Origin of the sequence: Bradyrhizobium murdochi (assembly GCF_000472965.1) — a bacterium.
GTDB classification, from domain to species: domain Bacteria; phylum Pseudomonadota; class Alphaproteobacteria; order Rhizobiales; family Xanthobacteraceae; genus Bradyrhizobium; species Bradyrhizobium murdochi.
On sequence record NZ_AXAU01000004.1, the window covers coordinates 225,882 to 282,104 of the forward strand.

Below are 56,223 nucleotides of genomic sequence, written 5' to 3' on the forward strand. Positions count from 1 at the left end.
CGTGATGTTTCCGCTGTTCCTGCCCGACGGCGTCAACATCGACAAACTGCTTCGGGCGCAGATCGCGTTCATACTGTACGCTGGCGCCTATCTTGCCGAAGTCATCCGCGGCGGCCTCCAGGCCATTCCGAGAGGACAGCACGATGCCGCCGACGCGCTCGGGCTCACCTATTGGAAGAAGAACGGCCTGATCATCCTGCCGCAAGCGATTCGCCATGTGATCCCGCCACTGGTGAACACGTTCATCGCCTTCTTCAAGGACACCAGCCTGGTGCTGATCATCGGTATCTTCGACCTGCTGACGACGGCGAAGACCTCCATCATCGATCCCGCCTGGCAACAGTTCAGCGTCGAAGTCTACGTGTTCGTCGGGGTGATCTATTTCGTGTTCTGCTTTGCGATGTCGCGCTACAGCCGGCAGTTGGAGGCGCAGTCCCGGCCGGGCTGACGGCCGATCGCGGCATGCCTGGCGTTGTCAGGCGTTATCGGTCGGTCCATTCAATTGCGGCGCGGTCCTGCAACGAAAACAGCGGTCCATCGTAGAGGAACGAGCATTGGTGAATCACCACCTGCCCGGCGCTGACGGCCACGTGCGAATAGTCAGGCAGCTCGTGCGACCCGGGAATGTGATCCGCCGTATCGAGGTCGAACGCCACCTGATGGGATAGCGCGCGCTGGATGTGGAAGGGGATGCCGCGCCACATGCCCGAGATCGGCCGGTGCAGATGGCCCATGAATAGATAGTCCGGCTTTCGCGTGCGTGCGATCACGTCCCATTCGGCCTCGGGATTGGCGAGCTTGATGTCGTCCATGTAGCGCAGCCCGGTGTCGAACGGCGGATGGTGCTGAAACAGCAGAAGCGGGCGATCGGCTGGTGCCGAGCCGAGCGCGTGTTCGAGGAAAGCGAGCCGCGCCTCGCACAGCAATCCGGCATGGTCAGGCGCGGCCTCGTTCAGCGTGTCGAGCGTGACGACCGTCGCAGCATCGAACGAATGAATGGACTGCACAAAGCCGGATTCATCACGCGGCACGCCGGGGAAGAAATGGCCAAACGGACCGCGCTTATCGTGGTTGCCCATCAAGAGGATGGTCGGCGCCTTCAGCCGCGCCAGGACCGAGGCGAGATTTTCGTAAGCGGCGTCCTCACCCCAATGGGCAAGGTCACCGGTCACGATCACAAAGGAAATATCCGGATGATCGCGATTGATCCGCTCGACCGCCGCGCCAAGCCGCTCGGTGGGATCCAGGCCGTAGAGCCTACGGCCACGGGCGACGAAATGAGTGTCGGTGAGGATGACGAATTTCATCGAACCATGGTCTCCCTGTTAGCGACCGCCGCGGCGTGGCGTGGTAGCCGCAGCGGCTCCTGGTAAGGCGGTTGTCGTCAACGCACCGAACCTACCGTCTTCTTCGGCAGCAGCTTCTGCACGTCGCTCGTCATGTCGGCGAGCACGGCTTCCGGCTCCTTGGTGCGTGCACCCGTCACGATGGAGTTGAGGTGATCCTTGATCACGTCGGTGATCTTGAGACCGTTGTCGCCGGGGAACGCGTACCATTTGGTCAGCAGCGCGAGCTGGCTGACCGCAGTGTAGTTATTCGGATTCTTGACGTAGAAATCCTTCAGGTGGACGTCGTTGGCGACCTTGTTCGGCGGCATGTAGCCGGTGGTCTCCGCCATGATCGCAGCGCCCTTCGGGCCGGTCCAGAACTTCACGACCTCCCAGGCCGCGTCACGTTTGGCCTTGTCCTTGGCCAGAATCATCACGACATTCCCGCCGGCCGGCAACCGGCCGTTCGGCGACACCACGTCCGGGAAGGTGTGGGTCTTCAGTTCGAACTTGCCGCCGATCATCTGCGTGGTCTTGTTGAGGTCGGAGGTCGAGGTAACGTGAATGCCGGTCTTGCCGGCAGCAAAGGTCGCGCGCATCGCCGGCTGGTCGAGATTGGGCATGCCGGCTTCACTGACAAGGCGCGCCAGCGTCCTGATCGCGAACTGACCTTCCGGCCCGTTGAACGCCACTTTGTTTTCCTCGGCGTTCAACATGGTGCCGCCGCGCGAAAACACCGGTGCCTGCCACAACCAGTTGCCGGTGATGTCCCAGGCATAGGTGATACCGTTGATATCAGGGCCCAGCGCCTTGATCTTCTTGGCGAGATCGATCAGCCCGTCCCAGGTCTTCGGCAGATTGGCCGGGTCAGCGCCGGCCTTCTTCGCCAGATCGAGATTGACGTAGACGATCGGCAGCGAAATCGCGAACGGCAGCGCATAGACCTTGCCGCTCGCCGTGCCGATATCGAACATCGCCTGATGGAAGCCCTGCTTGTCGAAATCCTTCTCGGCCGCGATATAGCCATCGAGTTCGGCCGGAATGTTCTTGTCCACCAGCACGCGGATGCGGTTGAGGCCCTGGAAGCTCACGTCGGGCATCTGGTTGGTCACCGCCTCGCGCAGCACTTTCTGGGTACCTTCCTCGTAGGAATCATAGGGCGCACGCAGCGTGACCTTGATGTCCGGCCGCACCTTGGCAAACTCCTCGATGATGCGCTTGTGCGTGCCTTCGAACAATTCGGCATAGGGGTATTGAACGACGACTTCGGTCTGCGCATGCGCGAGGCCGGCGGCGAGCGAAAAGGCGGCTGCGGCAATCCATGTTCTGAACATTGTCGTCTCCTGAGGTTTGAAAAAACTCGGTTACTTGATGCCGGTGAGCGTGATGCCTTCGATGAAGCGTCGCTGGGCGAACAGGAAGGCGATGACGAGCGGGGCGATGATGACCATCGCTGCCGCCATCAGAGGGCCGTAATTGGTTCCGGCCTCATTGTTGCGGAAGTGCGCGACCGCAAGCGGCGGCGTCTGCAAATGCTCGCTGTTCAGCACGATCAGCGGCCAGAAATAGTCGTTCCAGTGCGCGACTACCGAGAAGATGCCGAACGCGGTCACCGCCGGAATCGCGGTCGGAAGCATCACGCGCCAGACGATGCCGAACTCGGAAATCCCGTCCATTCGCGCGGCGTCGATCAGGTCGTCGGGCACAGTCTTGAAAAACTGGCGCATCAGGAAAATGCCGAACACCGAGATGGTGAACGGCAGCACCAGCGCCGCATAAGTATCGAGAACACCCAGTTTATGCAGCAGTAGGAAGACCGGGATCGCGGTCGCCTGCGGCGGAATAAGGATGCAGAACACGACGAGCGCAAACAGCACGTCACGGCCGAGAAAGCGCAATTTGGCGAGGGCGTAGGCGGCAGGCAGGGCAACCAGCACCTGAAGACCGAAGATCGAGGCCGTGACGATCAAACCGTTGAGCAGATAGCGCCATAGATCGGCCTTGACGAAGGCGATCAGGAGATTATCCCACAGCGCGAACTGGTAGGGGATCAGGTGCAGATCGGATGAAAAAATCTCGGTTTGAGGTTTTGACGCGGTCGACACCATCCAGATGAACGGCGTCAACATCACCCCCGCTCCCGCAAGCAGCACGATGTGCCGGATCGCAGACCACAGAAGCATGCGGGCCCGCGGCGTCATGCGTAGTGCACTTCCCGGTTGCCGAGCGCCGATTTGAGCAGGGTGAGCAGCAGCACGAAGGCCAGGAACACGACGGTAACGGCCGCACCGTAACCGGAGCGGAAGAACTCGAATCCTTCGGTATACATCGTGTAGATCAGCACTTCCGACGATTTCGAAGGGCCGCCCTTGGTCAAGACCTGAACGGTGTCGAACACCTGGAACGAGCGGATGGCCGAGATCGCCACCACGAACAGGGTGACCGGCCCGAGCATCGGCCACGTCACCAGGCGGAAACGCGACCACGCGCCTTCGGCGCCGTCGATCTCGGCCGCGTCGTAGAGATGCTTCGGGATCGAGACGAGGCCGGCGAGAAACAGCACCATGTTAAAGCCAGTGGCCTGCCAGATACCGATCACGCACAGCGAATAAAGCGCGGTGCCGCGATCCTGGAGCCAGCTATGGCCCTGCACGCCGGCGGCGCGCAAAAGTCCATTCACCAGGCCGAACTGCGGGTGCAGCATGAATTCCCAGACGATCGCCATCGCAATCAACGTCGCCATGACAGGAAGGAAGTAGACGGTGCGATACCAGCTCTTGAGCCCGGCGCCGCTCTGGATCAGGAGCGCAACGCCGAGCCCGAGCGCCACCGCGCCGGGCACAACGATCGCGACATAGGTCAGCGTGTTCTTCAGTGAAATCCAGAACACCCGATCGGCGAACATCTCCCGGTAATTCGAGAGGCCGATCCAGGAGAACGCCGGCGCGCCAAGCTGATAGTCGGTAAACGAGAGCGCGATCACTCCGGCGAGCGGGCCGATCAGCATCAGCAGCATCAGCACGAAGGCCGGCGCGGCCAGCGCGTAGGCTGCCTGCGATCGCCCTGTCCAGCCGAAACTGGCCAACACCCACGCAGGGTCGCGTGGCGCCATCGCCACTCCCTGCAGCGCGGTGGCAGCGTCAGACAACGGCCATCCCCCGCGGCCGCTCGACGCGCGACGGGACCGAAGTCACGATGCGCTTACCATCAGCGTCGAAGGCGCGAACCGCCTCCGGCGCAAAGCCGTAGCCGACTGTGGCTCCGATCGCGGGCAACTGGCCGGGGTCGTTGACGCGCGCCACCACCGGCGCGTCCGTGCCCGCGCTGCCGATATGGACGAAGGCTTCCGATCCCAGATTTTCCAGATGCACGACGGTGCCGGAAAGCAGTCCGTGCGAAGCCAGCTCGATCCGCTCCGGCCTGACGCAGATGCGGCACTCTCCTTCCGGCGCCAGTGTTGCCGCATGGAGAACATGTCCGAGCATCTCCAGCCGGCCATCGCTGCGGATACGACCGGGAAATGCGTTTATCTTCGGCGTGCCGACGAATTCGGCGACGCGGATATCGCAGGGGTCCTCATAGACGGCGGCGGGCGTGCCGACCTGAATGAGCTCGCCGCCGATCATGACGGCAATCCGGCCCGACATGGTCATGGCTTCGGCCTGGTCATGGGTGACATAGATGAAGGTCGTCTTGAGCTGACGGTGCAACTGGGCAATCTCGGCGCGCATGTGCACGCGAAGCTTGGCGTCGAGATTGGATAGCGGCTCGTCGAACAGAAACGCGCGCGGTTGACGCACGATGGCGCGGCCGACGGCAACGCGCTGGCGCTGGCCGCCGGACAATTGCCCGGGCTTGCGCTTCAGCAGCGGCGAAATTTCGAGCTGCTCGGCCACCCTTTCGACATCGTCGCGAATGACGCGTTCGGCGCGGCGGCGACCAGGCATCAGCCGGCCCACGAACGGCGCCCGCTCCAGCGCAGACAGGCGCTTCATCCGCAGCGGGACGGCGATATTGTCAAACACGCTGAGGTGCGGATAAAGCGCGTAGGACTGGAACACCATTGCCAGATTGCGCGCGCTTGGCCTGATGCCGTCGGCACCGGCACCATCAATCCGAACTTCGCCGGAAGACTGCGGTTCGAGACCGGCGATGACGCGCAGAAGCGTGGATTTGCCGCACCCCGACGGACCGACGAGGGAGATGAACTCCCCGTCGTGAATCGTGAGATCGACGCCTTTCAGAACCTCGGCGCCGTCAAAAGCCTTGCGAAGCGCCCGAATCTCGATCTCGGCCATTTCAATCCGGTATCCGTGGCTGCGGTACCGGATGTCCTAAAGGGCTTGTTTGACAGTTATATCACAATGCAACGAACCGCCGGGCTTGGCCCCCAGCTTTCCACCGGCCGCCCCCGGAACATGGCTGATGCACAGGCGGAGCTCCGCCTACACCTTCACCAGGCTCTCGAATCCACCATAGATCATCCGCTTGCCGTCGAACGGCGGCTTCGACTTCGGATCCATCATTTCGCTAAGCCGCGGGTCCGCCATCACCTTGGCGTTGATCTTGTCGCGCTGGGCGCGCGACTTGTAGGTGATCCAGGCGAACACGACGGTCTCGCCCGGCTTGAGCTTCACGGCGCGCGGAAACGACGTGACCTTGCCGACCTTGACGTCCTCAGCGACCCATTCGCGATAATCCAGTGCGCCGTATTCGCGCCAGATCTTGCCGGCTTTTTTCGACAGGCGGGAGTAGGCCTCGAGGTTTTTCTTCGGCACGGCGACGATGAAGCCATCGACGTAAGGCATGCGGATTGTTCTCCGTTGTTTTTTTAAGAGCAAGGTGCCCCCGTCATTCCGGGGCGATGCGAAGCATCGAACCCGGAATCTCGAGATTCCGGGTCTGGTGCTGACGCACCATCCCGGAATGACGAGAGCAACCGCTCACTCAACTATGACAACAAGATGCCTGAACTGACGCCGGCTGGTATTGGTCACGTAGCCGCACCCAGTCCATTGGATAGGGCAGGCCTTGTTCGTGACGCCCGAGCGGGGTCAGATCGAGATAGTGGTAGGCGGCGTTCATCATGTCGAGGCCGCGCGAGAAGCAGGAATAGGTGTGGAAGACGTTCCCGCCCTCGTCGCGGTAGAACACGCTGATGCCCGGCGCCTCTTCGCCGCCGAAGGGAGTGGTGCCGAAATTGTAGAGCGTGGCGCCTGACTTGAGCTGCTCGGGCGTGAACGAGACACCGTAATCGTAGTTGAACTCATTTGCACCCGACGACAGCCAATCGAAGGTCCAGCCCATCCGCTGCTTGAATGCGGTAAGCTTTTGCAGCGGCGCGCGCGAGATCGCGACCATCGTGGTGTCGCGGGCGGCCAGATGCGGGATCATGCGCTCGAACCCGTCTGCCCAGAACGAGCAGCTCTTGCAGGCCTCGCTCCAGTCGGGCGCGAACATCACATGCTGCACCACGAGCTGGCTCCGCCCCTTGAACAGGTCGCCGAGCGAGACCTTTCCGCCGGGCCCATCGAATACGTAGTTCTTTTCGACCCTGACCCAGGGCAGCGCGCGCCGTTCTTCGTTCAGACGCTCGCGCGCTCGGGTGTATTCCTTCTCACGCGCAAGGTGCGCCTTGCGGGCGGCGATCCATTCTTCGCGGGAGACGACGGGATGCGGCTGCATGATGGGCTCCTCTTGTTCAGGCCAGGTAGACTTCAAGCTTGCCGAGGAATTCGGTCCAGCCGCGCTGGTGATTGTCGCGCGCTTTCTCGTCGACGAACTGCGCGTGGTTGAAGACGAGCAGCGAACCGCTTCCTTCCGGCCTGATCGAAATGGTCACCAGCGATTCGCGCTCCGGCGTCGAATGCCATGCCCAGCTAAACACCAAGCGCTCGTTCGGAACGACCTCGCGATAGACGCCGCCGACCTCGTTGTAATCGCCATTGGCGCGGAAGCTGATGCGGTAGCGCCCGCCGACGCGCAAATCGATGTCGGCCCTGACCGAGCCCTCCTCGACGGAGGTCGGCCCGAACCATTGCACTAGCTTTTGCGGGTCGGCCCACGCGGCGTAGACTTTTTCGGGCGCCGCGCTGAACCGGCGCGTGAGCGTGAGACTGGGACGCGCGGCGAGTTCGGCGTCGCGGGCAGTATCGTGCTTGGCAAGACTTGACTGGGTGGCCATGGGTCTTCCTCCACAAAAGCGGCAAGGCGGTCGAGCGCGTCGGACCAGAAGCGCCGGTAGCGGTTGAGCCAGTCCATCGCCTGCTCCATCGGCTCGGCGGTCAACCGGCACGCGACCGTGCGGCCGGTCTTTTCGCGCGCGATCAGGCCGGCATCGGACAGTACATCGAGATGCTTGATGATCGCGGGCAGCGACATCGAAAATGGCTTCGCCAGCTCGCTGACCGACAGGCTGTCTCGATCGCCAAGCCGCGCCAGCAGCGCGCGCCGGGTTGGGTCGGACAGCGCGGCAAAGGTGCGGTCCAGAACGTCTTCCTGATACTTAACCATGTGGTTTAGTATAGATGCAAACAAAACGCCGTCAAGCCGGCGTGTGCATCACGAAGTCGGGAGTGGCGGAGAGGCACCGATGGCCGGATCGTTCAGCGCGAACAGCGCTCTCGTCCGGCCATCATGCGAAAGGGTTGCGAGATGGGTCAATAGTCCCGGTAGATGCGAACCCGCCGCTGCTGTTGCCCAAAGGCGAAGCGCGGATTGACGTTGCAGTAGAGCCCGCGACCCGACGCCGATGCCATGCACTGACCATAGCTGCTGTAGGAGCAGTCGCCAGGAATGCCGATGGTCCGACCCTGGAGGCAATAGGGATAGTCATACGCCGCCGCGGGTGAACTGCCCGCGACGGTGGCAACTGTCGCCACCGTCAGCGCCAATGTCGCTAGTATTGCACTGCGCATCTTCGATCTCCTTCACATGACGCAAGGCCGCGTCGCCTTTGCCATAAAACACCGCGGCTGCGCCTCTGTTCCGTGACGTAGATCACTGCACTTTTTCAACCTTGGCTTCCTCGATCACCTTCTTCCACTTTTCGGTTTCGGCCACGATCATCTTGCCGAATACCTCCGGCGGTCCGATCAGCGGCTCGCCGCCAAGCTCGGTCAGGCGGGCCTTGATCGCCGGCTCGGCGAGGATCTCGTTGATCTCCTTGTTCAGCTTGGCGATGACTTCCTTCGGCGTGTTCTTCGGTGCACCGACGCCGAACAGCGCGCTCGCCTCATAGCCGGGGATAGTGTCGGCAAGCACCGGCACATCAGGCAACAGCGGCGACTTTGTCGTGCTGGTGACGGCTAGCGCCCGCACCGAGCCGGCGCGGACATGCTGGAGGATGGAAGGCATATTGTCGAAGATCAGTTGGACCTGGCCGCCGAGCAGATCGGTGATCGCGGGCGCGGCACCGCGATAGGGCACGTGCTGCATCTTGGCGCCGGACATTGCCATGAACATTTCGCCCGACAGATGCACGGACGTGCCGTTGCCGGACGAGGCCAGGTTCACTTTGCCGGGATTGGCCTTCACATAGGCGATGAACTCGGCGGCCGTCTTGGCCGGCACGTCCTTGTTGACCGTCATCACGTTCGGCACGCGATTGAACGCCGCGATCGGCGCAAGATCGCGGACCACGTTGAACTTCAAATTGGCGTAGAGCGTGGCATTGATGTAGTTCGCGGGATTGACCAGCAGCAATGTATAGCCGTCCGGCTCGGCGTTGATGACGGATTCGGTCGCGATATTGTTGCCGGCGCCGGGCTTGTTCTCGATCACGAATTGCTGGCCGAGCCGTTCGGAAAGCCGCTGCCCGATCAGCCGCGCGATGATGTCGGTCGCGCCGCCCGGCGGATATCCGACGACCCATTTCACCGGCCGGGTCGGATAATCCGCCGCCGAAACGCTGCCGATCGAAGCGGCAGTGGAAAGGCCGATGACGGCCAGGCAAATCGCGGTACGGCGTGAAATCATAAAACTTCTCCTTGGAGGCCGGGGTTCAGGCCCGGTCCGTTTCTATTGAGGCGCGGTTCCATTGAACCGAACGCGGCGCGCGTTGTAACAAACAAACCCGGGTGCGGCCAGTGGGGCGCAGCGTCTGCGACCGCGACGAAAGGATAAGGCATGTCTGTCAAGGTTAACGCTCTCGACCATCTCGTCATCAATGTGTCGGACGTCGCGCGTTCCGCCGAGTGGTATCGGAAGATCCTCGGCATGGAGGTCAAGGTGTTCGATCCGGGTCCGGGCAAAACGCCACGGACCTCGCTGGTGTTTGGTAACCAGAAGATCAACGTGCGGCCGCGCGACGCCGACAAGGTCGAGTGGTTCACGGCCGATCACGAAACCGCCGGCAGCGACGATCTGTGTTTCCTGACGTCGAGCACGCCGGACGAAGTCGTGGCGCACCTGAAGGCCAACGGCGTCGCGATCGAGGAAGGCCCGGTCGCAAAGCAAGGCGCCCGCGGCACGCTGCGCTCGGTCTATTGCCGGGATCCGGACGGGAGCTTGATCGAGATTTCGTCGTATGAAGGGGATGAGGGTTAGGGCGCTCCGACCGATCCCCGTCATTGCGAAGCGAAGCAATCCATCGCGCGGCATAACGGATGGATGGATTGCTTCCGCCTTCGTGCTACGGCGCTTCGGCGGACCCAAACCCGGCGTAGCTTGCGCAGCAAGCGTAGACGGGTCGTCGCTGCGCTCCTCGCAATGACGGGGGAGAGACCTGCAGAATCCCGATTTGCGCCCTGCGCCGTCCGATGGCAGAACTGCTTCCAAGCAAAAACCAAGGCGGCCGTAGAGCCGCGCGGGAGGAATCATGCCACTTTCGCAGGCCGCACCAGGTATTGTCGGACCGTTCGCAGGGCTCGACGTACCGTGGCTGCTGCGCATGCGCGCCGAAAGCCGCCGCAACCATCCATTCCTGATCTGGGCGCCGTTCGAGGGGCCGGCGCGGAGTTGGTCTTACGGGGAATTCCACGAGCGCGTCGGCGCGCTTTCCGCTGGCCTCGCCAAGCGCGGCGTCAAGCCCGGCGAATATGTCCTGATCCATCTCGACAATTGCATCGAGGCCATGCTGGCCTGGTTCGCCTGCGTCGAGCTCGGCGCGATCGCCGTTACCACCAACACCCGTTCGGCGGCAGCCGAGATGGAATATTTCGCCGGTCATTGCGGCGCGGTCGCCGCCATCACCCAGCCGGCCTATGCCGAGCTGATCTCGGCCAATTGCCGCGGCCTGCGCTGGATCGCCGTGATCTCGCACGATGCTGGCAGTACGCCGGCGCAAGTTGCGCCGCGCGGCGACAGTTTTGAGCAGCTCTTCGCCGACAGCGCCGACCGGCCACGCCGCGCCACCGATCCGTTCGCGCCGTGCAGCGTTCAATATACCTCCGGCACCACGTCGCGGCCAAAGGCGGTGCTGTGGACGCATGCCAACGCATTGTGGGGCGCTAAGATCAACGCCGCGCATGAGGACCTGCATGCTGGCGACGTGCACCAGACCTATCTGCCGCTGTTTCACACCAACGCGCTGGCCTATTCGATGCTGGCATCGCTGTGGGTCGGCGCGACCTGCGTGATCCAGCCGCGGTTTTCGGCGAGCCGCTTCTGGGGCGTGGCGCTCGAGCACAACTGCACCTGGACCTCGACGATTCCTTTCTGCATGAAGGCGTTGCTGGAACACGAGATCCCGAAGAACCACAAGTTCCGGCTCTGGGGTACCGCGGTATCCGAGCCGCCGCCGTTTGCCGCCTTCGGCGTCAAGACGATCGGCTGGTGGGGCATGACGGAGACCATCACCCATGGCATCGTCGGCGAAGTCGACCAGCCCAATACGCCGATGTCGATCGGCCGCGCGGCGCCGGAATACCAGATCCGCACCGTCGAGGACGACGGCACGCCGACACAGGTCGGCGGCACCGGCAATCTCCTGATCAAAGGCATTCCCGGCTTGTCGCTGTTTTCAGAGTATCTCCACAACGAAAAAGCCACGCGCGAGAGTTTCGACGAGCACGGCTATTTCATCACCGGCGACCGCGTCACGCTGCTCGAGAACGGTTTCATCCGGTTCGGCGACCGCACCAAGGACATGCTGAAGGTCGGCGGCGAGAACGTCGCGGCCTCCGAGATCGAACAGGTGATCGCTGTCGTGCCCGGCGTGCGCGAGGCCGCGGTGGTGGCAAAGAAGCACCCGATGCTGGATGAAGTGCCCGTTGTCTTCATCATTCCGCAAGCCGGCGTCGCGGGCGCACCTCGCGATCTGCACGACACCGTGATGGCCGCCTGCAGAACCGCGCTCGCCGACTTCAAGGTCCCGCGCGAAATTCACTTCGTCGACGACATGCCGCGCTCGACGCTGGAGAAGGTGGCAAAGGCGGAATTGCGGAAAATGCTGGGGTGAGGTGATGATGTCATTTTGGGATGGTGCGTGAGCACTAGACCCGGAATGACGTGGAGAATCAATAATACCCGAACGCCACCGGGCGGAAGGCGTGCAGCAGATGCTGGTCGAGCTTGTCGCCCATTTCTTCCATCATGCCGTAGGCCCGGGCGTGGGTGAACTGCAGCCGGTAAGCGCGCTTCTCGACGAGGGCCGCGTAGATGTCCACGATCGTGATCAGCCTCACGATGTCGCTGATCTCCTTGCCGCTCAGTCCGTCGGGATAGCCCGTGCCGTCGAGGAATTCGTGGTGGTGCAGCACCACGTCGAGCATTTCCGGCGGGAAGCCGCCTTGCGCGGACAGCGCGTCGTAGCCGCGGCGCGGATGCTGGCGCATCTCTTCCATCTCTTCCAGCGTCAACGGGCCCGGCTTGTCCAGGATCGCCACCGGAATGAACGCTTTGCCGACATCGTGTAGCAGGGCGGCGCGGGCGAGACGGCGCTGGTCGTCGTCGCGCATGCCGAGATGCTGCGCATAGGCCACCGCAAAGCCGGTAACGAAGAGACAATGGCGATAGCTGCCGGTGTGGTGGCAGCCGACCGCCGTCAACCATTCCCGCAAGGACGAATGCTTGATCGCCTTGAGAATCTTGTTCTCGGCCTCGACGATGTCGCTGAACTTTAGGGGGATGCCGGCTGGAAGCTTTTCGAAGATCTTGACCATCACGGCATGCGCCGCCTCGACGCCCCTGTTGAGGGCCTTGCCGCGATTGGTCTCGTCATATCCGTCGCTGTCGGGAAACGCGGCGCGGATCCGCTGCAGGATGCCTTGTGCATCGAACGGCCGCGCGATCGTGTCGGTGGCGCCGAGCGCCCAGGCCTGCATCGATCCGTGGTGTAGCGAATCCGCCAGCACGAACAGCCGCGGCATCTCGCGATAGGCCTCGGCCCGCAGCTTGGTGCGCACCAGTTGCACGCTCTCGGCGGAGCGCAGGTTGATGTCGACCACGATGCCCGCCAAATCCCGTTCCGGGCTGTCGGGAATGTCGGAAGTCGCGATGGTGTCGACCTGACCGACGGACCGCAAAATGCTGGCGAGTTCGCTGCTCTGATCGCTCCGATCCGAAGCGAGCAACAGCCGGCGCCTAGTCGAAGTCTTGTTGGTTGCGGATGTCATGAAACCCCAGACCCCTAGCGATGATGACTTGCAACCGAGGCTAGCGGATAAGGGGTTCCCCGAGGCTTAAGAGGCGTCGTGAATATAGGCTAATGTGGACGCTAAAATTTTAGCGATCTGGTTCGCGATGCGCCGCACCGCGACGTCATCATCCGCGAAAAGCGGATGTGTTGCGGAGCATTGGCTTGCGATTGCCCACGTCGGCGCGCGTAAGCCGCGCCGTTGGGTCTGGAGATGGCGCGTGAAGCGACTATACCGGCAGCCCCATTTGCTTACGAAGGCTCTTGTCGAACATGCTCTCAGGAACAAAGCGGCGCAGCACGCTCACCCGGCCAGCCATCTTACCGCACGTGTATCGGTGACGAGGCGATGCTGCAGTCGCGGCCTCAACCACTCTCGTGGCGACGACTTCGGGCCTATCCGCCGCCTTCATCACTTCCTGCAGAACCGCGACCGCGCGTGTTCGCGCCGAGCGGTATGCATCCAGTGTCTGATCCGGAAGCACCATGTTCTGTTCGAAGGAAGTGCTGGTATACGCCGGCTCCAGCAAGCAAACGCGGATGCCGAAGCTCCGCACCTCGTGGTCGAGAGATTCCGAGTAACCTTCGAGAGCATGCTTTGTGGAGGCGTAGAGCGCCGAGAACGGCGCCGGTATCAGGCCAAGCACCGAACTTATATTGATGATCCTTCCACCCTGCCGAGCTCGCATGTGCGGCAGCACCGCATTGCTCATGCGCATGACTCCGAACAGGTTTACGTCGAACAGGGCCTGGGCTTGACCGATTGACGATTCCTCGGCTCCGCCCATCAGGCCGGTCCCGGCGTTATTGACCAGAACGTCGATCCTGCCCGTCGTATCGAGCACCTTGTCGACGGCAAGCTTCACTGAACCGTCATTGGTCACGTCGCAGGCGACCATCGTAATGCCGTTGGGGCCGCTTGCGGCCATCCGTCGGCTGGTGCCGAACACGCGAAATCCGGCCTCGCGCAAGGCCTTTGCTGAAGCCAACCCAATGCCCGTGGAAGCCCCGGTCACAATCGCCACTTTACCGTCTTGCCGCATGAGGACCTCCGTCGACGCATTGAACGACAGCTTAGATTAAGGCATAAATATCACATGATGATCGTAATTCAATAGGTGTTCGGACCGCGATGCGCTACGCCAAGCGACAAAAAGAGATCTCGCACGAGCGAATCGTGAAGGCTGCAGCGAAAAGGTTCAGACGGAACGGCATTGCCGCCGCCGGAATGACCGGGATCATGGCGGAGGCAGGACTGACTAACGGCGGGTTCTACTCGCACTTCCGCTCGAAGAGTGACCTGGTCAGAGAAGGCCTTGAGCGAGCGCTCGCCGACCAACTACAAAGCCTGGCCGAACCCGACCCCAAGCCGGGCGCATTGGCTCACCTGATCCGTTCTTATTTGTCTCAGCATCATCGTGACCGTCCCGGCACGGGGTGTGCCTCCGCGGCGCTACTGCCCGAAATTGCCCGCCAGCCCCTCTCCGTCCGGAAGGCTTACACCGCTCGGTTACGCACGCTTATCGAGCAGATGGCGCGACGGTTGCCGCAGGAGAACTCCATCCCCGAAGCCCAGGGTACAGCGATCGCGATCCTTGCCGTCTTCATCGGCACGCTTCAGCTTTCGCGCGCCGTCGATGACCCGGAGTTGTCAGACGCCATGCTTGCTGCGGGCATTCGTGCGGCAACTGCGCTTGCCGGCTTGGCCGACGGCTCGGCCGAACATGAAGGCGTACAAGGATGAAATATTAAAGCGGTAGAGATCGCGAGCCGATGCGCGCCGCTGCTTTGCTCATCGTTCGCTGGAGTAATTCGGGCTGTCGTCAACAAGCGGTCATGGCCTTGTCAATGCGCTGATAGGCTCCTCGCTTTCCGCATTTCCCATTCGCGATCAGATCGCGCTAGGATGCCGCCGACTGTTGCATGGGAACTCCTAGGGAGCCGCAATGCCGACGATCGATCGCGACGGGGTCCGCATCTATTACGAGGTTCACGGCTCCGGCCCACCGTTGCTCTTGACCCACGGCTATTCATCGACCAGTAGGATGTGGCAGGGCCAGATCGCGGCCTTGTCGAAGCATCACAAGCTCGTGTTGTGGGACATGCGCGGCCACGGCCAATCCGATTATCCCAGTGATCCGGCAGCCTATAGCGAAGCGCTGACGGTTGCCGACATGGCGGCGCTGCTTGACGCCGTCGGCACCGAGAACGCGATCGTCGGCGGGCTCTCGCTGGGCGGCTACATGTCGCTGGCGTTCTACCGCGCTCATCCAAACCGCGTCCGCGCGCTGCTGATCATTGATACCGGCCCAGGATTCAAAAAGGACGAGGCGCGCGAGGTCTGGAACAAGCGCGCGTACGATACCGGCGAGCGCTTCGAGCGCGAGGGCCTGAAGGTTTTGAAATCGGCCAGCCGCGAACGCTCCAGCGTCACCCATCGCGATGCCTCGGGACTGGCGCGCGCCGCGCGCGGCATGCTGACCCAGCGCGATGCCCGCGTGATCGAATCGCTACCCGATATCAAAGTGCCGTCGCTGATCGTGGTCGGCGCCGACGACACCCCGTTCCTCGCCGCTTCCGACTACATGGCGGCCAAGATTCCGGGTGCGCAGAAGGTGGTGATCTCAGCTGCCGGCCATGCCGTCAACATCGACCAGCCGCAGGCCTTCATCGATGCCGTGCTGCCGTTCCTCGACAGCCTCGATGCCAATGCACCACGGAAGGCCGCGTCATGAAGGCAGCCGCGGTGGCCCTCGCCCTTATCGCAAGCAGCTTCACGCAAGCTGCCGCGCAGCACTTGCCGCCGATCGGCGGCCCCTACCCGCCACCGTTCACCGAGACGCTGTCGAACAACGTCCCGCTGGCGTTCGGCATGGAGGCCGATGAAGCCGCACGCGCGCTCGGCGTCCCGCTCAACTACATCAGGGGCCGTCCGGGCGATGAAATCTTTCTCGCGTTCCGCAACGTCGGCGGCAGCGGGCTGTTCTACAAGAAGGACCGGCTCTATCTGCAATTTCGCAAGGGCAGGTTGGCCGGCTGGAAGGGCGACTGGGGTCACAATTGGATGTGGCAGTAGCCGACCCCAGAACATCGATCTCGTGCAACTCAAACGCAAATGGATGATCCGTGGGACAAGATATCGAACTGACGGCTTCGGACGGTTTCAAACTGGGCGGCTATCGCGCCGATCCCGCAGGTCGGCCGGAAGCGGCCATCGTGGTGATCCAGGAGATTTTTGGCGTCAACCACCACATCCGCTCGGTGTGCGACCGATTGGCGGGCGAAGGCTATGTCGCGATTGCGCCGTCGATTTTCGATCGCACGCAACCGAACTTCCAATGCGGCTATTCGCCTGACGAGATTGCAAACGCACGAAAGTTCATCGCCAATCCGGATTGGGCCGCGATGCTGCGCGATACCCAGGCCGCGATCGACGCCGTGAAGGATGTCGGCCCGGTCGGCATCATTGGCTTCTGCCTCGGCGGCAGCGTCGCCTATGCGGCAGCGACCAAGCTGTCGGGCTTGTCTGCCGCGGTCGGCTATTACGGCGGCGCCGTCGTCCGCTTTGCCGACGACAAGCCGCAAGTGCCGACGCAATTGCATTTCGGCGAAAAGGATGCGGGCATTCCGCTAACCGACGTCGAAACCATCAAGGCCAAGCGGCCGGAGGTCGAAGTCCATCTCTATCCCGGCGCGCAGCATGGCTTTCACTGCGACGAACGCGCCAGCTACGACAAGGCCAGCGCCGATATCGCCTGGCCGCGCAGTCTGGCGTTCTTTGAGAAGCATTTGAAGTGACGCCCCGAAGGGCGTCATTCCGGGGCGATGCGTAGCATCGAACCCGGAATCTCGAGATTCCGGGTCTGGTCCTTCGGACCATCCCGGAATGACGGAGAGAGCTCCCGCCTCACTCGCCCTTGACGCCGGTAGCCTTCACGACATCGGCCCATTTCGCGTGGTCGCGGCGCAGGACTTTCTCGAACGTTTCCGCCGATCCGCCCACCGGCACGAGGCTGAGCGTCTCGATCCCGGCGACGCCCTCGGGCGAAGCGATGATGCGGGCGAGTTCGTCGGAAAGCTTCTTCACGATCTCCTTGGGCGTTGCGGCGGGCACGAACACGCCAAGCCAGCCTTCGATTTCAAACCCGGGATAACCGAGTTCGCCCATCGTCGGCACGTCGGGCAACGCGGTCCTGCGCTTTTCGCCGCCAACTGCCAACGCCCTGAGCTTGCCCGCCTTGATTTGCGCGCTGGCCGTGGTCAGGTCCTGGAACGCCGAAGTAACCGTGTTGGCGAGCAAGTCGTTCGTGAGAGGCGCCGAGCCGCGATAGGGGACATGGGTCATGTCGATATTGGCGGTCTTCTTGAGCAATTCGCCGTAGAGGTGAGACGTCGTGGCGTTGCCGAAGGTGCCGTAAGGCTTGCCGGGGTTCGCCTTGGCATATTCGATCAGTTCCTTGACGGACTTGATCGGCTGCTGCTCGGGGACCACCAGAACGATGGTCGACAAGGCGATCTGGGTAACGGGCGCGAGATCCTTGAAGACATCGTACGGCAGCTTCGTAACGAGGCTCGGCGCCTGAATGATCTGCGTGATGCCGACCAGCACGGTGTAACCGTCGGGCTGTGCCTTGGCCACGTAGTCGTTGCCGACCACGCCGCCGCCGCCCGACTTGTTCTCCACGAGGACGGTCTGCTTCCACGACTCCTGCAATTTGTTGGCGAGCAAGCGGGCCAAGACGTCGGTGGCGCCGCCCGCAGGATAGGGCACCACGAAGGTGATGCGCCGGCTCGGATAGGGATCCGCCGCCGATGCTTGATGCGAAGAGGCGCACAAAGCTGTCAGGGCGATGGACGCGAGCAACGCTACAGCAGTCGCTGCGCGCACCACGCGGACCGGCAAATGATGGTTCATAGTCAACTCCGGATTGCGGGCACTCTACCGACAAGCCGGGGCGCCTCGATTGAACGGCGGCTTTCTACATCGCTGCAGCGCAAGATGGAACATGGTTTCGAGCGCATTCAGCGCATAGCGCCAATTCATCGCACCGAAGCGGCCCGAAGTGATGCGGAACGCAGCGTTCGCGCTCACGCCCAACGGATGGTGAATTTTCTTGGTCAAATGCGAGGCATTTGCCTGACACAAATGCTCAGGAAACAAGCGCGGTCGAGATGATAGCTCGATGATGGCTTGGCGCTCTAGAACCAGCGCTCGCTGACCAGCACGGTGTCGCCGGGGCCGATCGGGCTGCCGGGCGGGACCACGAAGCGCGACGTGCCGGACGCATCGGTGTGGGTGACCGTGACGCTGTCGCGGCGGGCGCGCGGCGAAAAGCCGCCGGCGATCGCCACCGCGCTCTCGACCGTCATGTTCGGGACGTAGGGATATTGCCCGGGTGCTGCGACCTCGCCGAGGATGAAGAACGGCCGATAGGCTTCGATCTCAACGGCAACCGATGGTTCCCTGATAAAGCCAGCGCGCAGTTTCGCTGAAATCTCCGCCGCCAGTCCCGCCGTGGTGCGGCCGCGCGCCCGCACCGAACCGATCAGCGGCATCGTGATCGCGCCGCCGGCGTCGATCGCGTAGGTGTTGGTCAGGCCCTCCTGGCCATAGACGACGACGCGCAGCTTGTCGCCGGCATCGAGATGATAGGCCGCGTCGTATCGCATGGGCGCGGGTTCGGCATAGGCGGCAGGCGCGGCAACAACGGCGGGTGCCGGTGCCGTTCGTGGCGCCGCAGCAAAGGCGGCGCGGAGCGCGCCAATGGCGCCGCCACCGGAATCGACCGAGGCCGTCCGCGGCGGCGGACTGTTGGGCTGACCATAGGCCATCTGGTCGAGATCGCCCTGCGGCGCGACCGCAACCGGCCCGGTCGTGCGCATGCAGCCCGACAGCGCGAGCGCGGTGATGATCGCAGTGATCGGTATTCGAAACGCGCGTACAACCCGCACCGGAGCCCATCCCTCAAAGCGAGACAGCTCTAGTCTTGCATCGGGTATGGTTAATAAACGGTTTTTTGGAAGGTCGAGTGCGACGACGGCACTCAAAGCTCCCTCTCCCCGTTCACGGGGAGAGGGAGAGAGAAGCAAGCATCAAGCGCTCACGCCGACGCCGATCGGGCAGGACACGCCAGTGCCGCCTAGCCCGCAATAGCCCGCTGGGTTCTTGGCGAGATATTGCTGATGATAGTCCTCGGCGAAATAGAATTCGCCCGCCGCCGCAATCTCGGTGGTGATGGCGCCAAGGCCCTTCGCCGCCAGCGCCTTCTGGTACATAGCCTTCGACGCGTCGGCGGTTTGACGCTGCGCGTCCCCAAACGTGTAGATCGCCGAGCGATACTGGGTACCGACATCGTTGCCCTGGCGCATGCCCTGCGTCGGGTTGTGATTTTCCCAGAACGTCTTCAGGAGCTGCTCGTAGGCGATCTTCTTCGGATCGAACACGACCAGCACCACTTCGGTGTGACCGGTGCGGCCCGAGCAAACCTCTTCATAGGTCGGATTGGGCGTATGCCCGCCGGCATAACCGACGGCGGTCGCATGGATGCCGTCGCCGAGCTCCCAGAACTTGCGCTCTGCGCCCCAGAAGCAGCCTAATCCAAAAACCGCCTGTTCGAGGCCGGCGGGATAGGGCGGCTGAAGCTTGCGGCCGTTGACGAAGTGCGTGGTTGCGGTCGGTATCGGGGTGGCACGGCCCGGCAGCGCTTCGGCTGCGCTCGGCAACACGGTGGTCTTGCGCATGAACAACATGGAGCACCTCCAGGCGGGACATCGGCGGACGTGACGACGGCATCGTCCGGTCGGACTTCTATATATGTCTTTACGCCTGTTACCGCAGCCCTGTTACCTGGCCCGAGGCGGGCGGCCGGCCAGGTTAGTCCCGCGAATAGCCGATCAACGGCTTGCGGGGCCGAAACAGGATCATGAGCAGAATGCCGACCACGCCCAGGACGGCGAAAACCGGCTGGTCCAGCAGGACCTTCATGACACTGTCCCAGAGCCAGGGTGCGTTAGCCTCGATCCAGGTCCGGAACGCAAGCTGGCTGGACTGATGGACATCGTTCCAGAACTGGCCGAACCGGGTAAACCGCAGGGTCTGGTCGGCAACAAAACGGGCCCCGTCATAGACCATGAAGATGAATCCGCCGGCCAGAAGGAGCAGGCCGATAAGCCGGAAAAAACCGCGGATCATGCGTCACCTTATATCTGTCGCCCCCAAAAGGCCGTCAGCCAATACCGGGGGCACCCCGGAAATTCAACCTCGTCAGCACCTTACGCGCCCCGTTCCGCCGCTTTTCCAGCCTTTCGGGAGGCCGGAAAGCGTTGACGGTGCAGGATGCGCCCTCTATAAGACCCCCAATGGCGGCGGGCGCAATCCCGCCGCCGCTGTTCTTTGAGCAGCGCCGCTTGCGGGAGCATTTTGGCTTCCGTCCATGGCATCCTCAAGAACGGCTTAGGTTACGAACACCCTGGAAAATACAACCAGCGATCACGCGATTTGAACGGCCGGCGCGCTCAAGGGCCGACCACCCGAGCGATGACAGCCGAAGGATAGTTGAGAACATGGCCAATACGACTTCCGCCAAAAAGGCGACCCGCAAGATTGCCCGCCGCACCATCGTCAACAAGTCGCGTCGCACCCAGATGCGCGGCGCGGTCCGGACCGTCGAGGAAGCGATCAAGAGCGGCGACCGCAATGCGGCGCTGGAAGCGATGAAGCGCGCGGAGCCGGAACTGATGCAGGCGGCGCAGCGCAACATCATTCACAAGAACAATGCGAGCCGGAAGGTGTCGCGCCTGACGCATGCGATCGCCAAGCTCGCGAAGTGAGCTGACAGAAGTAAGTATTCGTCAAAAGCCCGGCGTCGCCGGGCTTTTTCTTTTTCTGCCATACCGGCGCATGAGCACGAGCCCGAAATTCATTTTCGTCACGGACGTGCACCCTGTTGGATTTCGGACACACACCAAAGGCTGCGCGCCGGATCGACCGTGACAATTCGATTGTCTCGTTGCTGAGCGCCGGCTTGCGTGTCATATTTCGGGCACCCGTAGTTTTACGAGGTGCAACTTATTGCACCAGCGTTGTCGTGCGCATTTGCGAGAAGTGCGATCGCGGCGGCTGACCTGATCAGACAACACCCGCCTCCTCTGCCGGCATCGCTCGCGCGAGTTACCCTGCGAAAACAATTCCGAAAAGCTTCGTCTCGCTAATCACTTATCCACATAGCGAGGACAAGCGTTTTGAAAATTGGTCCCGGTAACCAAGATTGTAACGGTTTCTTAAAAAATTTTGCGCGTGCGGCGAAAATTGTCACGCTCGTTCGCGCCGCGGGATTCTGTGCGCTGATTCAAAAACTTGGTGTGGAGTGTCGCATTTGCAGTGTTGCAACACAGCCGAAGAGTCACGCGACATCGTCGAATCACGGATTGTCAGAAATCACGCTTGGTGTATTTGTTACTCGTTCGCGACGCTCAAGGCTCTCCTGACCAGCGCGGTATGAGACCCAAGAGCGACGTGCAAATCGGCGGCGGTGTGCGCGTTAGCGACGCTTTCCAAGCGAAGCTGAGTTGGTAACTCATAGCAATATGAGGACGGTTGTTCTGTGTCTAAATTTCCCGGCGTGGCGCTCACGTTTGAAGCGCGCTCCGGACAAGGGGAATAAGATGCTTGCCGACCATGCAGCGATTGGGAACGCGGAGCTCGTGAACGTGTTGAAGACGACAGACTGAGGTACGCGGCGGACGCAGCGGTCGAACAAGCGGATGTTCGGTAGCAGCAGACTGGCTTTGAAACACTGGTGATGTGGTTACTCGTCGCGCGCTCTCGCGGCGAGAGGGGGAGGTACTATGCTTTACGGAATCAACGCGACATTCAGCACGCTTATTTCCATCGAGACCGCTTCAGAATTCCTGAACAACGTTTTTGGCCGTCCCCCTACGCGAGCTCCACACCGAGCGTCGAGTACCCGCTGACCTCGCGGCAGCCTTCCACTCCATCCAGCCTTTGATCTGTGCAACGGCGATTCCGCCGAACGTTAGATCTGTGTCTGGTGGTTGAAGCGCCGCGCCGAGGTCACGTCTGGCAGGAGACCTGCAAGGCTACCGCCAGCCGATTTCACAAGACACCATTACTCATTCAGAAAAGTTCTCAGGCAATGACAAATATGGAACAGGATCGCTGGTCGCGCGTGAAGGGGCGGTTGCGGACGAGTGTGGGCGAAGACGTCTACACGAGCTGGTTTGCGCGCATGGACCTCGAAGGCGTGCAGGACGAAAGCGTCCATCTGTCGGTGCCGACCCGCTTTCTCAAGAGCTGGATCCAGGCGCATTACGCCGATCGTGTCCTGACCTGCTGGCAGGCCGAGATGCCGGAAGTGCACCGGATCGACCTCACCGTGCGCACGGCGATGCGATCCGCCGCGCCCGTCAAGGAACCGACCGCGCCAGCCGATCAACGCCGTACCGAGCAGGCTAATGGCCGGCCCGCGCCTGAACTGCGCGCGACCGCCACTGCGCCGGTGTCCGCCAGCCATGATGCGCTCGGCGGCTCGCCGCTCGACCCGCGCCTGACCTTTGCAAGTTTTGTCATCGGCCGCTCGAATACCCTCGCCCATGCGGCGGCGCGCCAGGTTGCAGAAGGCCGCCGCGGCGATCCCGTGATGTTCAACCCGCTCTACATTCACGCCGGCGTCGGCCTCGGCAAAACCCATTTGCTGCAGGCCGTGACATGGGCCGGCAATTCGGGGAACGAGCGCAAGGTGCTCTATCTCACCGCCGAGAAATTCATGTACGGCTTTGTCGCTGCGCTGAAGACGCAGACGGCGCTGGCGTTCAAGGAGGCTCTGCGCGGCATCGACGTGCTCGTGATCGACGACCTGCAGTTCCTGCAGGGCAAGTCGACCCAGGCCGAGTTCTGCCACACGCTGAACGCGCTGATCGATGCCGGACGACAGGTGGTGATCGCCGCCGACCGCCCGCCGTCCGACCTCGAGAGCCTCGACGACCGCGTGCGCTCGCGGCTGGCCGGCGGTCTCGTTGTCGAGATGGGCTCGCTCGGCGAGGAGCTGCGGCTCGGCATCCTGAAATCGCGCGTGGCGGCGGCGCGCGCGCATCATGCGAGCTTCGATGTGCCCGAGGCAGTGCTGGATTATCTGGCGCGCACCATCACCCACAACGGCCGCGACCTCGAAGGCGCCATCAACCGCCTGCTCGCCCATTCCAAGCTCAACGCCCAGCCGGTGACGCTGGAAATGGCCGAGCGCGAAGTGCGCGACCTGATCCGTCCGCAGGAACCGAAGCGGATCAAGATCGAGGACATCCAGCGGGTTGTCGCCCGGCAGTACAATGTCAGCCGTTCGGATCTCTTGTCGTCGCGGCGGACCGCGAACGTGGTTCGCCCACGCCAGGTGGCGATGTATCTGGCAAAGACGCTGACACTGCGCTCGCTGCCCGAGATCGGCCGACGGTTCGGCGGTCGCGACCACACCACGGTGCTGCACGCCGTACGCAAGATAGAGGCACTGGTGGCCCGGGATATCGCGCTGTCCGAAGAGGTCGAGTCTCTGAAGCGGCAATTGCAGGAATAATGCTCTAAGGGAACAGGATCTAGCTCCTCCCCAGCCTCTCCCGCCCTGATCAAATCGAAGTCGGATTTATCCGACTTCGATAATTATGATGCCCAACTCGGGTAAACCCGAGTTGGGGGGCGGGAGAATTTTCTTCTGCCGCCATTTTTCGCCGCAAAAGTGGGGGAACGGCGGCCTGCTCCCTTGCACCGGCGCCCCATCCGCGCCACCTTGCGGTCCCCCCGGGGGTTTGATCAAATCCGGTCGTGATCCGGCTTTTCGGGTTTCCAATGCCGCGGCGCTGCCTTGACGGGCCGCCCGGCTTTTCCATCTCTGGCGGATATTGCAATGAAGGTCACCGTCGAACGCGCGCAACTGCTGAAATCGCTGGGTCACGTCCATCGCGTGGTCGAGCGCCGCAATACCATCCCGATCCTCGGCAATGTGCTGGTCCGCGCCGAAAACGCCAGGCTGTCGCTGAAGGCGACGGACCTCGATCTCGAGGTGACCGAAACGCTGGCGGCGGAGACCGGAACCGCCGGCTCCACCACCGTGCCGGCGCATATGTTCTATGACATCGTCCGCAAACTGCCCGACGGCGCGCAGATCGTGCTGGAGGCCGACGGCGACCGCTCGGTAATGGCCATCCGCGCCGGCCGCTCGCGCTTCACCCTGCAGACCCTGCCCGAAAGCGATTTCCCCGATCTCGCCGCCGGCGACATGACGCATTCGTTCTCGCTCACGGCTGCCGACGTCAAGCGCCTGATCGACCGTACGCAGTTTGCGATCTCGACCGAAGAGACCCGCTATTACCTCAACGGCATCTACCTGCACACGGCCGGCAGCGCCAAGGCCACGACGCTGCGCGGGGTTGCGACTGACGGCCATCGGCTGGCGCAGATCGATCTGGCGCTGCCCTCCGGCGCCACCGGCATGCCCGGCGTGATCGTGCCGCGCAAGACGGTGGGCGAGGTGCTGCGGCTGATCGAGGACAATGAAGCCGAAGTCAAAATCGAACTGTCGCAGGGCAAAATCCGCTTCACCCTCGGCAATGTCGTGCTGACCTCAAAGCTGATCGATGGAACCTTCCCGGATTATGGCCGCGTCATCCCGCAGAACAACGACAAGGAACTGATCGTCGACAAGAAGGATTTCGAGGCGGCGGTAGATCGCGTCTCGACAATTTCGAGCGAGCGCGGCCGTGCCGTGAAGCTGGCGCTGTCCGTCGGCAAACTCGTGCTGTCGGTGACCAATCCGGATTCCGGCAGCGCCACCGAAGAGCTCGAAGTCGAATACGCCTCCGACGCGCTCGATATCGGCTTCAACTCGCGCTACCTGCTCGACATCGCCGCTCAGATCGAAGGCGAAGTCGCCGTCCTCCGCCTCGCCGACCCCGGCTCGCCGACCCTGGTGCAGGATAAGGACAACAAGGGCGCACTCTACGTGCTGATGCCGATGCGGGTGTGACTGCGCCTCGTGAAACGGACACCGACCTTCCCTCTCCCCTTGTGGGAGAGGGTGGCGCCGAACAAAGTTCGGCGACGGGTGAGGGGTTCGCGCCGCATACACCAAGCCATAGGTCTGTTGCCAAGCGCATCCGCAGCTTCGCCAAGAAGATGCGTCATGAGCCCACCGATGCGGAATTAGCTATTTGGCGACTGCTTCGCGACCGGCGCCTCGCACGCTTCAAATTTCGACGGCAAGTTCCGTTCGGAAACTATATTCTCGATTTTGTTTGTTTCGAGAAGCGGCTGGTCATCGAAGTCGATGGAAGTCAGCACGTATCATCGACGCGTGACGAAGCGAGGGAAGCGGTGTTGATCGCTGAAGGATTTCGAATTGCGCGCTACTGGAACAATGACGTGCTGCAACACCCCTCTGCCGTGCTGGAGGACTCACTTCATGAGGCGCCACCCTCTCCCACAAGGGGAGAGGGTAAGAAAGGCCGACGCTAACTCGCCATGACCCCCTCCCGCATCCACCGCCTGTCACTCACGCACTTCCGCAATTATCGCGCGGCGAGCGTGCAGGTGCGCGGCGATATGGTGGTGCTGGTGGGGCCGAACGGCGCCGGCAAGACCAATTGCCTGGAGGCGATCTCGTTTCTGTCGCCGGGACGCGGCCTGCGGCGCGCGACGCTGGAGGATGTCGCCGACAATCAGGGCGACGGCTCCTGGGCGGTGTCGGCCGAGGTCGAGGGCGCGCTGGGCTTGGCTACGCTTGGCACCGGCATCGATGCGCCGGCCGCGGACGGCGGCTCCAGCCGGCGCTGCCGGATCGATCGCGAGCCGGTGGGTTCGGCAGCCGCGTTCGGCGATCATTTGCGCATGGTGTGGCTGACGCCGGCGATGGACGGCCTGTTCCTTGGCGCTGCCTCGGAGCGGCGGCGCTTCTTCGACCGCCTGGTACTGGCGATCGACAGCGAGCATTCCAGCCGCGTTTCCGCGCTGGAGCGTTCGCTGCGCTCGCGCAACCGCCTGCTCGAAGTGCGCAATTATGACGATCATTGGTGTGACGCGATCGAGCGCGAAACTGCCGAGCTGGCGGTCGCGGTTGCCGCCACGCGCGGCCAGACGGTGACGAAACTGGCGGCGATGCTGCGCGAACGCGGCGCAGCTTCGGCCTTTCCGTCGGCGCAGATCATGCTCGACGGCTGGATGGAGAATGCGCTGGTCAATGAATCCGCAACCGCCGTGGAGGACCGCTACCGCGATATCCTGCGCGCCAGCCGCGCCCGTGACGCCGCCGCTGGCCGCACGCTGGACGGTCCCCATCTCACGGACTTGCAGGTGATCTATGCACCAAAAAACATGCCGGCCCGCGACGCCTCCACCGGCGAGCAGAAGGCGCTGCTGATCGGGCTGGTGCTGGCCCATGCCACGCTGGTCGCCGAGATGACCGGGATCGTGCCGCTGCTGCTGCTCGACGAAGTCGTCGCGCATCTTGATCCCGTCAGGCGCAAGGCACTGTTCGATGAACTAGCAAAGCTCGGCGCGCAGGTCTGGATGACCGGCGCCGATCCGGCAGCGTTCGTCGACATCGGAGCGACCGGCGAGATTTTTGACGTCGAGTCTGGCCAGGTGAGCCGCCGCGCCTAGAACTCTTCAACGCCCATTACGACCTGACGCCTCGCTGCCGAGCAAGCGGTCGATGATCGATGCGATCAGGAATACCGACGCCTTTTCGGTCAGGTGGACCTGATCGCTCGCGGTCAAATCGCCGACCGCATCGCCAATGCGCGTCAGGCAACCCTGTGCGTTGCAAAGGACGTCCGACGCCGAGATGAATTCTGCTCCGAGCGGCTCGAGCCTGGCGCGCATGATGGCATCGTAGGCGGTGGGCGGGATGCCGTTGGGCGAACGCTGCGGGATCAGCGTGCGATGGAGCATGAAGTATCGGAGCACTTCGGACGGAAGCCCGCGCCGCCACATCGGCACCCCACCGAGAACAACGACGCGGGCATTTGTCTCCTTCTTCAGCGCGGCCACCGTCTCGGCCACGTTGTCGAGATGTTTTTCCCAGGTTCCGTGCAGCAATATGACGTCGGGCTTGATCTGCCGAACGAGCGACAAGACCTTGTCGTTCATCGCCCGGCAATTGGGCATGCTCGCGATGTCGGCATTCAGCGCCGGAATGCAGGAACTGGAGGTGAGCTGCGCAATGCCGAAGTCTCGCTTCTCCTGCGCTTTGCGCAGGCCCGGTAACAACGCGCCGGCGGTCGAATCGCCCCATATCAGAAGCAGCGGACGCCGATCGCGCTCGACGCAGGTGTCGGCAAACGTCATTTCGCGGCTGAGATCAAGTAGGCATTCGCGAAACCGCCACTTGAAGCTCTCGGTCGTCACATTGGCCATCGCGCGGATTTCCGGCGGCAGGCGGAAGTCGAAGCCGCGCCCCCAGACGAGCGTGCCGCCTGCGACCGCGATCATCGCCATGCCCGCCCCAAGCCCGAACATTTTGCGTCGGCTTGGGACGCCGAACCGGATCGGCATCTCGACAAACCGGTAAGTTGCCCAGGCCAGCAGCGCGCTCGCAAGCAATATCAATTCGCGTTCCGGCAAGGTCAGCGGACCGAATTTGATCATCCCGCCGAACACCAATAGTGGCCAGTGCCAGAGATAAAGCGGGTAGCTGATCAGCCCGATCCATACCATTGGCGGGCTCGCAAGCAAGGCGCGGTTCACCCAGGCCGCAGGCGATGACAGCAGAAGTGCGGTGCCTGCAACCGGCAGCACCGCCCACCAGCCCGGAAAGGCGCGATGGCTGTCGAGGATCACGGCTGCCGTCGCGATCAGCGCCACGCCGATCCAGGCGCGCCAATCACTCGCTTTGACGCTGTGGCTGACCCTGTTCCAGCCGTACGCCAGCGCCGCCCCGGTGAGCAATTCGAAGGCGCGCGTAAGCGGCAGATAGAAGGTCGCAACGGGATACGAGCCGATCAGCGCGACGTTGAGCAGGAAAGACCCGATGCCGAGCACCACGGCCATCGCCATGATGCTCATTCGCAGCCGGGCTGCGAGCATCAGCAGCAACGGCCAGAACAGATAAAACTGCTCCTCGATGCCGAGCGACCACAGGTGCAGCAGCGGCTTCTTGGCGGATTCGACGTCGAAATACCCGGACTGCAGCAACAGCGCGATATTGGCCAAAAACGCCACGCTGGCGAAACTGTCGCTGCCGAGCTGCGCGAAGGCTGAGGGCAGCATCCAGAACCAGCCCAGTACCAATGTCGCAGAGAGCACCACGATCAGCGCCGGGAAGATGCGCCGGATCCGCCGGTTGTAGAATTCGATCAGACTGAAGCGACCGAATTCCAGTTCGCGCGCGATGATTCCCGTGATCAGAAAGCCCGAGATCACGAAGAACACGTCGACGCCGATGAAGCCGCCCGGCATGGCGTCCGGGAATGCATGGAAATTCAGGACCAGCATCACGGCGATGGCCCGGAGGCCGTCGACATCCGGCCGATATTTTGGTGAAGGCGAGGTCAATTGGAGGGCTAACCCGGGATCGCTGTGGACGGCGGACGACGACTACAAGCTGCCGCGCCGCCTTCTCTAGCAGGTCCGCAGCAGACTGCCATTTCCGCGTCGCGCGGCGTCCAAAAATCCGGCGATCGAGAGCGCAGAATCTGTCCCCGAATCGCGCTTTTCGGGGCCTTCAGAATCGGCCCTTGGAGACCTTGAAAAAGGGCAAAAAACCACCATTTATTCAACAACTTGCGTACAGAGAGATTGCGCTAGGCGCGGTGCCTGTTTCATGGCACAAATAGACCAATCAGCGCCTCATATTGCGCAGCTGATTCGGGACACCCTCGAAGGCCTCACATGACAGAACCTGCCCGGCGGACCCCTGCCGACACTGAGCATCCCATTCCCGTTGAGTATGGTGCGGAATCGATCCGGGTGTTGAAGGGCCTCGATGCCGTTCGCAAGCGGCCGGGCATGTATATCGGCGACACCGATGACGGTTCCGGCCTGCACCACATGGTCTACGAGGTCGTCGACAACGCGATCGACGAGGCGCTCGCGGGCCATGCCACGCGCGTCGACGTGATCCTTAACGCGGACAATTCCGTGACCGTGCGCGACGACGGCCGCGGCATTCCCGTCGACATCCACAAGGGTGAAGGCATCTCCGCCGCCGAGGTCATCATGACCCAGCTCCACGCCGGCGGTAAGTTCGACCAGAACTCCTACAAGGTATCGGGCGGCCTGCACGGCGTCGGCGTCTCCGTCGTCAACGCGCTGTCGAGCTCGCTGAAGCTCAGGGTCTGGCGCGACGACAAGGAGCATTTCGTCGAGTTCGCCCACGGCGACGCGCTGGCACCTTTGAAGGTGGTCGGCGAGGCCGAAGGCAAGCGCGGCACCGAGGTCACCTTCCTCGCCTCGGGCGAGACCTTCAAGAACATCGAGTATGATTTCGCGACGCTGGAGCACAGGCTGCGCGAGCTCGCGTTCCTCAATTCCGGCGTTCACATCATCCTCTCCGACATGCGTCACGCGGTCGAGAAGCGCGAGGAGATGCGCTACGACGGCGGCGTCGAGGAGTTCGTCAAATATCTCGACCGCAACAAGAAGGCGATCGTCCCCGCCCCGATCATGGTGCGGTCGGAATCCAATGGCATCGGCGTCGAGGCGGCGCTGTGGTGGAACGACAGCTACCATGAGAACGTGCTGTGCTTCACCAACAACATCCCGCAGCGTGACGGTGGCACCCATCTCGCCGGTTTCCGCGGCGCGCTGACACGCCAGGTCAACGGCTATGCCGACGCCAACGCGAAGAAAGAAAAAATCGCGCTGACCGGCGACGATTGCCGTGAAGGCCTCACCGCCGTGCTGTCGGTGAAGGTGCCGGACCCGAAGTTTTCATCGCAAACCAAGGACAAGCTGGTGTCCTCGGAAGTGCGTCCGGTGGTCGAGAACGTCATCAATGAGGCGCTGGCGGCGTGGTTCGAGGAGCACCCGGCCGAGGCCAAGGTCATCGTCGGCAAGGTGATCCAGGCGGCGGCCGCGCGCGAAGCCGCCCGCAAAGCGCGCGAACTGACGCGCAAGAGTCCGCTCAGCGTCTCCTCGCTGCCCGGCAAGCTCGCCGACTGCCAGGAGAAGGATCCGGCCAAGTCCGAACTGTTCATCGTCGAGGGCGACTCGGCCGGCGGCAGCGCCAAGCAGGGCCGCAACCGCGAATTCCAGGCGGTGCTGCCGCTGCGCGGCAAGATCCTCAATGTCGAGCGCGTCCGCACCGACAAGATGCTGTCGAGCGAGCAGATCGGCACGCTGATCACCGCGCTCGGCACCGGCATCAGCGACGACTTCTCCGCCGACAAGCTGCGCTATCACAAGATCATCGTGATGACGGACGCCGACGTCGACGGCGCCCATATCCGCACGCTGCTCTTGACCTTCTTCTACCGGCAGATGCGCGAATTGATCGACCGCGGCCACCTCTATATCGCGCAGCCGCCGCTCTACAAGGTGACGCGCGGCAAATCCGAGCAATACCTGAAGGACGAGCGCGCGCTGGAAGATTACCTGATCGCGACCGGCCTCGATGACTGCGTCTTCAAGCCGGCGTCGGGTTCGGAACGCGGCGGGCGCGACCTGCTGTCGCTGGTGGAGGACGCGCGCGTCATCCGCGGCATCCTGAACAATCTGCACAGCCGCTATAACCGCAAGGTGGTCGAGCAAGCCGCGATCGCGGGCGTGCTCAACCCGAGGATCACCGGCGACATCGCCACCGCCAATGCCGCCGCCGGTTACATCGCCAAGCGTCTCGATGCGCTGGCCGACGAGGTCGAGCGCGGCTGGACCGGCCGTTTCACCGAAGGTGAAGGCTTCTTCTTCGAGCGCACGATCCGCGGCGTCAAGGATGTCGCCATCATCGACGACGCCCTGCTCGGCTCCGCCGACGCCCGCAAACTCGACGACTACGCCGCCAAACTTCAGGAGGCCTATCCGAAGCCCGGCATATTGCGCCGCAGGGATGCCGAGACCGCCATCCACGGCCCGGTCAGCCTGTTCGAGGCGGTGACCGACGCCGGCCGCAAGGGCGTCGCGTTGCAACGTTATAAAGGCCTCGGCGAGATGAATCCTGAGCAACTCTGGGAAACCACGCTCGATACGAACGAACGTTCGCTGCTGCAGGTGAAGATCAAGGAGGTCGACGAGGCCGACGACATCTTCACCAAGCTGATGGGTGACGTCGTCGAACCGCGCCGCGAATTCATCCAGGATAATTCGCTCAGCGCCAATGTCGACGTGTGAGGCAGGACGCGCCTATGCCGCCCATTCAGTATATCGTTGAAGGCGGCCACCGGCTGGCGGGAACAATCGAGCCATCCGGCAACAAGAATTCTGCGCTGCCGATTATCGCGGCCGCCCTGCTCACCGAGCATCCGGTCACGCTGGAAAACGTGCCGCGGATCCGCGACACCGAGACGCTGGTCGAATTGATCCGCTCGGTCGGCGCTTCCGCCGAGTGGCAGGCGCGCAATACGCTTGCGATCCACGCCAAGGAGGTCCGCGCCGCCGATCTCGATCCTGAGCTATGCGCGCGGATCCGCGCCTCGATCCTGCTGGCCGGGCCGCTATTGGCCCGCTGCGGCGAGGTGGCGCTGCCGCCGCCCGGCGGCGACGTCATCGGACGCCGTCGTCTCGATACGCATTTCCTCGCCTTCGAGCAGTTAGGCGCCACCGTCACCGCCACCCACCGGCTGGAATTCCGCGCCTCCCGCCTCGAGGGTGCCGACGTCTTTCTCGACGAGCCGAGCGTTACGGCCACCGAGAACGCGCTGGTCGCGGCGGTCGCCGCTCGTGGCACCACATTCTTGCGCAACGCGGCCTCCGAGCCGCATGTGCAGGATCTCGCGCATTTCCTGGTCGCGCTCGGCGCCAAGATCGAGGGCATTGGCACTAACACCATCATCGTGCACGGCCCGGCGACGCTTGGCGGCGCAAGCTATTCGATCCAGCCCGACCATATCGAGGTCGGCTCGCTGATCGGACTTGCCGCAGTGACGCGCTCACCGCTGCGCATCGCCAAGGCCGGCGTCGAGCATCTGCGCTCCATCCGGATGGGATTTGAACGGCTCGGCATCGTCTGCGGCGTCGAGGGCGACGATCTCGTGGTGCCCTCGGGCCAGACCATGAAGATCCATGACGATTTCGGCGGCCATGTGCCGAAGCTCGAGGACCAGCCGTGGCCGGCCTTCCCGGCCGACCTGATGTCGATTGCGATCGTGACCGCGACGCAATGCGACGGCGTCATCCTGATGTTCGAGAAAATGTTCGAGTCGCGAATGTTCTTCGTCGACAAGCTGATCTCGATGGGCGCCCGTATCGTGCTGTGCGACCCGCATCGCGCGATCGTGGCCGGCCCGAGCCGGCTGCGCGGCGCGCCGATGACCTCGCCCGACATCCGCGCCGGCATGGCGATGCTGCTGGCGGCGGTCGCCGCCGAAGGCACCTCAACGATCAACAACGCCGACCAGATCGAGCGCGGCTATGAGCGCATCGAGCAGCGGCTCAATGCGTTGGGCGCGCGAATCACCCGAGTTCCGGCACGCGACGGCCACTAGAGCCTTTTCGGTTCTGATTAAATCAGAACCGGGCTCTAGATTCTTGTTTTGACGCGTTTTCTTGACGCGAACCGGTGTCCGCCCCGGATCAAGTCCGAGGCAAGCTTTCGCTGGAGAACGCTCCGGGCCGCGAACGCCGCCGTCACTTTTTCGACCTTCGCCGGTGCTAGTCTGTTGCAATGACCTCGCTCGATAAAGTTGAAAGCGCAGCGATTGCGCCGCCCGCCTCTGCAGCCGTGCCCGGCCGTCATCTCGCGATTGAGCTTGCCGAGACGCTAAAACTCGCGGTGCCGATCGCGCTGACCCAACTCGGGCAGATCGCGATGATGACGACCGACATTGCCCTGATCGGTCGGCTCGGCAGCGAGGCCATGGCTGCGGCCGCGCTGGCGCATACCGTGTTCTTTGTCAGCTTCACCTTCGGCATGGGGCTGGTGTCTGCCGTAGCACCCTTGGCGGCGCAGGCATTTGGCGCACGCAATCCGCATTTGATCCGGCGGTCGCTCCGCGTTGGCATGTGGGCTGCGTTCCTGATGTCGCTGCCGATGATGGCGCTGTCGTTCTACGGCGAGCCGATCCTGTTGATGCTCGGCCAGGCGCCGACGGCTGCGCGCCTTGCGCAGGAATATCTGCTCGGCCTGACCTGGAGCGTCCTGCCCGCGCTGTGGTTCATGGCAATTCGCGGCTTCATGAGCGCGGTCAATCGGCCCGAGCCGATCCTGTGGATCACGCTCGCTGCGATCCCGGCCAATGCGCTACTGGTCTATCTCTTGCTGTATGGCGCCTTCGGCCTGCCGCAGCTTGGCCTGTTCGGCGCGGGATTGGCGACCTCGATCGTCAATCTCGGCACGTTCTTGGCGGGCGTGTGGTTTGCCGCACGCCGCCGCCCATTTCGCAAATTTCACATACTCGGACATTTCTGGCGCGTCGACTGGAAGCTGATGCGGCAGCTCGTTGTGATCGGTGCGCCGATCTCGCTCTCCTTCCTGCTCGAATACGGCCTGTTCGGCGCTGCGGGCTTGCTAATGGGCATCATCAGCACCACCGCGCTGGCGGCGCATCAGATCGCGCTGCAGGTCGCGGCCATCCTGTTCATGGTGCCGTTCGGCATCGGCATGGCCGCCACCGTGCGGGTGGGACACGCCGTCGGCCGCGGCGACGCCGGCGCGGTACGGCGGGCCGGCTACGTCGCAACCTGGCTCGGCATCGTACTGGCGGCGATTCTGACGCTCGCGGTGGTGATCAGCCGCTTTGGCATTGCGGAGATCTTTCTCGGCGAGAACACCGACGCGACAGCCGAACTTTCGGCAACGCTGCTGCTGGTCGGATCGACCTTCTTCATCGCCGACGCCATCCAGACGATTGCCGCCGGCTCGCTGCGCGGCATGAACGACACGCGCGTGCCGCTATTGTTCGCGATCCTCAGCTACTGGCTGATCGGGTTCGCCTTCGCCTGCTGGCTTGGCTTCTGGACCTCGCTGGGCGCCGTCGGCGTGTGGGGCGGGCTCTCGGTCGGGACCGCTGTATACGCTACGCTTCTGCTCTTCCGCTTCCGGCTACTGGCGAGCAAGCCGCGGCGATGGCGGGCCTGACCGCGAGCGCCAATTGCGTCTTCGCCGGCGCGATCCAAGCATGCGTTTTGCGAAGGCCATCATGCGCCACACTCCGGAATCTGCACAGCGCGCCTGTGCTAGAGGACGTCAAGCACGGCTGGTGCCCGCGACGGGGAGGCGGCTTGAAAGGTCAAATCGGCCCGCCTACCCTTATCAGGCAGAACGAGGAAACACGATGGCCCACGAAACCGCAACGCTCGCAGCCTATGTCGCCGACCTGAAATTTACGGATATTCCGCCAGAGGTGCTGGAGCGCGCCAAGGTGCTGACGCTGGATTTCCTCGGCAGCACGATCCGGGCGCGGCGCGATGCGGAATCCACGCCCTCGCTGCTGAAGATGCTGGAAGCGCTGGCGCTCGACGGCAAGGGCGAGGCCACCGTGTTCGGCGATGCGAAGACCTGGACGCCCGCGGTCGCCGCGCTGCTCAATGGCGCGCTCGGCCATTCGCTCGATTTCGACGACACGCATGCCGACTCCTCGCTGCACCCGAGCGCACCCGTGGTGCCGGCGGCGTTTGCGGTGGGCGAAATGGTCGGCGCATCCGGGCGCGACGTGCTGACGGCGATCGTGGCCGGCTATGAAGTGTGCTGCCGGCTCGGCAACGCGCTCGATCCGACCTCGCATTATGCGCGCGGCTTCCATCCGACCGCGACGGCGGGAACCTATGGCGCGGCAGCCACGGCGGGGAAGCTGTTCGGCCTCTCGAAGGACCAAATCATCTCAGCCTTCGGCGTTTCCGGCAGCCAGGCCGCGGGCTCGCTGCAGTTCCTCGTCAACGGCGCCTGGAACAAGCGCTACCAGGTCGGCGCCGCTGCGATGAACGGCGTGATTGCCGCGACGCTGGCACGCAACAATTTTGTCGGCTCGACCGAGTCGGTCGAGGGCAAGCACGGGCTCCTCGCCGGCTACAGCGACGACGCCCATCCCGACAAGGCGACAGCCGGCCTCGGCAAAACCTACGAGACGCTGCGGATCGGCGTGAAGCCGTATCCGAGCTGCCGCTATACCCATGCCGCGCTGGATGCGCTGATCGCAATGCGCCGCGAGCATAATCTGACGCCGGATCAGATCAAGCGGGTCGAGATTGGCCTGCACCGCAACGGCATCACGCTGACCGGCGATGCCGCCACCAAGCGGCATCCGACCTCGATCGTCGGCGGGCAATTCTCGATGTTCTTCACCGGCGCGCTGGCGCTCGACCAGGGCCGTTTCGGCTGGGACGATTACGAGCGGCTCGGTGATGCCGCCGTCAATGCGCTGGCCGACAAATTCGATGTGGTGCAGGACGATCGCCTCGAGATCGGCCGCACCCACCCCTTCGGCGCGCGCGTCTCGATCACCACCGACGATGGCGTGCATGAGCGTCTTTACGCCGATCCCTCCGGCGAGCCGAACACGTTTCCGGACGCGCAAGCGATGCAGCAAAAATTCCTCACGCTCGCCCGCCCCGTGCTGAACGGCCGCGCCGACCAGTTCGCCGACGCGATCCTGTCGCTGGAGCGGTTCGACCGCGTCGAGAAAGCCACGCAATTGGGGCGGCAGTAGATAGAGCTAGCACCGCATCGACGATGCACCCTCTCCCCTTGAGAGGGTGGATCAATCGCGCGGAAAGCGCGATTGAGACGGGTGAGGGGTCCCTCTCCGCGGGTGAACCTCTCGCATTTGTATTCGCGGATCGAACCCCTCATCCGGCGAACTACGTCCGCCACCTTCTCCCACAAGGGGAGAAGGGAAGGTTTGCCGCGTAACGTTCAGTTCGCTCCCGCCAGCTTTCCCTTGCTACCGGTTGCCGCGATCAGATCTCGCACGAGCTCGAACACGCCGTCGCCTTCCGGCGGCCAGTTCGGCGAGCGCCCGAGCCGCACGATAACCAACTGTTCGGAGGGCACGATGATCACATATTGCCCGAGCGTGCCCTTGGCGAAAATGGCATCGCGCGGCCAGCCGCGCTCGCTGCGGTAGGTTGCGCCGAAACTGTCGCCGAGATTGGTCCAGAAGCCGGCGCCCTGGCCGACCCAGGCGTTCGGCGTCGGCGTCGCCGTATATTTCACCCAGCCTTCGGGTAGAATGCGTTTTCCACCCGCCATGCCGTCGTCGAGATAGAGCTGGCCGAAGCGCGCCCAGTCGCGCGCACTCGCCAGCATCTGGCTCGATCCTTCCGCATTGCCCGACGCATCGAATTCAAGCGTCACATCGCGCATGCCGAGCGGCTCGAACAATTCCTGCCGCGCGAAACTCATCATGCCGGCCGCGCTGCCGCCGGTGGCCTGGCGGATCAGATGCGCGAGGATGACGGTGTTGCCGTCGTGGTAGTTCCATGCCGCGCCCGGTGCCGATTCCAGCGGCATGCTCGCCGCATAGGCGGCCATATCGGGCTCCATGAACTTCATCCGATTGACCGGCTCGAGCGCGGACGCCAGCGAGGCCTGCAGCGAACTGCCGAGCTTTAGCCCCGCGGTGTGCCGCAGCAGATGATCGAGCGTGATGGCGCGCCTTGGATCACCAGGCTGTTGCCACGCGGCGATCGACACCGGCTCATGCAGCTTCAGCGCGCGCTTGCGCACGAGGATGCCGGCCAGCGCCGACATGACCGACTTGGTGGCGGAGAAGCCGAGCAGCGGCGTGTCGATGCCGATGCCCTCGGCATAGCGTTCGGCGACGACGCGCCCGTTCTTCAGGATCACCACCGCGTGGGTGTTGCGCGGCGTCGACTTGTCCGGCTCGGCGAAGGCGCGGTCGAGTGCGAGAGCCAGTTGCGGCGTTTGCGGTTCGACAACGGCGCGGCCAGCGGTGTCGGACAGCAGCGCCGGTTTGGCCTCCGACGGCGGCAACACAATCTCGGCCACGGCACCATCATGATCGAGATAACAGCCGAGCCCTTCGCCACGGTAGACGGCGCGGCTCCGGCCGAGGCCGAACAGCGTCACGGTGACGCCCTTGCGCGCGCGGTCGAGGCGATAGTCGAGCGCCCAGGCGATCAGCCCGGCGCCCGGCATCGCGGACGTAGTCTCGGCGAATACCCGCGCCGGGTCGAGGCCGGAGACGAAGGTCTCGGTGCAGAGCACGCTGGCGACGAACCCCGTCGCGACCTTCGGCACGTCGCGGGCGCGGGCAACTGAGAGCGCGAGCGCGCTGAGCGCCGTGGTGGCGGCGAGGATGAGGATGAGATTTCGTCTGGTCACGGAGCCTCCGGCATGAGCGTCAGCGCATGCCGGGGATGTTGATGAGGCCGCCGCCGGCCGCTCGCCGGATTTGGAATGCGCGCTGGCCGAATGTTCAGCACGCCTCGCCGATTCTGAAATTACACAGTAATAGCAATACGAAGCGGCCTAGGCTGCGCTCGCCTTCAGCCGGCGATATTCGGTCGGCGTGACGCCGGTGATGGCCTTGAAGGCGCGGTTGAACGGGCCGAGCGACTGGAAGCCGGCGTCCATCGCGATCGTAATCACGGGGACTTCGGCCTGGCTTGGATCGGCGAGCGCCGCCTTGGCTTCGGCGATCCGGTGCTCGTTGAGAAAGACATTGAAATTGCGGTAGCCGAGCCGCTGGTTGATCAGCCGCCGCAGCCGGTATTCGGGAATGGCGAGTTTGGTTGCGAGCTCGCCGATGGTGACGTTGTCGTGGCGATAGATGCGCTCGTCGGCCATCAGCCGCATCAGTGCATCGATGAGTTTTTGATCGGCGGTGCTGGATTCCACGGCGGCTGCCGCCTCGATTGGATCGCGCTTGCCGACCGCTGCGGCCGGGAACAAATCGGCCCCATCGACACGCGTCATCGCAATCGCGATGGCCGCAACCACGGCGGCGAGCATCGCCGAATTCAGCGTGTTGGCAAGGTTCGCGGCGGCGTTGCCGGACAACGATATCTGCAGCATCGCATTGAGCTCGCCATACAGCGCCGCCGCGCTGACGATGAAGACGCGGACGCGGCGCCGACCCTCGACCAGATCGGCCGGCCAGGACGCGATGGTCTGCACGACGGCCAGCACGATGAAGCCGAGCGCGAGGAGATTGACCGCGATAATGGAAAGCTGCACGCCGGATGTGGGCGCCAGCCACATGCAGTTGACGAAGCTGAACGCTGCGACCGCCGCCCAGACCAGCGCGTGCCACCAGCGCAGTTTGAACGTCTCCTCGAACAGCGCGCGCGTAAACAGCCAGAACACCACGGCGTTGCCGGTCGACAGCGCGATCAGGGGCGCGAGCGCCGGAGCTACCTTCGATGTCACACCGATCGAAGAGGTCACGGCATGCGCCGCCGACCCCACTGCAAAGGCCACAGCCAGCCGTCCGGCGAGCACCATTCCAAAGCCGCGAAACAGCAACACCGCCAGCACCAGGAGCAGCGCCACGGTGGCGCCGCGCAAGGCGATGTCGAAGGTGGATAGCAGCATCGGATGGCCCGTTCGCGCGGGTTATCCCCGCGCGGTCAATCTAGTGTGAATCGTTCCGTGGTTCAATTTCCGCCGATCAGCCTTTCCAGCGATCGCGCGACGTCACCCAACGCTCATTGATCTTGCCGGATAGATCAACTTCGCCATCCCTCCTCGCCCCCAACCGCCGCGCGACGGCTTGCGACGGCGCGTTGACGGATTCGATGCAATGAATGATCTCGTCGATCTCGAAGGTTGCGAACACCCAGTCAATCGACGCGCGTGCGGCTTCTACTGCGTAGCCCCTGCCGCGGTATTCGCGGTCGATGCCCCAGCCGACCTCAAAACCCGGCCACCCCGGTGGGCACCACGGCCCGACGCGGCCGATATAGCGGCGGCTTGATTTTTCCTCGACGGCGAACATGCCGAAGCCGTGCAGCGCCCAATGCCCCGATATCACCGCGGCGTTGCGCCATCCGCCGATCTCGGCGGTGATCGCCTTGCCGTCGGGCGTGATGAAGCGCGCACTATCTGGATCGGACAGCATCGCCGTATTCGCGGCAATGTCATCGCTGCGCCATGGCCGCAGGATCAAGCGCGTGGTCTCGATGATGGGACCATCGACCTTCAGCAATCTTGCGCCGGGCTTGAGCGGAGGGATCATCGGTTCATTTTCCTAAGTCGGTCCCTGCGAAAGCAGGGTCCCATAACCACCGTTGTCGATTGTTGGAGACGATATCTGCCATTGCTGCCAAACGATAGGACACGGGGTATGGGTCCCTGCGAAAGCAGGGACGACATGCTGAGGCATTTGAACGCAATCCCGCATTTCCTGCTATAATTGCCGCAAACCTGAAGGAGTCCTCATGAGCTGGCAACCGTCCAACGATCCCGTGCTCGGCGATCCCAAAAGCTGCGACGCGCTCGAACTCATCATCGTGCCGCGCACCCGCGATCTCGGCGACGGGTTTGCGGTGCGGCGCGCCCTGCCGCATGGCAAGCGGCAGATGGTCGGGCCGTTCATCTTCTTCGACCATTTCGGTCCCGTGCAGTTCATGGCCGGCCGCGGCATGGATGTGCGGCCGCATCCGCATATCGGGCTTGCCACCGTCACCTATCTGTTCGACGGCTCGATCATGCACCGCGACAGCGAGGGCAACGTCCAGGAGATCCAGCCCGGTGCGATGAACCTGATGACGGCAGGCCGCGGCATCGCGCATTCCGAGCGCACGCCCGACGTGCAGCGCCGCGATGGCCAGAAGATGCTGGGCCTGCAAAGCTGGATCGCGCTGCCGGCGGGCTCGGAAGAAATCGCGCCGTCGTTCCAGCATTATGCGGCCGAAGCGCTGCCGACCGTGAAGGAGAGCGGATTCACCGCGCGCATTATCGCGGGCCACGGCTTTGGCGTGCAATCGCCGGTCAGCATGGTCTCGCCGTGGTTCTACACCGAAGTGACGGCGCAGGCCGGGACTAGCGTGCCGCTCGACCCTGACCACGAGGAGCGCGCGATCTACCTCGTCGACGGCGAAGTCGAGATCGCGAACGAGCGCTACGAGGGGCCGCGGCTCCTGATCTTCCGGCCCGGCGACCGCATCACGGTGAAGGCGGTCACGCCGGTGCGGATGATGTTTCTCGGCGGCGACGCGCTGGAAGGCCCGCGGCACATCTGGTGGAATTTCGTTTCCTCCAGCAAGGAGCGGATCGAGCAGGCCAAACAGGATTGGAAAACCGGCCGGTTTGCAGCCGTTCCGCAAGAACATGAATTCATTCCGCTGCCGGAGTGAGCTATTGCTCCGCTTTCTCATTTGCTGCCTCGCGCTTGCACGAGGCCGCCTGTTCGAAAGCCTGACCAGATGAACGCGATGCTCGCCAGCGACTTGCCCCTGCCCCGGATCGGCCGCGGCAAGGTGCGCGATATCTACGCCGTCGGCAGCGATTGCGTGCTGCTGCTCACCACCGACCGCATCAGCGCCTTTGACGTGGTGATGGCGGAAACCATCCCGATGAAGGGCGCGGTGCTGACGCAGATCAGCGCGTGGTGGTTCCGCCAGCTCGAAGGCGTGGTGCCGCATCACATGATCAGCGCCGACGCCGACGAGATCATCCGCAAGGTGCCTGGCCTGAAGGACCACCGCGCCGACATTCTCGGGCGCGCGATGCTGTGCCGGCGCACCACCGTGTTTCCGGTCGAATGCGTGATCCGCGGCTATATCTCCGGCTCCGCCTGGAAGGAGTATGCGGCCTCCGGCACGCTTGCGGGCGAGGAGCTGGCGGAAGGCCTGCTCGAAAGCGGCAAGCTCGAGCCACCGATCTTCAGCCCGGCGACCAAGGCCGAGACCGGCCATGACGAGAACATTACCATCGCGCGCATGCGCGAGATTGTCGGCAACGATGTCGCCGAGAAGCTCGAGAGCATGGCACGCACGGTCTATAATTTCGGCGAGCGGATCGCCCGCCACCAGGGTATCATCATCGCCGACACCAAGTTCGAATTCGGCCGTGCGGCGGACGGCCGCGTCATCCTGATCGACGAGGTGATGACGCCGGATAGCTCGCGGTTCTGGGCGGCCGACGTCTACAAGCCCGGCCGGCCGCAGCCCTCTTTCGACAAGCAGCCGCTGCGCGACTATCTCGACGCCGAGCGCCATGCCGGTCGCTGGAACGGCGACGCCCCGCCCCCGCCGCTGCCTGATAGCGTGGTGGAGGAGACGAGCAAGCGGTACCTCGAAGCGTACCGGCGCGTTACGGGGGATGAGCTGAGTATCTAACCGCGTCATTGCGAGGAGCGCAGCGACGAAGCAATCCATCCCGCCGCACGGAAAGTATAGATTGCTTCGCTTCGCTCGCAATGACGGCGTTGGGATTGCGTCACCCTCGCGTCTAATGCCAAGCTTCCAGGAAATAATATCCAGGGAGCGCCTCAATGACCGAAGTCGATTCCGTGCTCGTCGAGCGTGATGGTCCGGTGACCATCGTTTCCATCAACCGTCCGCATTGCCGCAACGCCGTCGATGGCGCGACCGCGCGGAAGCTCTACGACGCGTTTCTTGCTTTCGATGCCGACGAGAGCGCATCGGTTGCGGTGTTCACCGGCACCGGCGGCTATTTCTGCGCCGGCGCCGATCTGAAGGCGGTGGCGGCGGGCGATCCCAACAAGAAGCGGGAGCTCGGCGGTCACGATTCGATTGCGCCGATGGGGCCGAGCCGGCTGCGGCTGTCGAAACCGGTGATCGCGGCAGTGGAAGGCTTTGCGGTCGCCGGCGGCATGGAGCTCGCGCTATGGGCCGACATGCGCGTGGTCGCGGAAGACGCCACCTTCGGCATCTTCTGCCGCCGGTTCGGCGTGCCATTGATCGATCTCGGCACCATCCGGCTGCCGCGGCTGATCGGCCATTCGCAGGCGATCGATCTGATCCTCACCGGCCGGCCGGTCGGCGCGCAGGAAGCGCTGCGGACGGGGCTGGCCAATCGTGTCGTCGGCCGCGGCGAGGCAGCCGCCCAGGCGATTGCGCTTGCCAAGGAGATCGCGCGCTTTCCGCAAAAATGCCTGCGCGCCGATCGGCTGTCGGCGCTGCGGCAATGGGATCTTGCGGAGGAGGAAGCGATCGTAAACGAAATGCGCGGCGGGCTGGAGGTGATTGCGTCAGGCGAAACACTGTCGGGCGCGACGCGGTTTGCTTCCGGCGTGGGACGTCACGGCGCGTTCGCGAGTGACGCGAGCGATTGATCCAACTGTCGTCCCCGCGTTCGCGGGGACGACGAGAGAGTTTGGCTACACCCCGGCCATCATCACGTATTTGATCTCGACATATTCCTCCATGCCGTGATGCGAGCCTTCGCGCCCCAAGCCTGACTCCTTGACGCCGCCGAAGGGCGCGACTTCGGTGGTGATGAGGCCGGTGTTGACGCCGACCATGCCGGCTTCCAACGCTTCGGCAACGCGCCAGACGCGACCGAGATCGCGCGCGTAGAAGTACGATGCCAGGCCGAACGGCGAGTTGTTGCACATCGCGATCACGTCGGCCTCATCCTTGAAGCGGAACACCGGCGCCAAGGGGCCGAAGGTCTCTTCACGCGCTACCAGCGCGTCGGACTTCACATTCGACAGCACGGTCGGCTCGAAGAAGCTGCCGCCGAGCGCATGGCGCTTGCCGCCGGTGACGATCTTCGCGCCGCCTTTGACGGCGTCATCGATATGCTTCTCGACCTTGAGCACCGCGTCCATGTTGATCAGGGGCCCCTGCACCACGCCCTGCTCCGTGCCGTCGCCGATCTTCATCGCCGCGACTTTCTTCGAGAGCTTCTCGACAAACGCGTCGTAGATCTTGTCCTGGGCGTAGATGCGGTTGGCGCAGACGCAGGTCTGACCCATGTTGCGGTATTTCGAGATGATCGCGCCCTCGACCGCAGCATCGATATCGGCGTCATCGAACACCACGAACGGCGCGTTGCCGCCGAGCTCGAGGCCGAGCTTCTTCACGCCGACGGCGGCCTGCTGATAGAGAATTTTTCCGACTTCGGTCGAGCCGGTGAAGCCGACGAACCGCACAGCAGGATGCTCGCACAGCACCTTGCCGATCGCGGACGAATTGCCGGTGAGGATGTTGAACACGCCTTTGGGCACGCCGGCCTTTTCGGCGAGCGCGACCAGCGCCAGCGCGGTCAGCGGCGTTTCATTGGCGGGCTTGAGCACCACGGTGCAGCCGGCAGCCAGCGCCGGCGAGACTTTCCGCGTGATCATCGAGCACGGGAAATTCCACGGCGTGATCGCGCCGCAGACGCCGATCGGCTGCTTGATGGCTAGCAGACGTGCATCCGGCCGCTGGGTCGGAATGGTTTCGCCATAGACGCGGCGGGCTTCTTCGGCGAAGAATTCGACATAGGCGCCGCCGATATCGACTTCGCCGAGCGCTTCCGCCAGCGGCTTGCCTTGTTCCGACGTGAGGATCAACGCGAGATCCTCGCGGTTCGCCGCGATCAGCTCGAACCACTTTCGCAAAATGTTGGAGCGCTGTTTGGCGGTGAGCTTGGCCCAAGCGGGGAATGCGCGCTCGGCTGCTTCGACGGCTTGCGTCGCTTCGGCCGTGCCGAACGCCGGGACTTTTGCGAGTTCGACACCGTTGACCGGATTGGTGACCGGGCGCGACGGCGTGCCGACCCAGGCGCCATCGATGTAGCAGCGGTCGCGCAGCAGCGAGGAATCTTTCAGGCGGTCATGCAGCGAGGGGCTGGAGGTTTTTGAAGCGCGTGCGGCGACGGGCGGGTTCATGGCGTACTCCTCGGATTTTATTGAAGGATTGATCCGAGTATAGGCCCAAACCAGCGCCGATGCACCGGCGCCAGACGCGGGTCTGCTTCAAGCAATTTTGGGGCTGATGGGGCCACCGTCATTCCGGGATGGTCCGAACGACCAGACCTCAGGTGTGCAATTGCACACCGGGGAATCTCGAGATTCTCAGGGGCGCAAGAGCGCCCCATAGTTCGCTTCGCGCCCCGGAATGACGGGCTAATCACGCCGCCCCGCTCAAATACGCCTCGCGGCGGCCGATCATGCGCTGCGCGGCGGCCTTGGCGTCGGCTTTGGTGGAGGTCGCGCAGGTGCGGTATTCGAGATCGGGCAGCTTGGCGGGGTCGCGGCGGCTGAACCAGGACCTGGAACCACCGACCGGCAAAAGCGCCAGCGCCTGGGCGACGTTATCGACCGCCTCGAACGAATGCAGCGCGCCGGTGCCGGCGTAGCGCACCTCATAGATGCCGGGCGAGATCGGCGCCTCGATATTTTCGCCACGCCCAGGACGGGGATAGCGCTTCCATTCACTCCAGGTCGAAATCATTGCGCACCTTTGCACAAGCAGAAAAATGACAACCATTTTGGTTAATTTGACCCAGCCAACGCGCTGGCGTTTGTGCTGGAAACTGAACGCCTTACTGAAAAAGGTCGGCGAAGGGAATCGCAGGCCTAATCACGTTATCGTGGATGGTTAAGCCGGTCACCGCCATTGCCCTGCGTCCCCCGCAGAATGCGGCGATGTGTTGCCATTTTGTGCCGCCAGCCCGGCGCACCTACTGCCTCCCTCCTTTCTTATCACGAGATCGCGACATCGGCGGCCGCCTCCGCCGAGCGCTTGCGGGATCACGCGGCCGGGAGGAAGATCGTTCCACTCCATAAAAAACAGCGGGAGGTGACCCATGCAAAGCAAGGCCGCGATCGATCAGGTTCTGCGTCAAAAATGCGAGGCGAAGGAAATTCCCGGCGTGGTCGCGATGGCGGCTACCGGGAGTGAGGTGATCTACCAGGGCGCGTTCGGCCAGCGCGACCTTTCCAAGGATGATGCCATGACCGCCGACAGCGTGTTCTGGATCGCCTCGATGACCAAGGCGATTACGACCGCGGCCGGCATGCAGCTCGTGGAGCAAGGCAAGCTCTCGCTCGACGAGCCGATCGGAAAAGTGCTGCCAGACCTCGCCAGTCCGCAAGTGCTGGAAGGCTTTGACGCCAATGGCGAGCCGAAGCTGCGTCCGGCGACGAAGCCGATCACGCTGCGCCATCTGATGACCCACACCGCCGGCTTCGCTTACAACATGTGGAGCGAGGTGTGTGCGACGTATCTCGACAAGACCGGAACCCCGGCCATCACCACCTGCCAGAATGCCGCGCTGAAGACGCCGATCATGAGCGAGCCCGGCACGCGCTGGGAATACGGCACCAATATCGATTTCGTCGGCAAGGCGGTGGAGGCGGTGAGCGGCAAGCGGCTCGATGCGTATTTGCGCGACCACATGTTCAGCCCGCTCGGCATGAACGACACCGCTTTCAAGATCACTGACTCGATGCGCCAGCGCCTGGTCGGCATGCATGCCCGCGGCGCGGACGGCTCGCTGGCACCGATCCCGTTCGAGCTGGAACAGGAGCCGGAATTCCACATGGGCGGTGGCGGCCTCTACGGCACGGCTGCCGACTACATCAAGTTCACCCAGATGATCCTCAACAAAGGCCGCGGCAACGGCAACGAGGTGCTGAAGCCCGAGACTGTCGCGCTGATGAGCCAGAACCACATCGGCGATCTCACCATGGGCAAGATGGTGACGGTGGCGCCGATCTACACCAACGACGTCGATCTCTATCCTGACATCGTCAAGAAGTGGGGGCTCTCGTTCCTCATCACCACCGCCCAGACGGCCGAGGGACGCAGCGCCGGCAGCCTGGCCTGGGCCGGTCTCGCCAACACCTATTTCTGGATCGACCCGGCGCGCGACGTCAGCGGTGTGATCCTGATGCAGTTGTTGCCATTCGCCGATGCCAAGTGTCTGGAAGCTTTTGCAGGCTTCGAGCGCGGGGTTTATGCCGGGCTCGATGCCGGCAGCGGCCAACGGGCGGCCTAAGAAAGGAGAAACAGGGCGGCTACGCTTCGGGGCGTGGCACGCTCTCACCTCACCCACGCGTGTCATGCCCCGCGCAGGCGGGGCATCCAGTACGCCGCGGCCTATTGATTCAATCACTGACGTCTCTGGGATACTGGGTCACCCGCCCCAGTGCGCAATGGCGCACAAGGCGGGTGACGACGGGAGAGTGTGTGGCGCGATCATCAAACACACCTTCGCGATCTCGCGGCGCGTTCCGCCCGAGCTTTGACCTTCTCTTTCGCGCCCCAGAAAACAGAGGGCGCACGGAAGACCGGGTGCGCGCTGCACCCGCGGTCTCGTGTGCCATTTGCGCAAAAAGAAAGCGCACACGAGCATACAGGTCCAGCGGAGAGCATCCGGCCTTCCCTGCGCAATGGTTTTACGGCGTACTTCGCGCTCTCCCCGGTGTGCGAATTCCTTTAGCCACCGTCATCCGCGGATTGATGGATGGGACTGGCCCGGTTGGGCCGACACATCCTCCGCGGACTTGACACCAGCCACGGGTGCCAGGACCACACGACTTGGCCGTACGCGGCACGCCCTACGCCAGAGGCCTCGACGGGCTTGGTACCCATCCGCCGAAGTCTGACGAAGAGCGCCTTAGCATCGGTCGTCTGCGTGCCGTCCCTTCGCTCACGGACTCACAAGAGCCCGCCCTGCGACGACGTTTGCGCGCCCGACGCTGCCGCGTCCACCGCACCCCGCCCCGCGTTTAGTGACGATCGCGAAACGCCCCTCTGAAGTGGGACGGGATGGCGGAAGTTGTAAGACTGATTTGGGTCAATCGGGAAGCGAATTATTTTTGGGGGAGGGGCGATTTTTGATTTGCGTTGTCGGGCAAATCACTGATCCGTACTGCGCGGCTTCGCTATAACTTTAGCGTCGATAACCCTCCCATCCCCGCGCGATCGCAAGGAAAGCAAGCCACCAGCGAAATGCCCGGAGCCGAGAAGCGTGCGTTGTGCTTCCCTTGCAACTACATCTTGATCTCGCGTTGCGGTTGCGATTGTATATCGACTAGGGGTCGTTATGCGGATTCTTTTGATTGTTGTTTCTTGCGCCACGCTAGGTGGGTGCAGACTGGTTTATTGGGAAACCTCATGGCCGAAATAATCTATGTTCTTATCAATGAGGCGATGCCGGGGCTCATTAAGATAGGAAAGACAAACGGCGAATTAGCATCAAGAATTCGTCAGTTGTACTCAACTGGAGTGCCGCTCCCATTTGAACTGTTTTACGCATGTGAGGTCGCGAATGCAGCTTTTGTCGAAATCAATCTGCATGAAGCCTTCGGTGATCATCGCATAAGCAAGGGCCGCGAGTTCTTTCGTTTGGCACCAGAGCGCGCAAGGGCGGCTCTACTTCTTGCAGCAACTCGCGAAATAAAACTTGGCGACGAAATATTCGAGAATACAGAAGTCAAAGCTGAGGTGGAGGCAGCTAAACGACGAAGTCGGTTCCGGCTCTCAATGGTGGGTATTAAGCCTGGCACTGTACTTCAGCTTTACAAAGACCCAAACATAGTTTGCACAACCGTTGATGAGATCAATCAGGTCGATTTCCGCGGAGACACGACCTCACTATCAGATGCTGCGCGGCAAGCCCATTCGGACCTCGGCGATGAATGGCCCTCGGTTTCTGGACCTTGGGCCTGGGCATATCAAGGAAAACGCCTAGACGAGCTTAGGCGAGAGATTGAAGAACAAACCGACTAATGGCTCGGCTTAAGACCAGCGACGGGTGCCAAACCAACCGCACGCTTGGCTGTACGGAGCACACTCAACCGGGATCGGCGAACCTCCTATCGAACTATTGGTGAAAGGTGGTTTAGCATCGTTTGTCCGCGTTCTGTCCGTTCGCTCATGAGGCGACATTAAGAGCCGCGCCCTGCGGCGTCACTTGAGCACCCGACGCTGTCCCTCCACCGCACTCAGCCCGCGTTGAGCTACGCAGTCAGGCAACTCATGGCTGCGCACTAGCTCATGCTTTCAACCATATTCAACGTCTGCCGAATATCTTTCGAAAATTCGCGATACTTAATACAGGCAGCTTCCAATTTTTTCCCGATTATCTGCATGCTACTCGTATCGCTCAACGGTATCCAAAGCCTTGCGATGTCTTGCGGATAGATTTCAACCTGCCCGCTCGATCCATTTATGTATCGGTAGATCTGCCGTTGCCCCTCCTTGGACAAAAGGTATGCTGCTATATACCAAGCAAGCTTGGGATTCTTGAGGCGAACGATTGTTATATGTCCATCCACGAGCGCCGGAAACTGCTCGTTGTAAACGGCAACACGACCGATGGTACCATCGCCAGTCGAATTGATGAGCAAATCGCCATTCACTACTCCTGACTTTTCTTTTTTCTTCTCGTGAAAGCTTCGCGAGACGGACCTAGCAGAGCTAAGGTCTACGTATCCCCACCTGACGGCAATCGATTTCAACGCGCAAACCGGCCGTGTGGAAACAGTGCCGTTCTTGGCATCATCCAACACTGTCCCATCAGGCAGGACAAGTCCCTCATATTCCAGGGAGTCGGGATCATTTTCGTCATCGGCGTAATCAGGCTGGCTGCCTCGATAAGGGTAGTTGGTGACGAGTCCCGGATCTCCGAGCATGATAGCGCCGGGTTTGCCGGCAGCGTTATTGCAAGCGTCTACATAAATTGCCTGATGATACTCAGGTTCAAATATGTGATTTTGCTGTAACAGCTCACCATCTGGCGGAAGTTCCAAAAGCGTTTCGCTCAACGAACGTGTGTGTATGAGAGCCATCTGTTAATTCCAAACCGCTTGATCGGCCACCTTCTTGGCGATTTCACCAAGATCGCTGTCTACCGTCCCATCCGGCAAATGGACCAGATTTCCGCTCTTGTCCTTTCCAGGACGCTCAGAAACCGCGAACACGATCGCAGGGTCGTCTTTTGCCTTCGTAAGATCGGTTAGTGGCGCCTTTCTCTTTTGCACAAACAGCACGCAAGTCTTCGTATTCGTGAATGGCTTGAACATTGTCCCCGTGAGACTTACGACAGCGACGACACGGGCCTCCCTGAGAATGTATCGTCTTATGTATTCATCCGTGTAGTTCTTGAGAGTTCCACGCGGAAGAACGATCGCCATACGACCATTCGGGGCTAAGAACTCTAGGCATCGTTCGATGTACAATTTGTCTCTCGCGACCTTATTGAGGCGCTTTGCTCTGCCATTTGCCATTTGCTTATATGCAAGGGAGTATTTCGATAGAGTCTCTTCAGATGATATGTCGCCTCCAAAAGGAGGATTCGTTACAATTAGGTTGAATTGCCGAAACTTTGCGTTCTTACCTTTCCCGACAACAAGCTTAGAATTCGTGCTTACATGCCAATTTGTTTCGTTCAAGGCATCTTCAACGGCGATATTCGAGCGGCCATCACCCCAGATCAGCATGTAAGCCTTTGCTACTTTAGCGATGGTCCTATCAAAATCGATGCCAAACACATTGTTTGACGAGTAGTCCTTCTGGTTTTCAAGGATTTCCGATTCATCGTCCCGATCTGCGCGGATCGCACGGAATACGTGATCCATGGCGCCGATCAGGAAACCTCCGCTCCCGCACGCAGGATCAAATACGGATTCATTTTCTTTCGGTTGAATTATATCGATACACATTCTGATCACGTGCCTGGGCGTGAAATATTGGCCTTTATCGCCCTTCATGTCCGGGTTTATCATGACCTCGAACGCAGAGCCCAAAATGTCAGCGTCTGACTTCAATAGATAGGACTTCTGGAGTGCGGATACACAGAAAGCCAAGCTTTCGTCGGAGAGCAGAAGCTCTTCACCGTCCTCAAAAACGCCCTTCCAATTTTCCTTCGCATCCCTAAAGAGTTTCTGAATGCGTTTCTTAGCATCAGCAGCACTTTCAAAAGCTCCGACCCGAAAGACGGCCGGGGATGAATCATTCTTCAAATTCCTTCGCTCATCATAGAGTTTGGCGAAAATCAGCTTGAAGACCTCTTGAAATACGCTCTCGCCCTGATGAGCCTTTATGTAATTTTCGCACTCCCTCATCACGCTAAGGAAGTCGGTAACCGGAACAAGCTCGGACCGAAGTATTGGAGTGTCTACGTCAGCCAGCTCCTGAGACTTTTTAGGAATGTCGCGGAGTTCGCGCCAATTGACCTCCTCCTGTCCCGGAGCTGGCTCTATTCGTAGCAAATATACATGCGGCGGATCTCCATTGCTCCATAGGCCGATGCGACAGCCAGTGGCGTTCATGTAGACTCTAAGCTAATCAATGCCGTCTTTTCGATTCGGCTTCTTCACTTCGACGAAGATGCGGGGCTGATTTTTCGTTGCCGTGGTGTAAACGACGATGTCTGCAGCTTTCTTCGCTTCAGCTGAACCGACCTTGATCGGCACTTCCACAGACATCTGGTCGAAGGAATATCCATAGAGCTCCTTCAATCGATAGAGCCACCACTGCCTAACAATCTCCTCGGACTTTCCGTTGACTTTGTAGGCGCGATTGCGAACCGGGCAGAAAACGAAGCTGTCATTGCCAACCTCGTAAACCCTGAAGTGGACAGGAGCTTTTGTGGGCCGTTCGGTAGCTTTTTCAGTGAGGAATTCCATCAGCCATCCCGGTTTTCTTATGTTCGATCAGGCAAATACGGGATTCGAGCAAAGCGCAACCGAAAATAGGATCAGCCATATGAGTTTCGCACAGCACCTGGCGTGTCTGAGACTACACCCCCAGCCCGTTCTGCCCCGCCAGCTCCTTCAGCGACACCTGCGGCCCTGGCCCAATATGCTGGATCACCTCGGCAGCCGCGAGCGCCCCAGCCGGCCGCATGTCTCATGGCTGGCATCTCGCACAAGCCCGGGCAGGAAGCCGGCAGCGAAGAGATCGCCGGCGCCTTGGTGAAATTCGCCAGCAAAGAAGGCGAAATTGAAAATCGGCGCTGCTATTTTCCTGCGTCGATCAGTTCGATTTCCTTCTTGAGCAGCGTGTTCACCAGCGAACTCAGCGATACTCTCTGCGCCAAGGCCCGCTTGGAGAGATAGTCAAACACCTCGGGATCGAGGTGGATCGGCGGCATCAGGCGCGCCTCCTCACGAAAGAACTTGCCGCGCTCGGCGGTCGAGAAGTCGTATTCGTCTTTCATCAGATCATTCGTCGAAGAAGACGCGCGGGTCCCGTTCAGCCGGTGGTTCGTCGGAGATACCTTCAGGCAGGAAATCGCGTCCACCAAATTCATCGAGACGCGCGAACCACGCGTCCGCATTGAAGGGCGGCTTCTTCGGCGCCTCGGGAATCACTTTGTGGGCCTCGCTAACGGCCTCGTCCTCCGGATGGACAGCAGTTTCGTTCACAAGCAACTTCTAGGCGAAGTTGCGCCTGATCGGAAGCCCCTAGACCCGCCCATCGGGCACCGAAGACGTGGATGGCCGAGTCAAGCCCGGCCATGACGGGCGGAGAGAATGCGCGCCCTACACCCCCAACCCGTTCTGCCCCGCCAGCTCCTTCAGCGACACCTGCGGCCGCGCGCCGATGTGCTGGATCACCTCGGCCGCAGCCAGCGCCCCTAACCGGCCGCACGTCTCATGGCTGGCATTACGCACCAGACCGAACAGGAAACCGGCGGCGAACAGGTCGCCGGCGCCGGTGGTATCGACCAGCTTTTCGATCGGGAACGCCGGCGCGGCGACAACGCCATCGGACGACACTACCACGCAGCCCTTCTCGCTGCGGGTGACGACGGCGAGTTTTGTGTCCGCGCGGAGCTGCTTCAGCGCGCCCTCGAAATCCGAGGTCTGGTACAGCGAATGCAGTTCGGCCTCGTTGGCGAACACGAGGTCGACCGTGCGCTTGCGCATCAGATCGAGAAACTCGTCGCGGTAGCGATCGACGCAGAATGAGTCAGATAGCGTGAGCGCCACCTGTCGGCCGGCGCCATGGGCGATGCCAGCCGCCTTGACGAAGGCTTCCTTGGCGTTTTTGGGATCCCAGAGATAGCCTTCGAGATAGACGATGCGCGATGCCGCAATCTGCGCCTCGTCGATGTCGGATGGATTAAGGGCCTGCGCGGCGCCGAGATAGGTGTTCATGGTGCGCTCGCCATCCGGCGTCACCAGAATGTAGGAGCAGCCGGTGGCGGGGCCGTCGGAGGCGGCTTTGGTTTCGAAGGCAACGCCGGCGGCGCGGATGTCATGGGTATAGAGACCCCCGATCTGGTCGCTCTTGACCTTGCCGACATAGGCGGCGCGGGCGCCGAAATTGGCGATGCCGACAATGGTGTTGGCGGCAGATCCGCCCGACACCTCCGTCGCCGGCCCCATGTCGCGGTAGATCGACGCCGCACGGGCCTCGTCGATCAGCGCCATGCCGCCTTTGGTCATGCCGTGGTCGGCCAGAAATTTCTCATCGGTTTGCGCGAAGACATCGAAAATCGCATTGCCGATAGCGAGAACGTCGTATTTTGCGTCAGTCATCCACCCGTCCTGTTTACGGCGTTTGCGATGAGGGTCGGGCTACCACGGCAAGGCCCGCGGCAGCAAGGCTGCCTGTTCCTCATCCTGAGGAGCGGCGCTCGCGCCGCGTCTCGAAGGATGTAGGCCCGTCTGTGGCCGCATCCTTCGAGACGCCGCGGAGCCTGTCATCGGGCGCGCGACCCGTTGGCGGCTCCTCAGGATGAGGGTCTGCTGGCAGCAAGCTAGGCTGCTGCTATAAGGCCCTCCAAATGATCCGTTCTTTCCTCACGGTCTCTACGGGAACGCTGGCCTCGCGGCTGCTCGGCTTCGTGCGCGATTCGGCGCTCGCCGCGCTGCTTGGCGCGGGGGCCGTGGCGGATGCCTTCCTGGCAGCGTTTCAGCTAGTCAATGTGGTGCGAAGGCTGCTGACCGAGGGCGGGCTGAACGCGGCGCTGGTGCCAGCATGGCTGCGGGTGCGTGAAATCGACGGCGCGGTGGCAGCGGCGGCGTTTGCCGGCCGCGTGCTCGGCACGATCACTTTTGCCTTGATTGCAGCCACCGCCCTGCTCGCGTTGGCGATGCCGCTCGTCATCACCGTGCTGGCGCCGGGATTTGCCGGCCGCGAGACGCTGCAGCTCGCCGTCGACAATGCGCGGCTGATGCTGCCCTACCTGGCCTTTGCCGGTCCGGTGACGGTGATGATGGCACTGTTGAACGCACAGGGGCGATTTGCGCTGACCGCGTTTTCCCCGCTGCTGTTCAACATCGCGCTGATCGCGGTGATGGCCGTGCTGCTCGCCGTGCAGCCGGATGCCACCCGGGCCGCGCAGATCATCGCCGCAACCGTCGGCATCGCCGGGCTGTTGCAACTCTCGGTGCTGGTGCTGCGTCGTGGCGAGAACGTCGCGACACCCGTCGCGAGCCCCTTGCGCGTCTCGTTCGACAAGGAGATCCGCGGCTTTCTCGGCAAGGCTGTGCCGGGCATGATGGCATCGAGCGCGCCGCAATTGCTTGTCGTGGCCGGCGCGATCATCGCGTCTTCGTCGCCGTCGGCGGTATCGTGGCTCTATTTCGCCAACCGGCTGGTCGAACTGCCGCTCGGCATTGTCGGCGTCGCGATGGGCACGGTACTGATCCCGGAACTGACGCGCGCGGTGCGGGCTGAGGACCGCGCTGCCGTTGCGCACGCCGAATCCCGCGGCCTCGAACTCGCGGTTGGCCTCGCACTGCCCGCAACGCTCGGCCTGATCGTGTTAGCTGCGCCGATCGTGCGGCTGTTGTTCGAGCATGGCGCGTTCACCGCCGATGACACTAAAGCCACCGCCCGCGCGCTGATGTGGCTGACGCTGGCGTTGCCGGCGCATGTGCTGGTGAAAGCGCTATCGCCGGCGTTCTTTGCACGCGAGGATACGATGACGCCGCTGACCGCCGCGCTGAAAGGCGTGGTGCTGGCGATCGCTTCTGCCTTCCTGCTCAGCCATTGGTACGGCACTGAGGGCATCGCGGCGGCCATTGCTGTCGGCGCCTGGAGCATGGCATTCAGCCTGATCCGCCGCGGCGCGAAAACCTTCGGGTTTTCGATCGACAGGCAAGCAAAACGGCGGCTGCCGCGCATCGCGCTATCCGCGCTCGCCATGGGCGCGCTGCTGTGGCTTGCGACGCGGTCGCTGCCTTCCCTCACCTCGGGCGCACACGGCCTTGTGCAGGCCATCCTGCTGCTGGTCGTGATCTCGGCAGGAATCGCAACTTACGGCCTGCTTCTGCGAGCTTTCGGCGTCATCGGCTGGCGCGACGCGGTTAACGCCGTCAGGCAAACAAAGGGGTAGCGGCTTGCGCTGATAGCCCCTGCGTGGCAAACGACGGCGCGAAACAGGCATCCGAGACAGGATCCTTGGGGAAGCTGACAATGGCTTTTGTTGAACGGGTTTTTTCGGGCGTCCAGCCGACCGGTAATCTGCATCTCGGCAATTACCTCGGCGCGATCGTCAACTTCGTGAAGATGCAGGAAACTCATAACTGCATCTATTGCGTCGTCGACATGCACGCGATCACGATGGGCATGGACGTCTGGGGCGGCCCGGCGGAACTGGCCCGCAACACCCGCGAGGTCACCGCGGCCTTCATCGCGGCCGGCATCGATCCGAACAAGCATATCGTGTTCAACCAGAGCCAGGTCGCCGGCCACGCCGAGCTGACCTGGATCTTCAACTGCGTGGCGCGGATCGGCTGGCTCAGCCGCATGACGCAGTTCAAGGAGAAGGCCGGCAAGGACCGCGAGAACGCCTCCGTCGGACTCTACGACTATCCGGTGCTGATGGCGGCCGACATTCTGCTGTACCGCGCCACCCATGTGCCTGTTGGCGAGGACCAGAAGCAGCATCTGGAGCTCTCGCGGGACATCGCGCAGAAGTTCAACAATGATTTCGGCGATTCAATTCGCGGCCAGGGCTTCAACGACGGCCTGTTCTTCCCGCAGCCCGAGCCCTTTATCACCGGCCCGGCAACGCGGGTGATGTCGCTTCGCGACGGCACCAAGAAGATGTCGAAATCGGACGCCTCGGACAATTCGCGCATCAACCTGACCGACGACGCCGACCTGATCGCGCAGAAGATCCGGAAAGCCAAGACCGATCCGGAACCGTTGCCGTCGGAGGAAAAGGGGCTGGAGAACCGGCCCGAGGCCGACAATCTCGTCGGCATCTATGCGGCGCTGGCCGAGCGCAGCAAATCCGATGTGCTGCGCGAATTCGGCGGCGGGCAGTTCTCCAGCTTCAAGAATGCGCTGGTGGAACTTTGCGTGGCAAAGCTCTCCCCGATCGCCTCCGAGATGAAGCGGCTGGTCGCCGATCCCGGCCATGTCGACAAGATCCTGGTCGACGGCGCCGATCGCGCACGCGTCCTTGCCGATGAAACCATGCGGGCGACGCGGGACATCGTCGGTTTCATCCGAAAGAGCTAGAGATTCTTGTTTTACGCGTTTTCTGCGCAGATAAGTCTACGCAATCTGCGTAAACTTGATTGCTATGCGAACCGATACCCACTTCGCTCGAAAACGCTATGGCTCCCACTGCGTTGCAACAGCGTCGCCGCTTGTCGAAAGCGGCTGCGCCGTGGCAGCATGCGGCGGTTTGGCGCAGCACCGGGACATGCATGACCACCCAGCGACGAAGCTACGAGACGGGTCACAAACCAAAATGCCTTGTCATCGTTGACGACACCGCGGAATGGGACCGCGCAGTTTATTACGCTAGCCGCTGGGCGGTGCGCGTCAGCGGCGGCGTGGTGATGCTGCGAATCATCGCGATCGAAGACCAGAACCAGCAATGGCTTGGTGTCGCCGACCTGATGCGCGCCGAGGCCGAGGACGCCGCCAACGAGGCGCTCGACCGTGCCTCCGGCCGCGCCAACGGCATCGCCGCGATCACGCCCGAACGGGTGATTCGCGAGGGCGATCCCACCACCCAGATTCTCGACGTGATCGACCAGGACGTCGATATTTCGATGCTGGTGCTGGCGGCCAATCCGGGTCCCGAGGGGCCGGGGCCGCTGATCAGTATGATGGCCCAGGCCGCCGGCTCGTTCCCGATTCCGGTCGTCATCGTCCCCGGCGATCTCAGCGATGCCGAGATTGACGGGCTGTCTTAGGGCTTGATCTGGTTAGAGAATTTCTGATTTCCCCCTTGACCGTGCGCGCGCCGTCGCCATCTGCTATGGGACACCCCACGCGCCGGCCTTGAACCGGCGACGCCGGAGAAAACCAATGTTCATTCAGACCGAAGCCACGCCCAATCCCGCCACCCTGAAATTCATACCTGGCCGCACCGTGCTCGACAC

Annotated in this window: 54 protein-coding genes and 1 pseudogene (2 of these 55 running past the window's edge); 25 read left to right on the top strand and 30 right to left on the bottom strand. The window is 62.4% G+C overall.

Features of this window, described 5'->3' with window-relative positions; all coding sequences use genetic code 11:
* A protein-coding gene (locus tag YUO_RS0113725; protein ID WP_028347779.1) for an amino acid ABC transporter permease crosses the window boundary here: on the top strand, positions 1–448 show its end. It extends 671 nt beyond the left edge of the window; the window shows 448 of its 1,119 coding nt (coding positions 672–1,119); the start codon falls outside the window, past its left edge; the stop codon is at positions 446–448.
* Between the two features lie 34 nt (positions 449–482).
* Here YUO_RS0113725 and YUO_RS0113730 read toward each other — a convergent pair whose 3' ends face one another.
* From YUO_RS0113730 to YUO_RS0113780, 11 genes are all read right to left on the bottom strand, one after another.
* Positions 483–1,307 (bottom strand): phosphodiesterase, encoded by an 825-nt coding sequence (locus tag YUO_RS0113730; protein ID WP_028347780.1) that lies wholly within the window; start codon positions 1,305–1,307, stop codon positions 483–485.
* Positions 1,308–1,384: 77 nt separating this feature from the next.
* A complete protein-coding gene (locus YUO_RS0113735) occupies positions 1,385–2,662 on the bottom strand; it encodes an ABC transporter substrate-binding protein (protein WP_028347781.1) in 1,278 nt (425 codons plus the stop codon).
* A 30-nt stretch (positions 2,663–2,692) separates the two neighbouring features.
* Positions 2,693–3,529 carry a carbohydrate ABC transporter permease gene (locus tag YUO_RS0113740; protein WP_028347782.1) on the bottom strand — a complete coding sequence of 279 codons (837 nt, stop codon included), beginning with the start codon at positions 3,527–3,529 and terminating at the stop codon, positions 2,693–2,695.
* A complete protein-coding gene (locus YUO_RS0113745) occupies positions 3,526–4,440 on the bottom strand; it encodes a carbohydrate ABC transporter permease (protein WP_051379427.1) in 915 nt (304 codons plus the stop codon). The genes YUO_RS0113740 and YUO_RS0113745 overlap by 4 nt, the downstream gene beginning before the upstream one ends.
* 28 nt (positions 4,441–4,468) lie before the next feature.
* Entirely contained in the window at positions 4,469–5,626 is a 1,158-nt protein-coding gene (locus YUO_RS0113750; RefSeq protein WP_028347784.1) for an ABC transporter ATP-binding protein, read from the bottom strand.
* Between the two features lie 147 nt (positions 5,627–5,773).
* Positions 5,774–6,136, bottom strand: a complete 363-nt coding sequence (locus tag YUO_RS0113755; protein ID WP_028347785.1) for a DUF1428 domain-containing protein — start codon at positions 6,134–6,136, stop codon at positions 5,774–5,776.
* A 139-nt stretch (positions 6,137–6,275) separates the two neighbouring features.
* Complete coding sequence (locus YUO_RS0113760; protein WP_028347786.1) at positions 6,276–7,013, bottom strand: DUF899 domain-containing protein; 738 nt, start codon at positions 7,011–7,013, stop codon at positions 6,276–6,278.
* A gap of 16 nt (positions 7,014–7,029) precedes the next feature.
* The gene (locus tag YUO_RS0113765; protein ID WP_028347787.1) at positions 7,030–7,371 is read right to left on the bottom strand and encodes an SRPBCC family protein; all 342 of its coding nucleotides are present in this window, start codon (positions 7,369–7,371) and stop codon (positions 7,030–7,032) included.
* Positions 7,371–7,841 (bottom strand): ArsR/SmtB family transcription factor, encoded by a 471-nt coding sequence (locus YUO_RS40690; protein ID WP_035726724.1) that lies wholly within the window; start codon positions 7,839–7,841, stop codon positions 7,371–7,373. The genes YUO_RS0113765 and YUO_RS40690 overlap by 1 nt, the downstream gene beginning before the upstream one ends.
* A 146-nt stretch (positions 7,842–7,987) precedes the next feature.
* Positions 7,988–8,245: a DUF3551 domain-containing protein gene (locus YUO_RS0113775; protein ID WP_028347788.1), complete on the bottom strand. Its 258-nt coding sequence runs from the start codon at positions 8,243–8,245 to the stop codon at positions 7,988–7,990.
* Between the two features lie 82 nt (positions 8,246–8,327).
* Entirely contained in the window at positions 8,328–9,305 is a 978-nt protein-coding gene (locus tag YUO_RS0113780; protein WP_028347789.1) for a Bug family tripartite tricarboxylate transporter substrate binding protein, read from the bottom strand.
* 150 nt (positions 9,306–9,455) lie between these two features.
* On the opposite strand from YUO_RS0113780, the gene YUO_RS0113785 reads away from it, so the two are divergent.
* Both YUO_RS0113785 and YUO_RS0113790 read left to right on the top strand, forming a co-directional pair.
* Positions 9,456–9,875 (top strand): VOC family protein, encoded by a 420-nt coding sequence (locus YUO_RS0113785; RefSeq protein ID WP_028347790.1) that lies wholly within the window; start codon positions 9,456–9,458, stop codon positions 9,873–9,875.
* Between the two features lie 271 nt (positions 9,876–10,146).
* Positions 10,147–11,727: an AMP-binding protein gene (locus tag YUO_RS0113790; RefSeq protein ID WP_028347791.1), complete on the top strand. Its 1,581-nt coding sequence runs from the start codon at positions 10,147–10,149 to the stop codon at positions 11,725–11,727.
* Positions 11,728–11,785: 58 nt separating this feature from the next.
* On the opposite strand, the gene YUO_RS0113795 is transcribed toward YUO_RS0113790, so the two are convergent.
* Both YUO_RS0113795 and YUO_RS0113800 read right to left on the bottom strand, forming a co-directional pair.
* Positions 11,786–12,883 (bottom strand): HD-GYP domain-containing protein, encoded by a 1,098-nt coding sequence (locus YUO_RS0113795; RefSeq protein WP_028347792.1) that lies wholly within the window; start codon positions 12,881–12,883, stop codon positions 11,786–11,788.
* A gap of 250 nt (positions 12,884–13,133) precedes the next feature.
* Positions 13,134–13,946: an oxidoreductase gene (locus tag YUO_RS0113800; RefSeq protein WP_028347793.1), complete on the bottom strand. Its 813-nt coding sequence runs from the start codon at positions 13,944–13,946 to the stop codon at positions 13,134–13,136.
* A gap of 89 nt (positions 13,947–14,035) precedes the next feature.
* Between YUO_RS0113800 and YUO_RS0113805 the strand changes: the two genes are divergently transcribed.
* From YUO_RS0113805 to YUO_RS0113820, 4 genes are all read left to right on the top strand, one after another.
* The gene (locus tag YUO_RS0113805; RefSeq protein ID WP_028347794.1) at positions 14,036–14,647 is read left to right on the top strand and encodes a TetR/AcrR family transcriptional regulator; all 612 of its coding nucleotides are present in this window, start codon (positions 14,036–14,038) and stop codon (positions 14,645–14,647) included.
* Between the two features lie 202 nt (positions 14,648–14,849).
* A complete protein-coding gene (locus YUO_RS0113810; protein ID WP_028347795.1) occupies positions 14,850–15,638 on the top strand; it encodes an alpha/beta fold hydrolase in 789 nt (262 codons plus the stop codon).
* The gene (locus YUO_RS0113815; RefSeq protein WP_028347796.1) at positions 15,635–15,979 is read left to right on the top strand and encodes a hypothetical protein; all 345 of its coding nucleotides are present in this window, start codon (positions 15,635–15,637) and stop codon (positions 15,977–15,979) included. The genes YUO_RS0113810 and YUO_RS0113815 overlap by 4 nt, the downstream gene beginning before the upstream one ends.
* A gap of 50 nt (positions 15,980–16,029) precedes the next feature.
* Complete coding sequence (locus YUO_RS0113820) at positions 16,030–16,701, top strand: dienelactone hydrolase family protein (RefSeq protein ID WP_028347797.1); 672 nt, start codon at positions 16,030–16,032, stop codon at positions 16,699–16,701.
* Positions 16,702–16,810: 109 nt separating this feature from the next.
* On the opposite strand, the gene YUO_RS0113825 is transcribed toward YUO_RS0113820, so the two are convergent.
* The 4 genes from YUO_RS0113825 to YUO_RS0113845 all read right to left on the bottom strand — a co-directional run bounded on the left by YUO_RS0113825 (position 16,811) and on the right by YUO_RS0113845 (position 20,095).
* Positions 16,811–17,818, bottom strand: coding sequence for a Bug family tripartite tricarboxylate transporter substrate binding protein (locus YUO_RS0113825; protein ID WP_083754582.1), 1,008 nt, complete (start codon positions 17,816–17,818; stop codon positions 16,811–16,813).
* Positions 17,819–18,102: 284 nt separating this feature from the next.
* Entirely contained in the window at positions 18,103–18,855 is a 753-nt protein-coding gene (locus YUO_RS0113835; protein ID WP_028347800.1) for a polysaccharide biosynthesis/export family protein, read from the bottom strand.
* A gap of 141 nt (positions 18,856–18,996) precedes the next feature.
* Positions 18,997–19,653, bottom strand: coding sequence for a peptide-methionine (S)-S-oxide reductase MsrA (gene msrA, locus YUO_RS0113840; protein WP_028347801.1), 657 nt, complete (start codon positions 19,651–19,653; stop codon positions 18,997–18,999).
* A 124-nt stretch (positions 19,654–19,777) separates the two neighbouring features.
* On the bottom strand, positions 19,778–20,095 hold the full coding sequence (locus YUO_RS0113845; protein ID WP_028347802.1) for a hypothetical protein: 318 nt from the start codon (positions 20,093–20,095) through the stop codon (positions 19,778–19,780).
* A gap of 371 nt (positions 20,096–20,466) precedes the next feature.
* On the opposite strand from YUO_RS0113845, the gene rpsT reads away from it, so the two are divergent.
* The 5 genes from rpsT (at position 20,467) to recF (ending at position 26,566) form a co-directional block, all read left to right on the top strand.
* Complete coding sequence (gene rpsT, locus YUO_RS0113850) at positions 20,467–20,733, top strand: 30S ribosomal protein S20 (RefSeq protein WP_028347803.1); 267 nt, start codon at positions 20,467–20,469, stop codon at positions 20,731–20,733.
* A 1,325-nt stretch (positions 20,734–22,058) separates the two neighbouring features.
* Positions 22,059–23,489, top strand: coding sequence for a chromosomal replication initiator protein DnaA (dnaA, locus tag YUO_RS0113860; protein WP_028347804.1), 1,431 nt, complete (start codon positions 22,059–22,061; stop codon positions 23,487–23,489).
* A gap of 327 nt (positions 23,490–23,816) precedes the next feature.
* Entirely contained in the window at positions 23,817–24,935 is a 1,119-nt protein-coding gene (gene dnaN / locus YUO_RS0113865; RefSeq protein ID WP_028347805.1) for a DNA polymerase III subunit beta, read from the top strand.
* A 41-nt stretch (positions 24,936–24,976) separates the two neighbouring features.
* Positions 24,977–25,423, top strand: a complete 447-nt coding sequence (locus tag YUO_RS44755; protein ID WP_430649538.1) for an endonuclease domain-containing protein — start codon at positions 24,977–24,979, stop codon at positions 25,421–25,423.
* Between the two features lie 6 nt (positions 25,424–25,429).
* Positions 25,430–26,566 carry a DNA replication/repair protein RecF gene (gene recF / locus YUO_RS0113875; RefSeq protein WP_028347806.1) on the top strand — a complete coding sequence of 379 codons (1,137 nt, stop codon included), beginning with the start codon at positions 25,430–25,432 and terminating at the stop codon, positions 26,564–26,566.
* A gap of 6 nt (positions 26,567–26,572) precedes the next feature.
* Here the strand turns inward: recF and YUO_RS0113880 are convergent, their stop codons facing one another.
* Positions 26,573–28,459, bottom strand: coding sequence for an acyltransferase family protein (locus YUO_RS0113880; protein WP_028347807.1), 1,887 nt, complete (start codon positions 28,457–28,459; stop codon positions 26,573–26,575).
* Positions 28,460–28,795: 336 nt separating this feature from the next.
* On the opposite strand from YUO_RS0113880, the gene gyrB reads away from it, so the two are divergent.
* From gyrB to YUO_RS0113900, 4 genes are all read left to right on the top strand, one after another.
* On the top strand, positions 28,796–31,231 hold the full coding sequence (gene gyrB, locus YUO_RS0113885) for a DNA topoisomerase (ATP-hydrolyzing) subunit B (RefSeq protein WP_028347808.1): 2,436 nt from the start codon (positions 28,796–28,798) through the stop codon (positions 31,229–31,231).
* Positions 31,232–31,245: 14 nt separating this feature from the next.
* Positions 31,246–32,544, top strand: coding sequence for a UDP-N-acetylglucosamine 1-carboxyvinyltransferase (gene murA / locus YUO_RS0113890; RefSeq protein ID WP_028347809.1), 1,299 nt, complete (start codon positions 31,246–31,248; stop codon positions 32,542–32,544).
* Between the two features lie 179 nt (positions 32,545–32,723).
* The gene (locus YUO_RS0113895; RefSeq protein ID WP_028347810.1) at positions 32,724–34,136 is read left to right on the top strand and encodes an MATE family efflux transporter; all 1,413 of its coding nucleotides are present in this window, start codon (positions 32,724–32,726) and stop codon (positions 34,134–34,136) included.
* Between the two features lie 196 nt (positions 34,137–34,332).
* On the top strand, positions 34,333–35,703 hold the full coding sequence (locus YUO_RS0113900; protein ID WP_028347811.1) for an MmgE/PrpD family protein: 1,371 nt from the start codon (positions 34,333–34,335) through the stop codon (positions 35,701–35,703).
* Between the two features lie 206 nt (positions 35,704–35,909).
* Here the strand turns inward: YUO_RS0113900 and YUO_RS0113905 are convergent, their stop codons facing one another.
* From YUO_RS0113905 to YUO_RS0113915, 3 genes are all read right to left on the bottom strand, one after another.
* The gene (locus YUO_RS0113905) at positions 35,910–37,340 is read right to left on the bottom strand and encodes a serine hydrolase domain-containing protein (RefSeq protein WP_028347812.1); all 1,431 of its coding nucleotides are present in this window, start codon (positions 37,338–37,340) and stop codon (positions 35,910–35,912) included.
* A gap of 147 nt (positions 37,341–37,487) precedes the next feature.
* Positions 37,488–38,552, bottom strand: coding sequence for a helix-turn-helix domain-containing protein (locus YUO_RS0113910; protein WP_028347813.1), 1,065 nt, complete (start codon positions 38,550–38,552; stop codon positions 37,488–37,490).
* Between the two features lie 76 nt (positions 38,553–38,628).
* On the bottom strand, positions 38,629–39,195 hold the full coding sequence (locus tag YUO_RS0113915; RefSeq protein ID WP_051379428.1) for a GNAT family N-acetyltransferase: 567 nt from the start codon (positions 39,193–39,195) through the stop codon (positions 38,629–38,631).
* Between the two features lie 202 nt (positions 39,196–39,397).
* On the opposite strand from YUO_RS0113915, the gene YUO_RS0113920 reads away from it, so the two are divergent.
* The 3 genes from YUO_RS0113920 (at position 39,398) to YUO_RS0113930 (ending at position 42,258) form a co-directional block, all read left to right on the top strand.
* A complete protein-coding gene (locus tag YUO_RS0113920) occupies positions 39,398–40,315 on the top strand; it encodes a pirin family protein (protein WP_028347815.1) in 918 nt (305 codons plus the stop codon).
* Between the two features lie 69 nt (positions 40,316–40,384).
* The gene (locus tag YUO_RS0113925) at positions 40,385–41,299 is read left to right on the top strand and encodes a phosphoribosylaminoimidazolesuccinocarboxamide synthase (RefSeq protein ID WP_028347816.1); all 915 of its coding nucleotides are present in this window, start codon (positions 40,385–40,387) and stop codon (positions 41,297–41,299) included.
* 155 nt (positions 41,300–41,454) lie between these two features.
* Positions 41,455–42,258 carry a crotonase/enoyl-CoA hydratase family protein gene (locus tag YUO_RS0113930; protein WP_028347817.1) on the top strand — a complete coding sequence of 268 codons (804 nt, stop codon included), beginning with the start codon at positions 41,455–41,457 and terminating at the stop codon, positions 42,256–42,258.
* Positions 42,259–42,303: 45 nt separating this feature from the next.
* On the opposite strand, the gene YUO_RS0113935 is transcribed toward YUO_RS0113930, so the two are convergent.
* Entirely contained in the window at positions 42,304–43,800 is a 1,497-nt protein-coding gene (locus YUO_RS0113935; RefSeq protein WP_028347818.1) for an NAD-dependent succinate-semialdehyde dehydrogenase, read from the bottom strand.
* Between the two features lie 241 nt (positions 43,801–44,041).
* The gene (locus tag YUO_RS0113940; protein WP_028347819.1) at positions 44,042–44,365 is read right to left on the bottom strand and encodes a hypothetical protein; all 324 of its coding nucleotides are present in this window, start codon (positions 44,363–44,365) and stop codon (positions 44,042–44,044) included.
* Positions 44,366–44,720: 355 nt separating this feature from the next.
* On the opposite strand from YUO_RS0113940, the gene YUO_RS0113945 reads away from it, so the two are divergent.
* Together YUO_RS0113945 and YUO_RS0113950 are read left to right on the top strand one after the other, a co-directional pair.
* Entirely contained in the window at positions 44,721–45,914 is a 1,194-nt protein-coding gene (locus tag YUO_RS0113945; RefSeq protein ID WP_028347820.1) for a serine hydrolase domain-containing protein, read from the top strand.
* A gap of 1,121 nt (positions 45,915–47,035) precedes the next feature.
* Positions 47,036–47,650 carry a GIY-YIG nuclease family protein gene (locus tag YUO_RS0113950; RefSeq protein ID WP_028347821.1) on the top strand — a complete coding sequence of 205 codons (615 nt, stop codon included), beginning with the start codon at positions 47,036–47,038 and terminating at the stop codon, positions 47,648–47,650.
* 260 nt (positions 47,651–47,910) lie between these two features.
* Here the strand turns inward: YUO_RS0113950 and YUO_RS0113955 are convergent, their stop codons facing one another.
* From YUO_RS0113955 to YUO_RS0113985, 7 genes and pseudogenes are all read right to left on the bottom strand, one after another.
* Positions 47,911–48,711, bottom strand: a complete 801-nt coding sequence (locus YUO_RS0113955) for a restriction endonuclease subunit S domain-containing protein (RefSeq protein WP_028347822.1) — start codon at positions 48,709–48,711, stop codon at positions 47,911–47,913.
* Between the two features lie 3 nt (positions 48,712–48,714).
* Complete coding sequence (locus YUO_RS0113960; RefSeq protein WP_028347823.1) at positions 48,715–50,193, bottom strand: HsdM family class I SAM-dependent methyltransferase; 1,479 nt, start codon at positions 50,191–50,193, stop codon at positions 48,715–48,717.
* Between the two features lie 12 nt (positions 50,194–50,205).
* Complete coding sequence (locus YUO_RS0113965; protein WP_028347824.1) at positions 50,206–50,550, bottom strand: type I restriction enzyme HsdR N-terminal domain-containing protein; 345 nt, start codon at positions 50,548–50,550, stop codon at positions 50,206–50,208.
* Positions 50,551–50,662: 112 nt separating this feature from the next.
* A pseudogene (locus tag YUO_RS46210) lies at positions 50,663–50,835 on the bottom strand (PfkB family carbohydrate kinase); the annotation flags it as partial.
* A 47-nt stretch (positions 50,836–50,882) separates the two neighbouring features.
* On the bottom strand, positions 50,883–51,083 hold the full coding sequence (locus YUO_RS0113975; RefSeq protein ID WP_028347825.1) for a hypothetical protein: 201 nt from the start codon (positions 51,081–51,083) through the stop codon (positions 50,883–50,885).
* A 4-nt stretch (positions 51,084–51,087) separates the two neighbouring features.
* Complete coding sequence (locus YUO_RS40695; RefSeq protein ID WP_051379429.1) at positions 51,088–51,291, bottom strand: hypothetical protein; 204 nt, start codon at positions 51,289–51,291, stop codon at positions 51,088–51,090.
* Positions 51,292–51,408: 117 nt separating this feature from the next.
* The gene (locus tag YUO_RS0113985; RefSeq protein WP_028347826.1) at positions 51,409–52,410 is read right to left on the bottom strand and encodes an adenosine kinase; all 1,002 of its coding nucleotides are present in this window, start codon (positions 52,408–52,410) and stop codon (positions 51,409–51,411) included.
* A 248-nt stretch (positions 52,411–52,658) separates the two neighbouring features.
* Here YUO_RS0113985 and murJ point away from each other — a divergent pair, with 248 nt between their 5' ends.
* From murJ to YUO_RS0114005, 4 genes are all read left to right on the top strand, one after another.
* Positions 52,659–54,215 (top strand): murein biosynthesis integral membrane protein MurJ, encoded by a 1,557-nt coding sequence (murJ, locus tag YUO_RS0113990; protein WP_028347827.1) that lies wholly within the window; start codon positions 52,659–52,661, stop codon positions 54,213–54,215.
* 80 nt (positions 54,216–54,295) lie between these two features.
* Positions 54,296–55,348, top strand: coding sequence for a tryptophan--tRNA ligase (trpS, locus tag YUO_RS0113995; RefSeq protein ID WP_028347828.1), 1,053 nt, complete (start codon positions 54,296–54,298; stop codon positions 55,346–55,348).
* 191 nt (positions 55,349–55,539) lie between these two features.
* On the top strand, positions 55,540–56,034 hold the full coding sequence (locus tag YUO_RS0114000) for a universal stress protein (RefSeq protein ID WP_028347829.1): 495 nt from the start codon (positions 55,540–55,542) through the stop codon (positions 56,032–56,034).
* Between the two features lie 115 nt (positions 56,035–56,149).
* Positions 56,150–56,223, top strand: partial view of a NifU family protein gene (locus tag YUO_RS0114005; protein WP_028347830.1) — the 5' end (the start) only. Its footprint extends 496 nt past the window's final position; 74 of the gene's 570 nt are visible here — the first part of the coding sequence; the start codon lies at positions 56,150–56,152; the stop codon falls past the right edge of the window.

Excerpts from the sequence above, each read along its gene's own strand:
- YUO_RS0113795 (WP_028347792.1), bottom strand. The coding sequence starts at position 12,883 with ATGACATCCGCAACCAACAAGACTTCGACTAGGCGCCGGCTGTTGCTC.
- YUO_RS0113955 (WP_028347822.1), bottom strand. The coding sequence starts at position 48,711 with ATGGCTCTCATACACACACGTTCGTTGAGCGAAACGCTTTTGGAACTT.
- YUO_RS40690 (WP_035726724.1), bottom strand. The coding sequence starts at position 7,841 with ATGGTTAAGTATCAGGAAGACGTTCTGGACCGCACCTTTGCCGCGCTG.
- YUO_RS0113965 (WP_028347824.1), bottom strand. The coding sequence starts at position 50,550 with ATGGAATTCCTCACTGAAAAAGCTACCGAACGGCCCACAAAAGCTCCT.
- YUO_RS0113790 (WP_028347791.1), top strand. The coding sequence starts at position 10,147 with ATGCCACTTTCGCAGGCCGCACCAGGTATTGTCGGACCGTTCGCAGGG.
- YUO_RS0113910 (WP_028347813.1), bottom strand. The coding sequence starts at position 38,552 with ATGCTGCTATCCACCTTCGACATCGCCTTGCGCGGCGCCACCGTGGCG.
- murJ (WP_028347827.1), top strand. The coding sequence starts at position 52,659 with ATGATCCGTTCTTTCCTCACGGTCTCTACGGGAACGCTGGCCTCGCGG.
- YUO_RS0113740 (WP_028347782.1), bottom strand. The coding sequence starts at position 3,529 with ATGACGCCGCGGGCCCGCATGCTTCTGTGGTCTGCGATCCGGCACATC.
- YUO_RS0113985 (WP_028347826.1), bottom strand. The coding sequence starts at position 52,410 with ATGACTGACGCAAAATACGACGTTCTCGCTATCGGCAATGCGATTTTC.
- YUO_RS0113950 (WP_028347821.1), top strand. The coding sequence starts at position 47,036 with ATGGCCGAAATAATCTATGTTCTTATCAATGAGGCGATGCCGGGGCTC.
- YUO_RS0113915 (WP_051379428.1), bottom strand. The coding sequence starts at position 39,195 with ATGATCCCTCCGCTCAAGCCCGGCGCAAGATTGCTGAAGGTCGATGGT.
- murA (WP_028347809.1), top strand. The coding sequence starts at position 31,246 with ATGCCGCCCATTCAGTATATCGTTGAAGGCGGCCACCGGCTGGCGGGA.
- recF (WP_028347806.1), top strand. The coding sequence starts at position 25,430 with ATGACCCCCTCCCGCATCCACCGCCTGTCACTCACGCACTTCCGCAAT.
- YUO_RS0113925 (WP_028347816.1), top strand. The coding sequence starts at position 40,385 with ATGAACGCGATGCTCGCCAGCGACTTGCCCCTGCCCCGGATCGGCCGC.
- YUO_RS0113920 (WP_028347815.1), top strand. The coding sequence starts at position 39,398 with ATGAGCTGGCAACCGTCCAACGATCCCGTGCTCGGCGATCCCAAAAGC.
- YUO_RS0113775 (WP_028347788.1), bottom strand. The coding sequence starts at position 8,245 with ATGCGCAGTGCAATACTAGCGACATTGGCGCTGACGGTGGCGACAGTT.
- YUO_RS0113930 (WP_028347817.1), top strand. The coding sequence starts at position 41,455 with ATGACCGAAGTCGATTCCGTGCTCGTCGAGCGTGATGGTCCGGTGACC.
- YUO_RS0113845 (WP_028347802.1), bottom strand. The coding sequence starts at position 20,095 with ATGATCCGCGGTTTTTTCCGGCTTATCGGCCTGCTCCTTCTGGCCGGC.
- YUO_RS0113825 (WP_083754582.1), bottom strand. The coding sequence starts at position 17,818 with ATGAACCATCATTTGCCGGTCCGCGTGGTGCGCGCAGCGACTGCTGTA.
- YUO_RS0113935 (WP_028347818.1), bottom strand. The coding sequence starts at position 43,800 with ATGAACCCGCCCGTCGCCGCACGCGCTTCAAAAACCTCCAGCCCCTCG.
- YUO_RS0113785 (WP_028347790.1), top strand. The coding sequence starts at position 9,456 with ATGTCTGTCAAGGTTAACGCTCTCGACCATCTCGTCATCAATGTGTCG.
- YUO_RS0113780 (WP_028347789.1), bottom strand. The coding sequence starts at position 9,305 with ATGATTTCACGCCGTACCGCGATTTGCCTGGCCGTCATCGGCCTTTCC.
- YUO_RS0114000 (WP_028347829.1), top strand. The coding sequence starts at position 55,540 with ATGACCACCCAGCGACGAAGCTACGAGACGGGTCACAAACCAAAATGC.
- YUO_RS0113815 (WP_028347796.1), top strand. The coding sequence starts at position 15,635 with ATGAAGGCAGCCGCGGTGGCCCTCGCCCTTATCGCAAGCAGCTTCACG.
- YUO_RS0113810 (WP_028347795.1), top strand. The coding sequence starts at position 14,850 with ATGCCGACGATCGATCGCGACGGGGTCCGCATCTATTACGAGGTTCAC.
- YUO_RS0113745 (WP_051379427.1), bottom strand. The coding sequence starts at position 4,440 with ATGGCGCCACGCGACCCTGCGTGGGTGTTGGCCAGTTTCGGCTGGACA.
- dnaA (WP_028347804.1), top strand. The coding sequence starts at position 22,059 with ATGACAAATATGGAACAGGATCGCTGGTCGCGCGTGAAGGGGCGGTTG.
- trpS (WP_028347828.1), top strand. The coding sequence starts at position 54,296 with ATGGCTTTTGTTGAACGGGTTTTTTCGGGCGTCCAGCCGACCGGTAAT.
- YUO_RS0113730 (WP_028347780.1), bottom strand. The coding sequence starts at position 1,307 with ATGAAATTCGTCATCCTCACCGACACTCATTTCGTCGCCCGTGGCCGT.
- YUO_RS0113735 (WP_028347781.1), bottom strand. The coding sequence starts at position 2,662 with ATGTTCAGAACATGGATTGCCGCAGCCGCCTTTTCGCTCGCCGCCGGC.
- YUO_RS0113800 (WP_028347793.1), bottom strand. The coding sequence starts at position 13,946 with ATGCGGCAAGACGGTAAAGTGGCGATTGTGACCGGGGCTTCCACGGGC.
- gyrB (WP_028347808.1), top strand. The coding sequence starts at position 28,796 with ATGACAGAACCTGCCCGGCGGACCCCTGCCGACACTGAGCATCCCATT.
- YUO_RS0113945 (WP_028347820.1), top strand. The coding sequence starts at position 44,721 with ATGCAAAGCAAGGCCGCGATCGATCAGGTTCTGCGTCAAAAATGCGAG.
- YUO_RS0113750 (WP_028347784.1), bottom strand. The coding sequence starts at position 5,626 with ATGGCCGAGATCGAGATTCGGGCGCTTCGCAAGGCTTTTGACGGCGCC.
- msrA (WP_028347801.1), bottom strand. The coding sequence starts at position 19,653 with ATGTTGTTCATGCGCAAGACCACCGTGTTGCCGAGCGCAGCCGAAGCG.
- YUO_RS0113975 (WP_028347825.1), bottom strand. The coding sequence starts at position 51,083 with ATGAAAGACGAATACGACTTCTCGACCGCCGAGCGCGGCAAGTTCTTT.
- dnaN (WP_028347805.1), top strand. The coding sequence starts at position 23,817 with ATGAAGGTCACCGTCGAACGCGCGCAACTGCTGAAATCGCTGGGTCAC.
- YUO_RS0113900 (WP_028347811.1), top strand. The coding sequence starts at position 34,333 with ATGGCCCACGAAACCGCAACGCTCGCAGCCTATGTCGCCGACCTGAAA.
- YUO_RS0113755 (WP_028347785.1), bottom strand. The coding sequence starts at position 6,136 with ATGCCTTACGTCGATGGCTTCATCGTCGCCGTGCCGAAGAAAAACCTC.
- YUO_RS0113940 (WP_028347819.1), bottom strand. The coding sequence starts at position 44,365 with ATGATTTCGACCTGGAGTGAATGGAAGCGCTATCCCCGTCCTGGGCGT.
- YUO_RS0113805 (WP_028347794.1), top strand. The coding sequence starts at position 14,036 with ATGCGCTACGCCAAGCGACAAAAAGAGATCTCGCACGAGCGAATCGTG.
- rpsT (WP_028347803.1), top strand. The coding sequence starts at position 20,467 with ATGGCCAATACGACTTCCGCCAAAAAGGCGACCCGCAAGATTGCCCGC.
- YUO_RS0113760 (WP_028347786.1), bottom strand. The coding sequence starts at position 7,013 with ATGCAGCCGCATCCCGTCGTCTCCCGCGAAGAATGGATCGCCGCCCGC.
- YUO_RS0113960 (WP_028347823.1), bottom strand. The coding sequence starts at position 50,193 with ATGAACGCCACTGGCTGTCGCATCGGCCTATGGAGCAATGGAGATCCG.
- YUO_RS0113895 (WP_028347810.1), top strand. The coding sequence starts at position 32,724 with ATGACCTCGCTCGATAAAGTTGAAAGCGCAGCGATTGCGCCGCCCGCC.